Source organism: Streptomyces sp. A18 (genome assembly GCF_059026065.1).
Genome location: NZ_JBWLKL010000051.1, coordinates 1 through 41,740 on the forward strand (window position 1 = coordinate 1; position 41,740 = coordinate 41,740).

General features: G+C 69.1%; 43 protein-coding genes and 3 pseudogenes. 31 read left to right on the forward strand and 15 right to left on the reverse strand.

All coding sequences use genetic code 11. The features are described from left to right. Positions 1-940: 940 nt before the first annotated feature. The 13 genes from AC5P1C_RS39115 to AC5P1C_RS39175 all read left to right on the forward strand — a co-directional run bounded on the left by AC5P1C_RS39115 (position 941) and on the right by AC5P1C_RS39175 (position 14,671). Positions 941-1,510: a hypothetical protein gene (locus AC5P1C_RS39115; protein ID WP_358613604.1), complete on the forward strand. Its 570-nt coding sequence runs from the start codon at positions 941-943 to the stop codon at positions 1,508-1,510. A gap of 70 nt (positions 1,511-1,580) precedes the next feature. Then, positions 1,581-1,865, forward strand: coding sequence for a hypothetical protein (locus tag AC5P1C_RS39120; RefSeq protein WP_493870746.1), 285 nt, complete (start codon positions 1,581-1,583; stop codon positions 1,863-1,865). A gap of 120 nt (positions 1,866-1,985) precedes the next feature. Beyond that, positions 1,986-2,630, forward strand: coding sequence for a hypothetical protein (locus AC5P1C_RS39125; protein WP_493870747.1), 645 nt, complete (start codon positions 1,986-1,988; stop codon positions 2,628-2,630). A 124-nt stretch (positions 2,631-2,754) separates the two neighbouring features. Then, positions 2,755-6,918 carry a DUF3560 domain-containing protein gene (locus tag AC5P1C_RS39130; protein ID WP_493870748.1) on the forward strand — a complete coding sequence of 1,388 codons (4,164 nt, stop codon included), beginning with the start codon at positions 2,755-2,757 and terminating at the stop codon, positions 6,916-6,918. Positions 6,919-7,005: 87 nt separating this feature from the next. After that, positions 7,006-7,467 (forward strand): LPD29 domain-containing protein, encoded by a 462-nt coding sequence (locus tag AC5P1C_RS39135; RefSeq protein WP_493870749.1) that lies wholly within the window; start codon positions 7,006-7,008, stop codon positions 7,465-7,467. Continuing rightward, positions 7,448-7,795 (forward strand): hypothetical protein, encoded by a 348-nt coding sequence (locus tag AC5P1C_RS39140; RefSeq protein ID WP_493870750.1) that lies wholly within the window; start codon positions 7,448-7,450, stop codon positions 7,793-7,795. The genes AC5P1C_RS39135 and AC5P1C_RS39140 overlap by 20 nt, the downstream gene beginning before the upstream one ends. Before the next feature lie 56 nt (positions 7,796-7,851). Beyond that, complete coding sequence (locus AC5P1C_RS39145; RefSeq protein ID WP_493870751.1) at positions 7,852-9,021, forward strand: hypothetical protein; 1,170 nt, start codon at positions 7,852-7,854, stop codon at positions 9,019-9,021. A 132-nt stretch (positions 9,022-9,153) separates the two neighbouring features. After that, entirely contained in the window at positions 9,154-10,050 is an 897-nt protein-coding gene (locus AC5P1C_RS39150) for a class I SAM-dependent methyltransferase (RefSeq protein ID WP_493870752.1), read from the forward strand. A gap of 105 nt (positions 10,051-10,155) precedes the next feature. Next, complete coding sequence (locus AC5P1C_RS39155; protein WP_493870753.1) at positions 10,156-10,671, forward strand: hypothetical protein; 516 nt, start codon at positions 10,156-10,158, stop codon at positions 10,669-10,671. Positions 10,672-10,856: 185 nt separating this feature from the next. Then, positions 10,857-11,981, forward strand: a complete 1,125-nt coding sequence (locus tag AC5P1C_RS39160) for a DUF6573 family protein (RefSeq protein WP_493870754.1) — start codon at positions 10,857-10,859, stop codon at positions 11,979-11,981. A gap of 61 nt (positions 11,982-12,042) precedes the next feature. Then, entirely contained in the window at positions 12,043-12,327 is a 285-nt protein-coding gene (locus AC5P1C_RS39165; protein WP_493870755.1) for a hypothetical protein, read from the forward strand. Between the two features lie 94 nt (positions 12,328-12,421). Continuing rightward, positions 12,422-13,960 carry a ParB/RepB/Spo0J family partition protein gene (locus tag AC5P1C_RS39170; RefSeq protein ID WP_493870756.1) on the forward strand — a complete coding sequence of 513 codons (1,539 nt, stop codon included), beginning with the start codon at positions 12,422-12,424 and terminating at the stop codon, positions 13,958-13,960. 87 nt (positions 13,961-14,047) lie between these two features. Beyond that, a complete protein-coding gene (locus tag AC5P1C_RS39175) occupies positions 14,048-14,671 on the forward strand; it encodes a hypothetical protein (RefSeq protein WP_493870757.1) in 624 nt (207 codons plus the stop codon). Between the two features lie 151 nt (positions 14,672-14,822). Here the strand turns inward: AC5P1C_RS39175 and AC5P1C_RS39180 are convergent, their stop codons facing one another. After that, positions 14,823-15,413 carry a hypothetical protein gene (locus AC5P1C_RS39180; RefSeq protein ID WP_493870758.1) on the reverse strand — a complete coding sequence of 197 codons (591 nt, stop codon included), beginning with the start codon at positions 15,411-15,413 and terminating at the stop codon, positions 14,823-14,825. Here AC5P1C_RS39180 and AC5P1C_RS39185 point away from each other — a divergent pair. The 4 genes from AC5P1C_RS39185 to AC5P1C_RS39200 all read left to right on the forward strand — a co-directional run bounded on the left by AC5P1C_RS39185 (position 15,354) and on the right by AC5P1C_RS39200 (position 18,113). Then, on the forward strand, positions 15,354-16,223 hold the full coding sequence (locus tag AC5P1C_RS39185) for a hypothetical protein (RefSeq protein ID WP_493870759.1): 870 nt from the start codon (positions 15,354-15,356) through the stop codon (positions 16,221-16,223). The two genes, AC5P1C_RS39180 and AC5P1C_RS39185, sit on opposite strands and share 60 nt — an antisense overlap. Before the next feature lie 89 nt (positions 16,224-16,312). Next, a complete protein-coding gene (locus AC5P1C_RS39190) occupies positions 16,313-17,305 on the forward strand; it encodes a deazapurine DNA modification protein DpdA family protein (protein WP_493870760.1) in 993 nt (330 codons plus the stop codon). Between the two features lie 84 nt (positions 17,306-17,389). Then, on the forward strand, positions 17,390-17,641 hold the full coding sequence (locus tag AC5P1C_RS39195; protein WP_493870761.1) for a hypothetical protein: 252 nt from the start codon (positions 17,390-17,392) through the stop codon (positions 17,639-17,641). A gap of 58 nt (positions 17,642-17,699) precedes the next feature. Continuing rightward, a complete protein-coding gene (locus tag AC5P1C_RS39200) occupies positions 17,700-18,113 on the forward strand; it encodes a hypothetical protein (protein ID WP_493870762.1) in 414 nt (137 codons plus the stop codon). A gap of 144 nt (positions 18,114-18,257) precedes the next feature. Here the strand turns inward: AC5P1C_RS39200 and AC5P1C_RS39205 are convergent, their stop codons facing one another. Both AC5P1C_RS39205 and AC5P1C_RS39210 read right to left on the reverse strand, forming a co-directional pair. Next, positions 18,258-19,379: a DUF4037 domain-containing protein gene (locus tag AC5P1C_RS39205; RefSeq protein ID WP_493870763.1), complete on the reverse strand. Its 1,122-nt coding sequence runs from the start codon at positions 19,377-19,379 to the stop codon at positions 18,258-18,260. A gap of 184 nt (positions 19,380-19,563) precedes the next feature. After that, positions 19,564-20,102 (reverse strand): annotated as a pseudogene (locus AC5P1C_RS39210) (GNAT family N-acetyltransferase). A gap of 320 nt (positions 20,103-20,422) precedes the next feature. Here AC5P1C_RS39210 and AC5P1C_RS39215 point away from each other — a divergent pair. The 4 genes from AC5P1C_RS39215 to AC5P1C_RS39230 all read left to right on the forward strand — a co-directional run bounded on the left by AC5P1C_RS39215 (position 20,423) and on the right by AC5P1C_RS39230 (position 24,572). Further along, positions 20,423-20,941, forward strand: a complete 519-nt coding sequence (locus tag AC5P1C_RS39215) for a hypothetical protein (protein WP_493870764.1) — start codon at positions 20,423-20,425, stop codon at positions 20,939-20,941. 251 nt (positions 20,942-21,192) lie between these two features. Next, positions 21,193-22,152 (forward strand): hypothetical protein, encoded by a 960-nt coding sequence (locus tag AC5P1C_RS39220; protein ID WP_493870765.1) that lies wholly within the window; start codon positions 21,193-21,195, stop codon positions 22,150-22,152. After that, positions 22,149-22,409 carry a hypothetical protein gene (locus AC5P1C_RS39225; protein WP_493870766.1) on the forward strand — a complete coding sequence of 87 codons (261 nt, stop codon included), beginning with the start codon at positions 22,149-22,151 and terminating at the stop codon, positions 22,407-22,409. Before AC5P1C_RS39220 ends, AC5P1C_RS39225 begins: the two co-directional genes overlap by 4 nt. Positions 22,410-23,663: 1,254 nt before the next feature. Continuing rightward, positions 23,664-24,572 (forward strand): replication-relaxation family protein, encoded by a 909-nt coding sequence (locus tag AC5P1C_RS39230; protein WP_493870767.1) that lies wholly within the window; start codon positions 23,664-23,666, stop codon positions 24,570-24,572. 163 nt (positions 24,573-24,735) lie between these two features. Here the strand turns inward: AC5P1C_RS39230 and AC5P1C_RS39235 are convergent. The 4 genes and pseudogenes from AC5P1C_RS39235 to AC5P1C_RS39250 all read right to left on the reverse strand — a co-directional run. Continuing rightward, positions 24,736-25,017, reverse strand: a pseudogene (locus AC5P1C_RS39235) (N-acetyltransferase); the annotation flags it as partial. A gap of 720 nt (positions 25,018-25,737) precedes the next feature. Beyond that, the gene (locus tag AC5P1C_RS39240; protein WP_493870768.1) at positions 25,738-26,001 is read right to left on the reverse strand and encodes a DUF7848 domain-containing protein; all 264 of its coding nucleotides are present in this window, start codon (positions 25,999-26,001) and stop codon (positions 25,738-25,740) included. Next, positions 25,998-26,348: a hypothetical protein gene (locus tag AC5P1C_RS39245; protein WP_493870769.1), complete on the reverse strand. Its 351-nt coding sequence runs from the start codon at positions 26,346-26,348 to the stop codon at positions 25,998-26,000. Before AC5P1C_RS39245 ends, AC5P1C_RS39240 begins: the two co-directional genes overlap by 4 nt. After that, positions 26,345-26,674 (reverse strand): hypothetical protein, encoded by a 330-nt coding sequence (locus AC5P1C_RS39250; RefSeq protein WP_493870770.1) that lies wholly within the window; start codon positions 26,672-26,674, stop codon positions 26,345-26,347. Before AC5P1C_RS39250 ends, AC5P1C_RS39245 begins: the two co-directional genes overlap by 4 nt. 136 nt (positions 26,675-26,810) lie before the next feature. Between AC5P1C_RS39250 and AC5P1C_RS39255 the strand changes: the two genes are divergently transcribed. The 5 genes from AC5P1C_RS39255 to AC5P1C_RS39275 all read left to right on the forward strand — a co-directional run bounded on the left by AC5P1C_RS39255 (position 26,811) and on the right by AC5P1C_RS39275 (position 31,494). After that, positions 26,811-28,055 carry a helix-turn-helix domain-containing protein gene (locus tag AC5P1C_RS39255; protein WP_493870771.1) on the forward strand — a complete coding sequence of 415 codons (1,245 nt, stop codon included), beginning with the start codon at positions 26,811-26,813 and terminating at the stop codon, positions 28,053-28,055. A 33-nt stretch (positions 28,056-28,088) separates the two neighbouring features. Beyond that, a complete protein-coding gene (locus tag AC5P1C_RS39260) occupies positions 28,089-28,763 on the forward strand; it encodes an ATP-binding protein (RefSeq protein WP_493870772.1) in 675 nt (224 codons plus the stop codon). Continuing rightward, positions 28,678-29,466, forward strand: coding sequence for a barstar family protein (locus AC5P1C_RS39265; RefSeq protein WP_493870787.1), 789 nt, complete (start codon positions 28,678-28,680; stop codon positions 29,464-29,466). The genes AC5P1C_RS39260 and AC5P1C_RS39265 overlap by 86 nt, the downstream gene beginning before the upstream one ends. Before the next feature lie 45 nt (positions 29,467-29,511). Next, entirely contained in the window at positions 29,512-30,324 is an 813-nt protein-coding gene (locus AC5P1C_RS39270; RefSeq protein WP_493870773.1) for a DUF4253 domain-containing protein, read from the forward strand. Positions 30,325-30,771: 447 nt separating this feature from the next. Continuing rightward, a complete protein-coding gene (locus tag AC5P1C_RS39275) occupies positions 30,772-31,494 on the forward strand; it encodes a hypothetical protein (protein ID WP_493870774.1) in 723 nt (240 codons plus the stop codon). Between the two features lie 105 nt (positions 31,495-31,599). Here AC5P1C_RS39275 and AC5P1C_RS39280 read toward each other — a convergent pair whose 3' ends face one another. The 5 genes from AC5P1C_RS39280 to AC5P1C_RS39300 form a co-directional block, all read right to left on the reverse strand. Continuing rightward, complete coding sequence (locus AC5P1C_RS39280) at positions 31,600-32,052, reverse strand: DUF5958 family protein (RefSeq protein WP_493870775.1); 453 nt, start codon at positions 32,050-32,052, stop codon at positions 31,600-31,602. 414 nt (positions 32,053-32,466) lie between these two features. After that, the gene (locus AC5P1C_RS39285; protein WP_493870776.1) at positions 32,467-33,015 is read right to left on the reverse strand and encodes a hypothetical protein; all 549 of its coding nucleotides are present in this window, start codon (positions 33,013-33,015) and stop codon (positions 32,467-32,469) included. A gap of 52 nt (positions 33,016-33,067) precedes the next feature. Next, the gene (locus AC5P1C_RS39290) at positions 33,068-34,024 is read right to left on the reverse strand and encodes a hypothetical protein (RefSeq protein WP_493870777.1); all 957 of its coding nucleotides are present in this window, start codon (positions 34,022-34,024) and stop codon (positions 33,068-33,070) included. 64 nt (positions 34,025-34,088) lie between these two features. After that, positions 34,089-35,138 (reverse strand): hypothetical protein, encoded by a 1,050-nt coding sequence (locus AC5P1C_RS39295; RefSeq protein WP_493870778.1) that lies wholly within the window; start codon positions 35,136-35,138, stop codon positions 34,089-34,091. A 529-nt stretch (positions 35,139-35,667) separates the two neighbouring features. Then, the gene (locus AC5P1C_RS39300) at positions 35,668-35,844 is read right to left on the reverse strand and encodes a hypothetical protein (RefSeq protein WP_493870779.1); all 177 of its coding nucleotides are present in this window, start codon (positions 35,842-35,844) and stop codon (positions 35,668-35,670) included. 158 nt (positions 35,845-36,002) lie between these two features. Here AC5P1C_RS39300 and AC5P1C_RS39305 point away from each other — a divergent pair, with 158 nt between their 5' ends. Beyond that, on the forward strand, positions 36,003-36,680 hold the full coding sequence (locus AC5P1C_RS39305; RefSeq protein WP_493870780.1) for a hypothetical protein: 678 nt from the start codon (positions 36,003-36,005) through the stop codon (positions 36,678-36,680). Next, entirely contained in the window at positions 36,677-37,135 is a 459-nt protein-coding gene (locus AC5P1C_RS39310; RefSeq protein WP_493870781.1) for a hypothetical protein, read from the forward strand. Before AC5P1C_RS39305 ends, AC5P1C_RS39310 begins: the two co-directional genes overlap by 4 nt. 143 nt (positions 37,136-37,278) lie before the next feature. Here the strand turns inward: AC5P1C_RS39310 and AC5P1C_RS39315 are convergent, their stop codons facing one another. From AC5P1C_RS39315 to AC5P1C_RS39325, 3 genes are all read right to left on the reverse strand, one after another. Then, complete coding sequence (locus AC5P1C_RS39315) at positions 37,279-38,139, reverse strand: HEAT repeat domain-containing protein (RefSeq protein ID WP_493870782.1); 861 nt, start codon at positions 38,137-38,139, stop codon at positions 37,279-37,281. A gap of 166 nt (positions 38,140-38,305) precedes the next feature. Next, positions 38,306-38,935, reverse strand: coding sequence for a DUF5753 domain-containing protein (locus tag AC5P1C_RS39320; protein WP_493870783.1), 630 nt, complete (start codon positions 38,933-38,935; stop codon positions 38,306-38,308). Between the two features lie 108 nt (positions 38,936-39,043). Continuing rightward, positions 39,044-39,538: a hypothetical protein gene (locus tag AC5P1C_RS39325; RefSeq protein ID WP_493870784.1), complete on the reverse strand. Its 495-nt coding sequence runs from the start codon at positions 39,536-39,538 to the stop codon at positions 39,044-39,046. 540 nt (positions 39,539-40,078) lie between these two features. On the opposite strand from AC5P1C_RS39325, the pseudogene AC5P1C_RS39330 reads away from it, so the two are divergent. From AC5P1C_RS39330 to AC5P1C_RS39340, 3 genes and pseudogenes are all read left to right on the forward strand, one after another. Further along, a pseudogene (locus tag AC5P1C_RS39330) lies at positions 40,079-40,246 on the forward strand (transposase); the annotation flags it as partial. Positions 40,247-40,311: 65 nt separating this feature from the next. Continuing rightward, positions 40,312-40,512 (forward strand): hypothetical protein, encoded by a 201-nt coding sequence (locus AC5P1C_RS39335; RefSeq protein WP_493870785.1) that lies wholly within the window; start codon positions 40,312-40,314, stop codon positions 40,510-40,512. A 61-nt stretch (positions 40,513-40,573) separates the two neighbouring features. Next, on the forward strand, positions 40,574-40,993 hold the full coding sequence (locus tag AC5P1C_RS39340; protein ID WP_493870786.1) for a DUF4259 domain-containing protein: 420 nt from the start codon (positions 40,574-40,576) through the stop codon (positions 40,991-40,993). Positions 40,994-41,740: the final 747 nt, after the last annotated feature.

Below are 41,740 nucleotides of genomic sequence, written 5' to 3' on the forward strand. Positions count from 1 at the left end.
CCCGATGACGCTCCGTCCGCTGCACTCCCGCAAGGTGGCCTGCGCTGCGCTCCGGCCACCCCGTGACGCTGCGCGCCACCAGGGCGCACCACGCTCCGCGCAGCCCGCCAACGGGCCTGACGGCCCGGCAGTAACGGGAGGAGGTGCGGGTGGTGACGGGAAGCCGGTGAGCGAGTGTGCTTCAAAGTAACTGCTAGCTAGACTCTGGAATAGATAGGGCCCACCACTCACGCTGAACCTCGCCTGATTCACAACCCCTCAGAACTGGGCACGCATCCTGCCGGGAAGAGACGAGCACATCTAGCGCAGTGCATCCTACCGAGCACCAAACACCAACCCGCCCCCGCCGCATGAACGTAAGTCAGCTCTGCGCTCCCTCAGTTGACGCATTCCGGCTGCCTCATTCGCTCCCCCCTTCAATCCAAATGCTCGTCCTTGAACTGTACGTGATGTGGCGTCAGCACTGACCCTGTTTGCCGCTCCCGCCCGGAGCGCTCCAGAAGGCGGCTCCCAGGTCCACTCGCCGTGCACTCTCCCCTCTAGGCCCCTCGCTGCCACCCACGGGCCGCAGCTGCCCGAGCGCGGAGACCCTCGACGCGCAACACCAACAAACCCGCCCCCGATCCCCGAAGCCGCCACGCCGACCACGCCCGCCCACCACCAACACACCAAGAGCGCGGGAGCAGGGGCAGCAGAGGGGATGTCAGACCCCCGACCACGCGCGGAACCCTTGGTTGACCTGCGGATACGTCGCCCGTCCCGGAGAGGCTCGCGCAAGAGATGTCGCAAGAGAAAGCGCAGGAGTAGCCGCAAGAGATGTCGCAAGAGCTGTCGCAAGGTTCGGCGTTTCGGGTGCTTCCCCAGACCGGAGAGTGTATTATTGATTTTGACGTCAGGCGGCAACCTGACTCAGTCTCAATCACCAACACGAGGAGCCCCCTTGAACACGGAAGCGGAAACCGTTGACGCGGTTAGCCGACTCACGATCCACCTTGCTGGAGAGCACGAGACCGACGCATCCATCGGTCTGACGCTCATTCCCCTTCTGAAGATCCCCACGGCAATCATCGAATTCCGGCACCCTACCGGCGCGCGCGTTTGGTGGGAAGGCTGGTGCGAGGCCGCCGCAATGCTCGACAGGATCTTTCCCGAGCAGGTCGACGCGGGAGAATTGCGCGAGCCCGAATTGACCATCAATTCGTTTGTGATCCTGGACGACGCGCCCCGTCGCGCCAAAGTCCGGGCCCGCAGCGCGGCTGTAAGCCCCGACGGAATCGGCGCATTGTCCGTCACCGTCGGAGGTCTGACGATCGCGTGCGCGTCCCGCGCGGCTGTCGAGTGCCAGGTGCGCGGGTGGCGCGAGGCGTACGACGTGTTCGCCAGTGACGGCGGGTTCGGTCTGCCGTCCGCCGACGAGGTGGCCGCGCGCGTCCGGGCCGATCACGCCCGCCACGGAGTCAACGAGCTGTTGACGGCCGCCGAGGAACAGCGGGCAGCCCGGACGCAGTGACGCGCCCACGGTGGGGCGGCCGCCGGTCGCCCCACCCTCCCGGAGCCACAGCCGCCAGAGAGGGGACAGCATGACCGCCACAGGACCGATCAGCCGGGGGCAGCGGGTGCGCATCGAGCGCACCCCCGCCCGGGGTCTGGCCGCCTACGCCCGCCCGAGGACCGCGAACCGGCCCGCTCCGTGGCCCGAGGTATGGGAAGGCACGGTGTTGCAAGTTGCCTACGCCGAAGGCGAGTTGACCGACGTCGAGGTCTACGGCAAGCGCGAGAGCACCGGCGAGACCAAGCGCTTCACGTTCAGCCTCAGCCGCAACCCGTTCTTTCGTACGAGCGTGACGCCGGTGGAGTCGCCGTAACTGCCCATGTCCGGGGGGTGGTTAAGGGTTGACGATCACCCCCCAGGTGAGTGTATTATTGATTCTGCGGGTGAGCGGCAACTCACCCGCCGCCAACTCGACAACCAAGGCAGGGGAACGATGAACGAGTACCAGGACCACGTACGGCAGAGCCTCGAAGGGCAGAACGTTGACCCGGGCGAGGATCTCGGCATTGACGCGATGCGGTGGACGCCCGACCCCGTCAGCGAAGACGTGACGGACGAGGCGACGCGCACCGCCGCCGACACGGCACACGCGCTGCTCGACCGCTCCGCCGACGCGTACCTGTCCCTCCTGAACGCCGTTCTCGGCGACGGGACGCACCACATGGTGGCCAGCGCCAGCACGCCGCACGGTGACCTCACCGAAGGCCAGGAACTCACGGTGATCGGTGACGCCCTGATCATCAACGAAGCCGCATCCATGCGCGTCTGCGCAGTGATCGCGGCCGCCATGGTCGGGGGCGGGGCCGGTGGGCTGGTCGTGCGCACCTTCGGCCCCGAGGGGTCGGACTTCGTACGCGGCTGGAGGATCCGGAACTCTTGGCTTCGGCCGCTCACCGCTCAGGAGATCCGGGAGGCGTACACCGTCGACACCGAGACTGGTGCGCCGGTTTCCCCGGAACCGGGCGTTGAGTACCGGCAGGCCGAGCGGGTGCCCCGCCCGGGCCAGGCCCCGACGCGCGCCGCGAGCGCCAGCCACACCGCGCCGAGGGACAACCGGCCCCCGAACCGCCGCAACTGAGCACCACCCCGCCGGGGCCGGTCGCCCGACCGGCCCCGGCGGGAACGCCCCTGCCTCCCCCTGCCCTGCCTCCCGGTGTGAGCGGCAACTCACCCGGCACCAACCCGACCAGGAGTGACCCGACATGACCGCGACCACGCACCCCGCCAGCAGCTCGCGCACCCGAGCCCAGGAGCCGGCCCCGACCCCTGCCGAAGCGCCGGCGCCCACCGCCCCGACCGCCGACCTGCCCCGCAACCTGGCCCGCCTCACCGCCCAGGCCGAGGAGGCCGGATGGACCGCCACCGTCCAGACGCAGCCCGGACACTGCGCCCTGGTGCTCACCGCCCGCCAGGAGGCCGGTGAAACCGTCCTGCGCTGCGTATGGCGACTCACCGCCCGGGGGCACCGCTGGGACGGCGCCACCCTCACCCGCAACGGCCAGCAGACCGCCGAGGGCATCGCATGGCGCGCCGTCGGCGACCTGGTGGCCGCCGAGGCCCCCACCGCCCGCACACAGCCGACCGCGCCGGACCGGGCGGACGCTCCGGCGCCCGTTCCGGCCGAGACCGCGGCGGAGACTTCGGCCCCCCGGAAGCGTGCCCGTAAGGCGTCGTCCGTGGCGGAAGTCGAGCGCGCGCGTAGGGCGGCGGAGGAGTGGCCGGAAGCAATGCAAGCGCGGTCGCTGGGCGACCGTTACGAGGGGGCGTTCCGGCGCTCCGACCTGCTCTCGGAACTGTCCGTGTGCGGTGAGCGGTTCCCGTTCCGCTTCCATTTCGAGTCGGGCGGCGGACACACCGTGACCCTTCCGACGGGGGACGTGCGCGGTACGTGGGGTGAGGTCACGGGGGCCGCTATCGCGTACGTGATCGCCGAGCGTCCGGCGTCGGTACTACGGGCGACGGCCGAGACGGCGCGCGTGTACGCCATCCATGCGGAGTGGGCGGCGGAGAGGGCGGAGGAAAACGCACAAACGGCCGTGTCGGTCGGCATGGCGCGCGCTGCCCTGGACACGGTCCGTGCGTTCGCTCAGCGCATCGATTGGGACGGGCTGACGGATGAGCAGTACGACAGCGCCCGGGGTGCGGTCCGTGAGGTCGAAGAGTGCGCAGAGGGCGCAGAGTCCGCGTACGGGCGGGGCGACGTCGACACGGCCCGTTGGGAAGCGCGTGACTCTCTCGCCGTCGTGCGCTGGTTCGGGCTTGACGTGCCGTCGGCCCAGGCGTGCGCGGAGCGTGCGCCGGAACCGCGCGCGGTTGCTGGGCGGGTGCGGCCGGAAGCGTCGGCGTTCCTGCTGCGGATCACCCGCCCCGGATTGGAGCGACCGGCAGAGGAGGCCGAGGTTCCAGCCGGTGACGCTGCCCCCGCGGCTGACCAGCGCGCGGAGGCTGCGTCAAAAGAGAACTCGGGGGAGGCGCCCGAGGTGGCGGCGGACGCCGGTCCGGCCGAGGGTGCGCCGGTCGTGGTGGAGCGTCCGGCGGTGTCGCCCGACGTCGTGTCGGACCCCGGCAGGGTGGACGGGTGGGAGACCGACGGGGGCGCGGTTGAGGTGCTGCCGGTGATCTGCCACGGCAACGCGGGTGGAGTGTTCCCGGTGGCGTTCCGTGGCCCGTATGAGGGCACGGTGCGGGTGTCGCGGGCATGGCTGACGGAGCGTGCGCGCCGTGCGCTGACCGTGGCGCGTCAGCGGCTGACGGTGGCGGAGGAGTACGCGGAGACCTGCGCGGCGTGGCGGCGGGATGCGCACGACCTGCACCAGGAAGTACGCCGGTCGGCTGGTGTGCTGGGTGAGCGAGTGGTGGTGCATTACGAGACGTCCGGCGGGTGGTCGGAGCGTGCCCGTGAGGCGTCGTGGGCGGCGGATACGCGGCGGATGAATGCGCGGGATGCGGTCCGGCGATGTGAGTGTGAGCTGTCCGGCTTGGAGGCGGAGGCGGCGGAACCGGGGCACCGGTCGAAGTCGGCGCGTGCGTTCCTGGCGCGTGCCGGGTCCGGGGATGTTCCGGCCGGCCGTGGGACGTGGGTGTCCGCCGACGGCGGTACGGCGGTGATGTTCGAGCTTCCCGCAGACGTCGACGTGAACCCGGACGTGAGGCACGGGGAAGCGAACGAGCAGCGTCGGGCATTCGTCGACCTGTTGGCCGACGCCGTGGCCGCGCGCGATGAAGGCCGCGCGCTGATCGGCCGTGACCTCCCGTCGAAGAAGACGCACGGACGTACGGCCGGAGTCGAGAAGGGCCAGGCGTCCGCCTCGGTCAAGGGGCTGGACGTCAAGCCGTGGAAGGCTCCGAAGGTTCCGGCGGAGGGCTCGCCCCTGGATAGCGAGACGCTCGCCACGTGGGACACGGTGGGGGACGTCGTTGCGGAGAGTGAGACGGCGCCCGGGGTGTGGCTGCCCATGGCTGCCGTGTCGTTTGCCGAAACGGCCATGGCCAACGGTTGGACGGTGGCCATGCAGCACAGCACTGACGGGGGCATGGTGGCGGTGCGCGTCGCCGGTGTCACGGTCAAGGACGGTGAGCCGCTCGCCTATGAGTTGCTCGCGGCGTGGGACGGCGGGGTGTTCCGTGAGGACCGTTCGGCGGTGTGGGTTACCGGTCGGCGGGTGACGGGCAAGCCCACGCCGTTGTGGTCGGCGCCAGTCCGGGTGGGCCGGTCGGGCAGGCACCAAGATCCCTCAATGTTGGCGACGGTGCTGCAGCATGCGGCGGAGCCGGGCACGCTCGCACGGGTCGCGCTGAGCAGCTCGGATCCTGCCCCCGAGGGTGTGAGCGACCCCGGCGGCATGGACGGGTGGGAGAGCGAGGGCGGAGCGCTCGCGCGGGATGACAGCGGAGAGCTCCCCCCGTCGGCATCCCGTGACGAGGTGTCCGCGCGGGCGGCTGACGTGGTGTCTGACCCGTCCGGGGCGGACGTGTGGGAGGCAGAGGGCGGCACGGTGCCGGACGTTGGCATCCCGGCCCCCGCCGCGGCGGCTGGGGCGGTTATGCCGATCGACTGGGCTAAGCCTGCCGGGCGCGGTGACTGCGCGGCGGCAAACACGTGTGGCGGGTTCGGGGTGCTGCTGTGGGACGTGCCCGGCTGTGCTCCGCGCTGCGCCGGGTGCGCCGCACGGGTCATGGGGCACTCTCCGGCGGCACTGCGCGCGCTCACTCTGCCCGGGGACATCGTGGAAGCGGAGGAGGAGGCCGAGGCGGCGGACATCGTCATCCGGCACACCCACGAAAACGGCACCACCGTTGAGGGCTCCGCCAAGGGTGACGGCGTGTGGGAAGCGTTGCGCCCGCTGGGCTGGACCTACCGGCGCACCCCGGGGATCTTCATCCGTGGCAGCCGCTACAAGGGCGCCGACCGGTGGAAGATCAACCGGGCTGCGGAGGCGGTGCGCGCACTCGGCCTGTCGTGCGCTGTGGTGATCGAAGAGGGCATGTCGTTTGCCGAGCGGGAGGCCGCCCGCGTGGATGCGGCCGAGCAGAGGGCGGACCGGTTCACGGACCGGGCCGGACGGGCGACGGCATCGTCGCAGTCGGCGCGGGATACCTCGGACCGGATCGGCGAACGGTTCTGGATGGGTCAGCCGATCCTGGTGGGCCACCATTCGGAAGGGCGCGCCCACCGGGACCAGGAGCGCATGCACAACGCGATGCGCAAGAGCATCGCCGAGGGCGAGCGGGCCGGTTACTGGGCATCCCGTGCAGCGGCGGCGGACGCCTACGAGCGGTACCGGAAGAACCCGGGGCGCACGCTGCGCCGCATCGAGAAGCTGGAGGCGGAGCGGCGCGGCGTGCTGCGGGAGCGTGACGGCGTTGACGACAAGGGCCGTACGGCTGATGTGTGGCGACGCGAGCCGTCCGAGGCGCGCCGGGAGGAGCTGACGCGCCGTCTGGCCGAGTACGACGAAGAGCTGACGTACTGGGCGGAGACGGTCAAGGAGGCGGAGCGGCGCGGCTTCAAGGTGTGGGGTCGGGCCGACTTCATCAAGGGTGATTTCGTGCGGTGGCGGGGGTCCTGGTACGAGGTGACCCGGGTCAACGCCAAGACGGTGACCGTGCCACACATCCACGCCGCGTTTGACGGCGGCGCCGTCGGTGCCGTCGACGGATGCCGCGTGGTCACCCGCGCGGCAACGGCTGAGACCCGGCACAAGGGCAGCACGTACACGCTCCCCTACAACGAGGTGAGCGGGCGCATGTCGGCCGAGCAGATGCGAGCCGCCCTGGCGGGCGAGGCGATCCCAGCCGACCCGCGCGACATCACCCCGGAGCCCGCCCCGTCACCGGGTTCGCCGACTGCTGCGGACGAAGCGTGAACCCTTCCAATAAAAGCGTATTATTGATTCTGCGGGTGAGCGGCAACTCGCCCGCCACCAACCCAACTCGCAGCAGAAGGACAGGGCATGGACTATATCGACACCAAGGACGTGGCCGCCGAGCTCCGTAACCGCCTGAAGAAGGCGTTCCCCGGCGTGAAGTTCAGCGTGCGCAAGGGCACCGGCACCGCCTCCGCGTGGATCTCCGTCTTCTGGACCGACGGCACCTCCACGGCCGACGTCGAGGAGCACACCCGCCCCATGCAGGGCGCGCAGTTCAACGGCATGGAGGACCGCTACGAGTCCACCGACAACACGGTCACCGTCACCGTCAAGGGCCGGAAGGTCACCGGTAAGCCGCTGGTCGACGGCATCAACACCCACCGGGACGTCTCCGACGACGCCCTGAAGGCCGCCGCCGTCCTGTGGTCCGAGGCCCACGACGGCACCGAGCCCCCCGCCAGCGGCATGCTCGCCGCCTGCGTCGTCGATGGCCACGTCATCCAGGAGAACTGGGCCCCCACAGCAGATGTGGCAGATCGCCAGTGATGTTGTCCTTCCCCAGCGCTGGGCCGCCGCCCAGGCCGCCCGTCCGGCGAACGCCCGCGAGCAGGGCAACGAGGGCGCGGAGGGACTCACGCTCCAGCACACGAACGAGGACGGGACGACGGTCACCGGTACGCGTCTGGGCGACGGCGCCGCCGAGGTCCTCAAGCGCCACGGCTTCAAGTGGCACCGCAAGAACCAGTACTGGTACGCCCCCGGCAGCCGTGACCAGCAGGCCGACACCGGGTTCATGGACGCGGTCGCCGCCGACCTGCGCGCCGAGAACCTGACCGTCACCACGACGCAGCCCGAGCCGACCCCCACCGCCTGAACCGACACCCGACCGGCCGGGCGCCCCAGGCGCCCGGCCCACCGAGCGGAGCCCCCATGTCCACGCACCTCCCCTCTCAGCTCACCGGCGATCGCCCGGACCCGGGCTCCGCCGTCACCGACCCAGGCACCGTCGAGGCGTGGGAGACGGACGGCGGAGCCGGCCCCAGGGTCGAGCCGACCGTCGACAGCCCCGCGGCCCGTCCCGCCGCACCGTCCGCCGCCGAGGTCGCCGAGCTGCCCACGCGGGCGCGCACGCTGGTCGGGGCAGCGACGGCGAACGGGTGGGACGTCACCGTCACCTCCCAGGGCATCGTGGAAGATGCCCCCGTACGCACGATCACCCTGACCGGTGCATTCCCGACGCCGACCACGGTCGCTGAACTCACCGCCCGGTACGTTTGGTACGGCGGCACCTACTGGGGAGAGGTGTCCGAGCGCAACGGCCGCTATGCCGGCGGTTTCGGCGAGTTCCTCGCGTGGGTGCGTGACGCGCCCGCCATGTGCCGAGCGGGCACGGAAGCGGGATGGATCCAGCCCGGCAGTCCGCTGCCGGGTACAGAGCTGGAGACTGTGCCACTGCCGCAGTGGTACGGCGGTGCGCCCCGCGAGCGCATCTTGGTGCGCGATGCGCGGATGTACGCGCGGTACACGCAGACCATCCACCACGACGACACCGGCATTCCCGTGCGGGAGGCCCCCGGATACGGTCGGCCTCACCTCAGCGGCGACGCGGTACGCGCATTCCTCGGCGGATCACTCGGATTCTGGCTGTCCAGCCAGGCCACCATCACAGACGACGAGACGATCATCTACCGCCAGACCAACGGGCATTCAGTGATCACGTTCACGCCGGATCGCGACTCCGGCGTCATCATCACCCACCCGGAGCGGTACATCACGGCTGACGCGTACCGGGTCACCGGACACGGACGCCTTCCGCAGGTCTGGACGCAAGCAGCCGCCCGTGAGGCAGTTGCCGAAGCCACGCGCCCTGGCCCGATCGACTGGCCGGACGGCTGGGCACTGCTCATGCCGGACGGGTCCGCGCGGTTCGCCCCGCGAGGCTTCCCCTGGAAGTCCACAGACGTGTACATCGCCGAGCCCACCGCCCCGCCCCAGGCATGGGGGCCACGGTGCGGGACGTGCGGTTGGTACGAGACGGAGCACGACCCCGCGCGCGGGTGGGGCCGTTGCAGCAGCTTCCAGCCGCCGACCGACACCTGATGAACGCCGCCTGCTGGCGCGCAGCGCGGACGCCGTAGCCATCGCTCCCCACCGAACTCACGACCGCCCTGGAGCGGTCCGGACAACCGCGTCAGGACCGCTCCCCCACACGACCGCGAAAGGCGGCATGCCATGGCCGGAAAGCTCAGCAAGGAGCAGACCAAGCAGCACAACCGAGCGTGCGAACTGGTTGACCTGGAACGGGACTTGACCGAGGAGGAGCGGGAATTCGTTCTCGACCACTTCCACGAGTCCGCGAACATGGGCCGCACCCTGGACGGCGCGTTCTTCACACCGGCCGAGCTCGCCGGCGAACTTCACCACGTGGTTCCGGGTGACCGGATCATCGACCTGTGCGCGGGCATCGGGCGCCTGGCCTGGCACGCCCGCGACTACTGGAACCGGCGCTGGGAGCGTCTGCCGCCGCGCGAGATCGTGTGCGTGGAGAAGAACCCGGAGTACGTGAAGGTAGGGCGGCGCATCCTGCCGGAGGCCCAGTGGATCTGCGCGGATGTGCTCGACGTGCCGGGCATGAACCTCGGTTCCTTCGACTGCGCGATCAGCAACCCCCCGTTCGGGCGGATCAAGCGCAGCTCCAACGCCCCCGAGTACCGGGGACCGCTATTCGAGTTCCACGTGATCGCGGTCGCTGAAACCCTGGCCCGGCGGGGGGCGTTCATCATCCCGAGGGAATCCGCCCCGTTCCGCATCGAGACCGGGTTCGTCTCGCAGGACTCGCCCGCGTACGAGCGCTTCCACCGCGAGACCGGGATCAAGCTGCGCCCCAACCCCGGCATCCCCACGGACCTTTTCCGCGACCAGTGGCGCGACGCCTCACCGGCCGTCGAAATCGTGGTGCACAACCGCGACGAGGACGAGTTGGAGGCCCAGGCCGAGCAGGCCGCGCGCGCGGAGCAGGAAGCCTCAGCCAACCGCCCAGCCAGGCCGACGGCCGAGACCACCAGCGTCACACCCGCAGCCGCGCAGTCGGCCGGGTTCGGCGACGGCGGCGGGGACACCCTGTTCTGAAAAGGGGATTGATCAACCCCCTTGAGGGTGTATTATTGATTTTATAGGTGAGCGGCAACTCACCGGCCGCCGACCGACACGCAACGAGCAGACAGGGAACGGCACATGGGCGCCTACGGACACGACATCACCGGCGGAATGCTGGTCTTCGACCGGGAGGACTTCACCGCCTACCGGCCCGGCTCGGAGCCGGTCTGGCTGGTCGAGGCGGTGGCCGGACACGAGGAGTGCCGCCCGGGCGGCAGCACCGTCTACAGCAGGTATGCGCACGTCCGCAACGCCGAGGTGCACGGCAAGGACACCACCCCGGCGAACTCCGGATGGACCGCCACCAAGTCCCTGGGACGGCTGGTCGAGGCCGCCGCCGAGGACGACCACACCAAGCCGGGAACCTTCCGCATGGACCGCGCCATGGTGGCCTTCCTGCGCGCCACCCGCTTCCGGGGGTGCACCTCCGACGACTACACGACCGTGCGCGACCTGGTGAACGCCGCCCCCTACGACCGGCACGGGTTCCTGGTGGGTGCACGCACGGTCACCCGCACGGCCAGCGCTACGAACTCGGCGCCCTGTCGGTCTGCCTGGGAAACCTGCTCTGCGACCTGTCGGCAGGCCGCATGACGGCCGCCGACCTGGAGGCGGGCGGCATCTCCGTGACACTGCTGGACGCCACCCGCGAGGCCCTGCGCACCGCCGACTCGGCCGCCCGGGCCTGACCGACTTGCCGGGCGCCGACCATGGCGCCCGGTCCCCTACCGGAATGAGCGGCAACTCATCCGGCACCACTCGATACAGGAGGACGCACCATGACCACGATCCGCCGGAACTGGACCAAGCGCGTGACGGAGATCCGCACGGCAGCCCGCACCTGCCACACCTACGACTCCGACAGCGGCAACATGGTGCCGGTCGCCCCGGCAGCCGCCTTCGAGGCGTGGGAGAGCAACCGGCGCGCCCGGCTCACCGAGGACACCCCCGGGCAGAAGTGGACGGTTCACGTTCACTCCAACCGGTTCTACGTCCTGACCTCCGAGGAGCCCGCCACCCCGGCGGACGACGAGCCGGCCGCCGAGGTTCCCGCGGCCCCCACCGCCGCGCCCGGCTCCCGCCACGCCGCCGGACCGACCAGCACGCAGGACCGCAGCGCGGCGCGCACGCTCGCCCGGCACGCGCGGGCATCCGGTGTGCCGGACAGTGACCGCCTACCCGGTCATCTGCCCGCCCTGGCGGTCGATCTCGTGGGAAAGACCGTCCGCGTCAAGCTCGCCCAGGGCTACAGCCACGAGCAGATCCGGGACGAGTTCGAGCAGGAGCGGGCCGAGGCGCAGGCCGCCGGAGACGCCGGGAGGGTCGCGGCCCTGGGGACGGTGCTCGCGGTGCACGCGGCGACGGTGACCGAGGAGGACGCCGCCCCGTCGCCCACCGGCCCCGCCCCGGCCGACCACGGCCACAGCTCACCGGAGGAACAGCAGCCCGTCCGGCACCGCCCCGGCTCGCCGCGCGAACGGCGGGTGAACAGCGACAGCGTGCTGTCCCGCATCGACTCGGTTCTGCACGACGCCGCCGTCACCGACGACTACACCGTCAGCGGCGACGCCATGCGGTCGGTCCCCCTGACCGACCCAGGCGAGATCATCCACGCCTACACCCGCGCCAGCGCCGTATGGGAGGGCTGCGTGGCCTGGAACGAGGGCGACAGCGAACGGCAGGTGCCGCAGGACGAACGGGGCCGCCTGTGGGACGTGCTGACCATGGCCCGCCACGCGATCCGGCGCAGCGGCGGGGGCGACGGGCAGGTCACCGTCGACCTGCGGCGGGTACCGCGCGACGGCCGCGCCCGGCAGGCCCAACCGGTCCAGCTCGTCTGCGCGATCGGGCCAGGCGACCAAAGCGAGCCCGTGATCACCATCATGGAGCCTGACGAGGACTGAGCGCCCGGCCAGCCCGGGGGCGCACCGCCCCCGGGCTTCCAACCCGAAAGGACCGGTTCTCATGACTACCCCCGCTGCGGTCGCGGACCGCGTGGCCGAGATCCTCGGCGACCGCTGGACGGCCACTCCCGGCCCGTGGAAGGCCTCCGGCCATCTGGAAGCCGAGCGCGCCGACACGTACTCGCTGGCCGTCGACGAGCGCGGCGAGCTGTGCCTGTGGGCCAGCCTCAACCCCTCTGGCCCTTTTACCGTGTTCCGCGAAGTGCACGTCGAGGAGATCGAGGCGGTTGCCGAGGGCATCGCGGAGGCGATCCGCGAGCACCGCGCCACATCCGGCCAGGGATAAAGGGTCTTGCCTCACCCCCAAAAGAGCGTATAATTGATTCTTGAGAGCAAGCGGCAACTTGCTCGACACCAACCGATCGCACGAGGAGCAATCCGTGAGCGACACCGCAACCACCACACCGATGCAGCGGGTCACCCTGCAGCTCGGCCAGATCCGCGTCAACGAACACAACGTCCGCCAGGACCTCAACCTGGACGCGAAGTTCCTCAAGTCCGTCGCGGCCAACGGCGTGAAGATCCCCGTCGTGGTCCTCCCGCTCGGCGAGGACACCTACGAGCTGAAGATGGGCCACCGGCGCTACTTCGCCGCCCGGGCCACCAAGGAGACCGAGGCGGAGCAGGACGCGATCGAGGTCCCCGCGTACGTGCTCGACCCGTCCCTGCGCGAGGCGGGCGAGGACTTCATCGACCAGCTGATCGAGAACGACGACGACTACCGCCGTGGCCTGACCGAGCTGGAGCAGGCCGACGCTCTGTTCGGCGCGGTCGGCGCGGGCATGAAGCAGGCCCGGGTGGCGGAGCTCACCGGCCGCTCCCGCAGGGACGTGTCTCAGGCGGTGAAGGCCGCCAAGTCGGTGGGCGAGCGGACCCGTTCGGCGCTCGCCGAAGCCGGTACGTACGACCTCGACCTCGAAGTGCTGGGTGAGCTGGGTGAGTTCGACGACGACTCCGCCGCCGTTGACCGGCTGCTGGACGCCTACGCCAAGGGCCGCTTCGAGTTCCAGGTGCAGTGGGAGCGCGACGACCGCGCCGAGCAGCGCGCCCGTGAGCAGGTCCGCCCGCAGCTGCAGACGGCCGGGGTGCGGCTGGCCGAGGACGGCGACACGCTTCCGCAGACCGCCGAGCCGGTCAGCGAGCTGGACGGCCCGGACGGCGAGCCCATGAGCGCCCAGGCGCACGCCGAATGCCCCGGCCACGTGGCGACCTGGGCCGAGAACCCCCGCGAGCCCGGCGAGGTGGACTACTTCTGCACCGACCCGGAGCGCTTCGGCCACTACCCGCCCCAGGAGGACGCCCCCGAGGCGGACGGCGACCAGGACGAGGAGCAGCCGCAGGCGGCGGGTGAGGCCAAGCCGTCGGAGCCGTCGCGCGAGTACGTCAAGGCGGGAAACAAGGCCTACCGCGCCGCCGAGAAGGCCCGGCAGGCGTGGCTGAAGGACCTCATCGGCCGGAAGACCGCGCCGAAGCCGCTCGCCGCGTTCATCACCGAGCAGCTCCTTTCCTGCCCCAAGCCGGTGGCTCAGTGGGTGGGCGACGCGGGCCGCCGGGACCTGGTCAAGGAGCTGACCAGCTACGACCAGCCCGCCGAGCGCGCCAAGTCGGCGACCCCGGCCAAGCTCACCCTGCTGAACTTCGCGGTGCTGGCCGCGACGTTCGAGAAGCGCATGGGCGAGGTCCGCACGTGGCGCACCGACAGCACCGCCCGTTCCGCCGTCTACGAGCTGCGGGAGATCCGCGAGGACGCCCGCACGTGGCTGTCCTTCCTCGCCGAGATCGGCTACCCGCTCTCCAGCGTCGAACAGGCCATCGTCGACGACGAGCCCTACCAGGAGGGCGAGCCGGACGCGGCCGACACCGACGGCCAGGCCGACCCGGACGGCGTGAGCGCCGAGGACTGCGAGGACGCGTCCTGACCTGCTGCCCGGGCCAGACCTGACAGGTCCGGCCCGGGCCCCCTCCTCCTTCCCTCTCTGCGCGCTGCCCGCCCGGAAGGCCTCGCCATGCTCCGCTCCGAACTCCGCCTCAACGCCTCTCTGTTCGTTGCCCAGGCTGCCGTCAGCAACCACACGGGCCTGATCGCCCGGGCCGGTCTCGCCATGCCGGCCGCGCCGTTCGGCTCCCCCGCCTGGCAGCTGCCCTCCGTGGTCTCCTACCTTCACCGCCTCCACCAGGACGAGGAGGGCCCCTCCCCCGAGCTGTGGCGCGCGCACACCGAACGCCAGACCGGTCCCGTGCCCCGGCCGCACATCCGCTACCACGGTGACGGCCTGCACGATGCGGACGCGGTGTGCGTGCTCGACATCCAGCTCGGCCCGCGCGACGAGGACACCGGCTGGCCCGCCGCCGATCTCGCCGTCATCGAGCAGGAGGAAGGCGCCTGCCCCTTCGGGCGTGTCATCCGCCGCCACGGGGTCGAGGCGATCGCTGCGTACGCCGCCCAGGAGCTGACCGCCGAGCACGCGGCGCTGATGGACCGCGCCCGCCAGCACCAGGACGCCGCCTTCGTTCGCCTCGCCGGACTGGCCCAGCGTGCCGCCGAGTGGGCCGACAAGGTCCGCGCCGCCGCGCACGCCGATGCCGTCCACGTCCAGGCCGACCGCGCCCGGTCCCGCATCACCCGCTGACCGCCCCCGCACACCCGCGCCTACTGCCGCCGTTGGAGGCCTGCGCCATGTACGAGTTCGAGCCCGCCTCTCCGACCTACGCGATCTCCGGCACCATCGTCGAACACTGCCTGCGCGGCCGGGACCGCACCCGCGCGGACCTGCCCGGCGGCTACCGGCTGACCTTGCGCTCCCGCGAGCGGCACGGCCAGCTTGAGGCCGCCCTGGCTGCGCCGTCGCCCACCGGCCCCGCCCGAATCTGCACCGTGCGCATCAGCGCACACCCCCGACGCCCGTCACCTCCCGCATTCTCGACACGGTCACCCGCTACGCCCCGGCCCTGCCCGACGCCCGCGACGCCCGCCCGCCCCTGCAGGCCGTTGCCCGCCTGCTCACCACCGGCGCCCCCTTCCAACGGCCCGGTGAGCCGGGACTGTTCGTCCGGTTCGGGCATGCGGAAGCCTGGCTGGAAGGCAGGCGGCTCAGCGTCACCCCGGGCAGCCCCGGCAGCGGCCTCAGCCTGGTCCTGGGCGGCCCGTGGGACGCTCCGTCCACCGCCCGCCTCACCGCCGCCGTCCTGCGCGAGCTGACCGAGGCCGACCAGTTCGCCGGCCAGGTCGCCTCGCTGCTGCCCGGACCGTGGCAGGTCCTGTCCGACCAGTGGCACCCGGACGCCGCCCTCGTCCTGCCCGAATCCCGCCGCGTGGACCCGGAAGACCCGCGCGGCCGCCGTGTCTCCCGGGCGCTGCGTGAGGTCAAGCACGACCTGAGCGCGGCACAGCCGGACTGGGACTTCCAGGGACTGATCTCCGCCGACGGCTCGGCCGTGGCCCTGCGCGTCACCCTGCGCGATCGCGACGTCCCCCACCTGGTCGGCAAGGTGGTGGGCGACGGCGTCTTCGACCCGGACGAGTTGGGCAACACCCGCACGACGTTCCTCCCCGCCAACCTGCCCCCACCTCCCGACTTCGCCCCGGCCCGGCATCCCCACGAGGTCCCGTCCCTGGACCTCCAGGTCGCCCCCAAGAACGAGGCCTACGCGTACGGCGTGAAGCTGGAACTCGGCGACTGGGCCTACGCCTTGGACCGCCGAGCCGTCTTCTACGGGCCCGGCTGGTACCCCTTCCACGAGCACGTGACGCGCCGGGAGAAGGACCCCACCGCCCCGCTCAACGACCGCGACGTGCCCACCGGGCGCACCGTTCCCGCCCGGGTGCGGCTCTCCCCCGACGTCGCGGACTTCTCCTGGGGCAACGAGTACGTACAGCTCACCCCCGTCGACCACCGGGTCGAGGCGCGGCTGCACCTGTACGTCGGCCAGGAGCAGGCCCACACCCTGGTGCGCACCGTGACGCTGGAGGTCGATCTGCGGTCGCGGCGGGTGGTGCTCCCAGTCCAGTTGCCCGCAGATCTGCGTCACCAGGCGGAGGTCAAGGGCCGGCGGATCCTCGATCTGCTGCTGGCTGCGCGACGCGAACGCGCACAGGGGGCGAGGGAGCCGCGGGCTGTCCTCGGTCCCTGGGACCGCGACCCGCCCAGCCGCGGACGCCTGACGCGGTCGCCGACCGCGTGAGCCACGCCCGCTCGCCGTTTTGCCACACCGCCGGTCCGGGGCGGCAACCCCGGACCGGCCCCCCGCTCACCAACTCGAAGGACACGCCCGTGAACGCCGTGCTCGCCGCCCCAGCCCGCCCGATGCCGGCCCCGCCGGTGTACACCCCGTATCCCGAGACGTGCACCTGCACGCCCGCCGTCCGCTACGCCTGCGGCCACTGCTACCACGAACAGTGCCTGGACTGCGGGTTCTGCACGATGGGCAGTTGCGTCTGCCGCTGCGAGTACGGCCTCGGCTTCCACCCAGGTGACTCGCCGCCCGAGGGGCCGATGTTCTGGATCGGCGGACACCACGCCAACTGGCTGTCCACCTGGGGCGTTCCCATGTGCGTCTCGCGCTCCGCCCTGACCGGCCGCGCCACGCTGCCGCGCGCCGCCGAGGCCTGGGTGTACGACTCGGGCGCCTTCTCCGAACTCGACAACCACGGCAGCTGGACGATCGGCCCGCACGCCTACGTCCGTGAGCTGCGCCAGTTCCGCGACGGGATCGGCCGCCTGGTCTGGGCCGGTCCGCAGGACTGGATGTGCGAGCCCGACATGATCGCCAAAACCGGTTTGTCCGTGCGCGAGCACATCGACCGCACTGTGGGCAACTTCGTCGACCTGATGGCCGAGGACCCCGGCGTCGGCATCATCCCGACCGTCCAGGGCTGGCGTCCGGCCGACTATGAAGCCTGCCTGGACCTGTACGACAAGCGCGGTGTACGGCTGGCGGACTATCCGCTGGTCGGGGTCGGCTCCGTGTGCCGCCGCAAGTCGGTCAAGGACGTCTCTGCCGTCCTCGCCACGGTGGCCGCCGCCGGGCTGCGCCTGCACGGCTTCGGGCTGAAGACCCAGGCGCTGGAGACGTGTGCCGAGTACCTGGCCTCCGCCGACTCTCTGGCCTGGTCGCGTGACGCCCGCTGGAACGACCCGCTGCCTCAGTGCGAGAGCAGGCACAAGAGCTGCTCCAACTGCGTGCACTGGGCGATGCGCTGGCGCGAACGCGTCCTGGACGTGCTGCACGCGCCCCGTCAGCTGATGCTCCCCACCACGACCTGACCACCGCCGGCCGTGCCGGTCCCGGGGCGGCAACCCCGGGACCGGCCTCCTTCACCAACTCACCGACCCGAGAGGAACAACCTGATGTCTGCATACGAGCAACCCCCGCTCGATCTCGGCGCCGTCTGCCAGCGGTGGAAGCATCGCCGGCACAGCTGGAGGCCGACCAGCGAGGGCGGGTTCGATCCCGCTCGCTACCGCATCCGCGAGATGCCGAACGAGCTGGTGCACACGGCGAAGGCCTTCGTGCGCGCCCACCACTACAGCGGCTCGTGGCCCGTTATCATCATGATGATCTTTCCATCAGTCACGTCAGCCAACGGGCCCAGGTCCTGACCGAGCTCGCCGACCAGCACGACCACGACCGCGTCATGGCGGCAGCGGGGGCCGAGTTGTGAGCGACGACAACGAGAGGAAGAACATCAGGGCCGCGATGGACCGGCTGCTGGCCGGCACCCCGCTGCGGTCCGACGGAGAGCTGACCGTCCTCGCGCTGGCCGCCGAGGCGGACGTGAAACGGCACGTCCTCACCCACCGGCATACCGACCTCAAGGACGAGTTCTACGCGAAGGTCCGAGCTCAGGGACGGGTCCCCGAAAGCGAACGTAAGCTGCGGGCCGAACTGAACAAGACCAAGGAGCGACTGGCCGAGCTGATCGAGGAGAACAAGCGACAGCAGGCCGAGATCGAGACATTCGCTCGCGTGGTGAACGTCCTCACCGTTGAGAACCACCAGCTCCGCAGTCAGCCGGGGCACAAGCGAGCCCCGGTGGTGGCCTTGCGCCCGGCCCCCGAGCCCGGCTCGTAGCCACCTCGTCTTGTCCTGACCGCTGCGCGGTCAGGACGAGACCACAGGGCTTGTCGAGCACGAACTGTCGGCGTACACCGCCTTTGCTCCCCTGCCGTGTACAGATGAACATCCCCAACGGCCAGGCCGCTTCGCGCTCTTCGCCTACTGCCTGGAGGCGGAGTTCCCAGGGGGAGAGCTGACCGTTGCGCGGGTAGCGGCGCGTGTCAGTTCCGGACGGCTTAGGACGTCGGTGCTGTCGATGAACTGATCGACAGTGCCGATCGTCGGCAGGGCGCGGATGGCCGGGTCGGTGATGCGGGTGGTCAGCGCCCCGGCGAAGCGTTCGGCGTGCAGGACCTGAAACGGCCTGTCGTGGTAGGGCCGAGTGGCGGGGTCGACAGGGTCGGAGAGGCCGAGTTGGTTGTGTGCGGCCGCGACGGTCTCGTAGGCGCGGGCGAGGTGATGTTCGCGGGCGTGCCAGTCGGTGGCGGCGAGGACCGCGGTGAGGACCGGGGTGAGGGCGGGTCCCTGGGGGGTACGGGCGAAGGCGCTGCCGGTCCATTTGCTGTAGGGCGGGTAGCGGCGGTCCATGAGCAGACAGAGCCGCATCAGATCGCGCACCAGACGGGCGGCGACGACGGCGGAGCCGAGTTCGTCGCCCACTTCGCCGCAGCGCCCGACAAAGGCTTCTTCCCGGGAGATGCGTTGCCACTGGCAGGCGAGCAGGTAGAGCCATAGATCATGGGGGTACCAGTCGAGGGCGGTTCGGCCCGGTACGAGGTGGCTGAGTCCGTCGTGGAAGACGGCACCGGCAGTGACCTCGGCGAGGCGCTGGGTGGGGGTGGCCAGCCAGTCCGTCAAGGTGATGCCCTTGCCCGGGTCGAAGCCCAGTTGCGCGGTAAACCAGGTGCTCAGGTCGCTGACTTCGACTCGGTGATGCACCGGCCCGTCGGTCGTCCGCATGACCCCGATGCCCGATTCGCCGGTGGCCGCGAAGTGAGTCGGGCAGCCGCTGAAGGTCTTCGGCAAGCGTTCGGAGAGCAGTGCCGTGATTTTCGTTCCGTGACGAGTGACGTCCTGCGGGTGCAGGAAGACCTGCAGGCGCGGCCCCCACTCGTGGTCGGCGGAGCGGGCGGTGTCGAATCCGAGGACTTCCGAGCCGCTGCCGAGACGGGCAGCGGAGTGCGTCATCCCGGGGACGGCCTCGTCCAACAGGGGCCGTACGGCTTCGAGGTAGAAGCGACGCGAGAGTTCCAGTCCGGGGATGAAGGACGGTGTGGTCATGCTGAGGAGGGTGCCGGATCGGCGTGTAACCGGTCGAAGGCTTTTCCACTCCCGGCAGACAACGGTCGACTACGCGTACGGCCGGCCCGATCCGCCAACGGCAACTACCCGGCGCCCGGCATCAGAAGCCGACCGCATTCATCCGTAGGCGCCTGGGGCCGTCGTGGCGTACGCGGACACGAACTCAACTAGAGGGCATGACGGGGGACCTCATGCCGAGCCATTGCTCAGCGTCCCAGGCCTGGAACCGCTCTACCTCGGTGAACCCCAGCTTTGCCGCGAGGCGCATTGAGCCGATGTTGGCGGTCTGGGTGGTGAGCACTGCCGGCTCGCCGGGAAGGACGCCATCGAACCAGTCGAGTGCCGCCGCGCACGCCTCGGCGGCATACCCGAATCCCCACGCTCTCGGCAGGAACAGATACCCGAGATCGACCTTCCCCGCGGCAGCCGGGCGATGGTGCTCCGGTGCTCTCCTGAGCAGGATCTGGCCGATCATCGCCCCGTCGAGATCAACGACGAAACTTCCGGGCCACTGCTCGGGCACCTTGGGCGTCTCGCGCTCAAGCTCGTCACGCGGGCGGGGGCCGCCGAGGTAGGTGTGCACCTCTGGCGAGGCGAGCAGTTCGATGAACGCCGCCCGGTCCCGGGCCTCGGGCTCACGGAGTACGAGCCTCTCGGTCCTGATCGGGGCAGGGGCCAGGCGATGGGTCCGAGCTCAGACATGCCGGCCAGCCAATTAGCACGCTCGGCAGCGATCAAGAATCGCAGACCGATCAAGCCACCGGCCCGGGCCCCATCCTCGCCAATGGTGCGGGCCCTACAACCACGCCTGCCGGGGACGAGATGCCTCCCGTTCTCGTGAGCATCGACTTCGGCAGCGGCGGGTCGCATCCCGAAGTGCCGATCTGCTTTCGGGATTCGTGAATAGAGCCACCCTCTCCGCTATTACGCAGAGTCACCTCAACAACCAACACCAGGATCGCTACAACACAACCAGACTTGACAGGGAAAGCTTCTGCTGTTTCCCGGTGTCGATGGGGGCCATGGACACGCATTTGGACCGGATGCGCGCCCATCCGGACATCGCCGGACGGGTGCTGCGCCTGGAGTACACCTCGGTCAGCCTCAACCCGCAGGCGAGGCTGTTCGGCCGGCGCAGTCTGCTGGAGCAGTTCGACCCTGGCCGGGCCGCCGACCGGCCTGTGCTCGCCGCTTTCAAGGAGGAGCTCGCCTGCCCGTGGGCGCTGTACCACGTGCGCCGGATCCTGCCCGTCGCGAAGGCGGACCCGACCCGGCGGGGGCGGGCGATGCGCTCGGTGGAGCGAGTCGACGTGGGCCGGGCATCCGCTCTCGGCCGGAGGCTGCAGAGCGTCTCGGAGCGGCACGGCGTCCCCGTCGAGGTCGACGAGCGCTACGGGCGGGTGCGGGCGTGGGTCCAACAGCGCGGGCCGGAGCTTCCGACCGTGGAGGAACTGATGGTCACCGCCCCGTTCCACGTCCGGGACAAGAAGGTGCCGCACTTCGAACGGAAGTGGGCCGCACATCGCGGCAGCCGGTCGTGATGTGCTCTGGGTGCCGGCGAGATTGACAGCCATCCACTAAGAGCGTCATATTGATTACGCGAACCAAGCGGCGAAAGCGGTGGGCGGCGGAAGGCACCCTCTCACGAGGGTGTCGATCCAGGGCGGCAACCCCGACCGAACGTCCCGCCGACCACCTTCACCAACTCGACTCGCCCGCCGGCGCGTGTGCGCCGAAGGACCAAGAGGAGCAGGCCCTCAGTATAGGGCCGCGATCCGAACCGGAGAGTGCAATGTCCAAGGCCCTGAACCCGCAGCGTCGCGTCGTCGGCGACCGTGCCGTGGTCAATCGCGACTGGATCCGCGAGTTCACCGGCGCCAGCGTCGGTACCGCGGCCCGCTGGTACAAGATCCGGCTCGAGCAGCCGGAGGAGCACCGCCACCCGGAGAAGGAGCGCATCGACGGGAGCGACTTCTACGACGAGCAGCAGTTCCGCGCCTTCTACACCTGGTTCCAGCAGGAGAAGGCGAACAAGGTCCTCAAGGCCGACCCCGAGCTGTACCAGGCCGACCCGGAGGACGTCGTCTCCATCAACACGGCCGCCAAGTGGCTGGGCTTCAACGGAGCCTCGGCAATCCGCAAGTACCTCAAGGACAACCCCGACTACTTCCCGAAGCCCCTCGCCGAGCCGGTCGAGGGCCCGACCGGCCGCATGATCCCCGCCTTCCGGGCCGGCGACCTGCAGGACTTCGACCGCAAGCGCACCGGGGACAAGCTCGGCAAGGCCGGCCGCCGTCCCGGGCCCCAGGCCGACGCGGCCGTCGGCCGGCCCTCCGCCCTCGAGGAGGCTCTCGCGGCCGAGTTGAGCGCCCACGCCGGCGGTGAGCCGCTCACCGCCACGCAGCTGGCCGAGCAGTACGCCGCCGAGGCGATCGACCGCGACGGCTACCACCCGGGGCTGGCCGCGGATCTCAGCGTGCAGTACGGCGGGCCGCAGCGGTCCTGGGAGTACGTCGTACGCACCGCGCTCGAGCACCGCCCCGCGGTCACGCCGGCCCGCTCGGAAGCCGACCGGCGGGCGACCCTCGCCCTGGCCGCCCTGTACGAGCGCGGCGACATCCGGGGGCTCGCCGCCTCCCTCGCCCGCGAGCACGGAGGCAGCCCCGACGTCTGGTCGCGCGCGGTGAACGCGGCACGCGGGATCGCCGACTCGACCACTGATCACCCCACACCGAAGGACGAGTCCCGATGACCAGCTACCAGCTCCGCGACACCACCACCCGCCAGCTCCTCGCCCGCGACCTGGCCGACTATGCCGCGGCCGAGACTGCCCTGGACCGCCTCGACGACGAACTTGAACGCGGCCTTGTGGCCAACGGCGAAGGCGCCGGCCGCATCCGGCTGCGCCTGGACGTCGAGCGGGTCACCGACGGCGTCACCGAGGCCGTCGGTCACCACGTCCTGCTTCTCGGCGTGGACGACGTGCCCGACCTACTGCCCGCCGCGTGACCGTCGCGCGCGAGAACGCGTACCGCCGACCACCGACTACCGCACTCGGAGTGTCTGAGAGGGACGAACTGCTGTCCGTTCCCGAAGCCGCTGCGCTGCTCGGCTGAAAGAGCGGCAGCTCCTTCAGCAGCTCCCTCGACCAGGGCAACCTCCCCCTGGTCGAGGGGACCGACATCCTCGTCACCGGGTCCAACAGCCGCCAGCAGCGCCGGTGGACCCGCTGGCAGATCCTCCTGCAGGACGCGAACCGGAACCGAACCAACTGAACAATCCCGTCACCCCTGCGGTGACGTACAGACGCGGTATCTGGTCAGGGTATTGATGCCCAGGCGGACCGGCCACCGCCCTTCTGCACCCCCACCAGGCACTTGTCATCTCTTCGTGACCATTGGCCGGGCCTCATGGTCGGCCCCCTGGTGGGCCCCGTCCGATCCACTGGCGCTCGGCGATGTCCATACCCGCTGCCTCACGGCCGCCGAACTGGAGAGTATCGATGCCGGATCAGATCAAGCAGTCCGCTCCTGCGACACCAACAACGGGCGGCTCCGCAGCCTCTGTTCGGCATGCGGTGAGCAGCTACCGGTCTCCCGAGTCCGCAGGGTCCGGTGCTCCCGGGTCCGCAAGAGCCGCGACCTACAGAAACCGTAGAGACCGCCTGCAGCGTGATACGGCCCCAACGCATTCCGTGACAGCGCGCCGTGCAGGCCCGCAGATCAGAGCTTGCACGCCTCCGCATGGCCGACTCCACGGCAGTGCCGAGTTTTGAGAGAACCCGAGAGAATGAGCGCGAAGGATTTCATCCTGATGCCACCCGTGAACTGCCCACCGGGGAAGGCCACATGATCAACTGGTTCAGCAGCATGCTGCGGATGGCCCTGCCCCTCGCCCGCGTGGCGGGCATTCTTAGCGGCGCAGCCCGGCGAGAGCTGCGCCTCATTCTGATGGGGTTCGCCCTCTTTTCCCACCCCAGCCCATCGGAACTGGCGCAGTACAGCAGCCTCTCGCAACCCGTCCGGCCGGCCCCTCCCGCCCGGACGGGGCACCTGGCCAGTGCCGTCGGGGACACATCGCACAGCAGCGTCCGCCTGTGGTCGGCCCGACCACAGGCCCGACCACAGCCATTGTGTCCCCATCGTGACCACATTGGGGCTTCGTGGTCGGCGGTCGGGTCGGAGTAGGAGGGTTTGCTCAAGGTCAGCAACACCCCCTTCCGAGCCGGAAGTTGGACCATGTCTCCCACCAAGAGGGATACCAGTGACCACCCCCGCTGCCAAGACCGCTGCGTCGTACACCCCCAGGCCCGCCGAGCCGCTTCCCCATCAGCTTCTGTCCGCGCTCGCCCAGCACCGGATGGCTACCACCAGCCAGCTCCACGATCTGCTTCGCCCCAACGCCGCCCGCCAGACCGTCTCCACCCCACTGAACAAGCTGCGGCAGAAGGGGCTCGTCGACTACACAGTGCTGCCCCAGTCCAACCGTTCCCGCGCCTGGTACCTCACGGGCGAGGGTGCCCGCCTGACCCGGGACTTCCCGGCGCTGCGGGGCCGCCCTCCGTATCCGATCAACTCCGCGGGGGCCGCCTCGCTGAAGACATCGCACACGCTCACGGTCGTGCGAACCCATCTGTCATTCGCGGCAGATGCGCGCCGGCTCGGGCACGAGCACGGACCGTGGGACTGGACCCCTGAGGTATCTCACCCCATTGGTGAGGGGGAACGGGTCGTGACCGACGCTGTCATGCACTACACCGACATCGACGGCGAACAACGGCGAAAGCTGCGTGCGTTCATGGAGGTCGACCGCAGCACCATGAGCAGCGAGCGCCTGGCTGTGAAGCTGATCGAGTACGCCCGGCTGTTCCAGTACGAAGCCCAGCCCGTCGGCCGTCGCAGGCCAGCCTCAACGGGCCCTGCCTGGCTTCGCTGGTATCCGGTCTTTCCCCGCGTACTTTTCGTCCTCACCAACGCCAGCCGCCGCACTCTGGCCAACCGGACCGCCGACCTGCGCTCCATGGCCGAGGTCCACCCCGCCGTCGCCGAACTCGCCCGCCACGTCCCGCTCGGCGCAGCCGCCCTGGAAGACCTGGAGCAGCACGGCGCCGCAGCCGCTGTGTGGACACCGCTGATCGGTGAACCGGACCCGCGCCCCTGGTTTCACCTATAGCTGTGGCACGTTGGTCGCACGAAACCCTCGAACGCGTGTTGCCGTGAGAGTGCGCCGACCTGCTCTGGAGCGGGCCTGCAAGGAGCTGCGGAGACCCTGACCCTGCTGTTGGGAAGACGGGCCGCGAGGCGCCTGACCTGTGCAGCGCTTTGAGCCCGCACGGTCAGTGCGCGATCCGGATCATCACGGTGAGGACCGGCGAGGCCGCTGAGGGCTGCCTCTGCCCGATGTCCCGGTAACCCAACGACCGGTACAGCGCGTGAACCTTTCCGTCTCCGGCCACCTTGTTGACCATGAGCGTCACGTACGGTTCGTCGCGGCTGGCGAGCAGGGCGTCGTGGATGCGCCGCGCGGTGCCAGTGCCCCGCCATGCGGAGCTCACCCCGATCTCCTTCAGCGCCACGGCCGGACGCTCGGTGTACTCCGGCGCCGGCGCCGGACTGGTGCTATCCCGACCAACGCCCCTCTACGTCCACAGAGTTCCCGAGCGCGGCACCAGGCCCACGGGAGGTCTGCCCCAGAGCCTCATGCGGACCAGAGCGGCACCAGGCCACAACTCGGCACCCGGTCAGCATCCATGCGCGCCCTTGCAGCGAGCAGAGGAAGATCGAGTCTGCCGCCGAGCCGGATCGGAGTAACTCGCTTTACTTGCTCAAGGGCGCGCCTGCGGCGCGCCGGGCGGCTTCGGCCGCACCGGCCGCCCGGCAGCCACTAGACGTCACGATCCAGCACTCGAACATCCCAGGGGACAACCGCCCACCGGGGAATGTCTCTAGTAAAGGATTAGGCAGCCACCATGGGGGCGAGCCTCGAAGAACAGGGGACCGATCGGGCTATTGCGGGCAGGCTCCAAGAGGCTGCCCGATCCGCTGGCGAGCGCAAGGCCCCCTGTTCACTCACCCCATGGCAGCTCCCGCCCAAAGCCTCTACGGCCGGCGGCGCGATCACCGCACACCATTACCCCAGCTCAGGCCCACACCCTGATGAGGGAGGAACGCCCACCGACGCAGCGGGCACGACGCGGCCCCGGCTCTCCCACGGGCAAGAAGAACCGGGGTCGCAGCGGCAGACCGGGGGAACTAGCGCCTACCACTCCCCCCTTCCAGGCCAGGGGATTCGAACGAGCGGGACTGGCGGAGTGAGGCCGCGCCAGCCCCGCCCTGCTCTACGTCAGCGAGCCCTCACCCACCGCAGGATCAGTGATCGTGGCGCTGAAGAACTGAAACGCCGACAGCTCAAACCCGGTATGGCGCGTCATGCCCGCGTGCCGGAGACACCATAATTGGGCCTCATCCGGATCAGCCGAATCCACCGAGTGATGACTACAGACGAGACACTTGCCGACATGCCGCACGGTCATCCCAGGCATGGCCGCCAGCGTCCATTCGAGCGGCACGTAGCGGCCCCGCGGCAAGCTGCCCTCACTCATCCGAACGCCCCCGCCGGAAGCTGCGGCCCATCGTCGTCACCCTCGTCCGCGTCGTCCCAGTCGAGTTCGGACAAGCGGTCTCCCCGGCTCTCTGCGATCTGGTGAACTTCACGGAGCGACTCGGTCAACCGCGAGGCCACAAAACGGACCTCCTCGGGCGTGGCCCTGGGGTCGGCGAGCAGATCGCCCGCGTGCCGCAGAAGGTCATCCGCCATCCCGAGTTGGACGCTCTCGATGTTGTCAGCCACCTTGGACAGGAACCCGGTAGCACTGCCGATCAAGTAGCAGGGATTGCCTTCCACCGTCGACCACGGCAACCGCCGCGCCACCTGCATGTGAGAGGTCATGCCGTCACCTCCACCCCGTGAATCAGGCGAGGGCCGGTGTCCACGCCATGCACGGCCAGCCACAGCGCACGCCGCCGTCTCCTCTGCCGACGCTCCTCCTGTCGCCGCTCGAAGGCGACCAGGTACGGGCGTACGAGGCCGATGTCCTCGCCCCGCAGCACGGGCACGCGCGGCTGGGGCCTGGTTGGCGCGTCGACGGATGGCATCAATGAGGGCGGTTCGGGGGATCGATGGCGCCCCGGAGCGGGAAGCAACAGCCGCAACAGCGGCTCGATGAAGCGGGCGATACCGTGATTCATGTCGACCTGCTCTTTCAGGTTGTCCATGCCCCCGGGCCGTTAGCGCGGTCGCGGGGGTCTGTCGAAGACAGAAACCTCATCGAACCGTTTGGGGCAGGCCTGGCAGAGGAGCCGGACAGGGGGCCAGGGAGGGGCCACACTGAGGGGAGGGAGGGGCCAGCGGATGAGTGATGACAGGCGACAGCAGTTCGGCGCGTACTTGGCACGGCTGCGGCGGGACGCTCACAAGAGTCAGCGGCAGCTCGCTGCGAGGCTCTGCGCGCTGTCCGGAGTCCAGTCCGTGACACGGAACGAGGTCTCACGCTGGGAGCGTGGAGAACGCCTCCCGGAATTGTGGCTCTCTTTCATCGCCGAAGCCCTGAAGATCCCACCGGGCGACCTGGAACGGGCCGCCGCCTACGCACGCGGAGATGCCGAGGGACCTCCCTTGGGTCCTGCCGCCACCCTCGCCGAGCTGCTGCCGCCCGGCGCCCCCTTGGATCCACTCTCGGCGTGCACGGGCCGTCACATCGGCGCCGACGAGGTATCTGCTCTCGCTGCACGTGTCCACGGCCTGCGGCTCGCCGATGATGTGCTGGCCGGGGGCGACCTGTTGGGCGCCGCCTTCCGGGAACTCAACTCGGCGTTGCAGCTGTACCGGGAAAGCGCACACACTGAGGGCATCGGCCGGGCACTACTCGTGCAAGTCGGCGAACTGGCCCAGATCGCAGGCTGGATCGCGAGCGACGCCGGACAGCACGGCCAAGCCGAACGGGCCTATCGCATAGGGATCGCAGCGGCGCGGCAGGCCGGTGACACGACCTTGGTCGGCAATCTCGCGGGTAGCCTCGCCTACCAGTTCAGCAACACCGGGCAGGAGCGCGCGGGCATCGACCTCGCCCGCGCAGCACTGGACGAAGCAGGACCAGACGCACCGCCCAAAACCCGCGCCCTGTTCTTCGATCGCCTTGCATGGGCACACACGCGCGCAGGTGAGGCCCAACCTGCCGTGCGAGCCCTCGGCGAGGCCCATGATGCTCTGTCCGAGTCGACCGACGACGCAGCACCACAGTGGGCGTACTGGGTGAGTCGTGAAGAGCTGGAGGTGATGGACGCCCGAGTCTTCACCGAGTTGCACCGCCCACTGCGAGCCGTCCCGCTCTTGACTGACGTTCTCGGCCGGTACGACGCGACCCACGCCCGCGAAGTCGCCCTGTACCGGTCCTGGCTCGCTATCGCTCTGGCCGACGCCAACGAACCCGAGCAGGCCGCAGAGGAAGCCCGACGTGTCGTATTGGTGTCCTCCAAGGTGACCAGTGAGCGCACCGCCGAGCGCTCCCGCGTCGTTCTCCGACGCCTTCAGGGCTTCCAGCAAGTTCCGGAAGTCCGCGACCTGTTGCACGATCACGGGCACCTGCTCATCGCCTAGGAGACGCCGTAGCTGTTCGCACAGGTCAGTGGTGTGCTCAAGAACGTACTTTTGCAAGTAGCTAGCGAACTGGTCAGCAACGCCGTGCGCCACACCCGGGGCCGCTACTTCCGCGTCATCGTCGAACACCCGGCCCCCGGCCGCCTGCTGGTCGCCGTCGTCGACACCTCGCGCGACCTGCCCTGCATGGGCGCACCGCGCGCCGATGACCTGAGTGGCCGCGGGCTGCCTCTGGTGGACGCGCTCAGCCAGCACGGGGGCAGCACCCGCCTGGGACTGGACGGCAGACGAGGCAAACGGCTCTGGGCGCAGCTGAAGATCAAGCCGCGGGAGGGCGACGAAGTCGAATACACCCCGCAGCCGACAGCGGACCTCGCGGCACTCGAAGCCCCAGTCAAACGTAGAGGCAGCGGCAACAAGATCGCAGAGGGTGACCGCCAATGCCCCCAAACGACCACGCCCGCCCGCCTTGCGCACGTACCCCTTCGCCAGACGACAACTCCCGCTCACGCCATAGGCTCAGCCCATGCCGACCGAAGACAGCCCGCAGAGCACCGCCAAACACTGGAAGGACTGCACAGACATGTACGCCTTCCTGGAGCAGATCCGCCTCCGCCCCGGCATGTGGCTGCCCGGTGGTTCGTTGCTCCAACTGCAGTCGATCCTCGTCGGCTACCGAGGCGCACTGGGCGTGCACTCCATCGATGAGCCCTTCGCCTTCTGGCCCGACGACCACTTCACCCAGTGGCTGCGTGAGCACCACGGCATGTCCAGCTCCCTTGGTTGGGCCGTGGAGATCGAACGCAACACCCCGGACGGCTCCACTCCGATCGAGGAGTTCTTCCGACTGCTGGACGACTACCGCCGTCACACAGCCTTGAAGCCGACGCCGAACACCTCAGAGGCCCGCTTTCCCGGCATCGAGTACATGGGCAACACGTTCGTCACCCTGTTCTGGCGCCAGCGGCTCCTCAACCAGGCTGTGCAGCGTCTCGAAGACCGTGACTTTCGCGTCGTCCGGCTGGCAGCGGGCCAATGGAGCACGGAGCAGGACATGCACCGTGCCATCGCTGCCGCTCTGCAGTTCCCCGACTACTACGGCCACAACCTTGACGCACTCAACGACTGCCTCGGCGATGTGGCCTGCTACGGCGGTTACGACGACTCAGCGGAAGGTGTGGGACTGGTCCTCACCTTCACCGACTACGACCGATTCGCAGCCGCCTGCCCCCGGGCAGCGCAAGTCGTACTCGACATCATCGCCGACCAAGCCCGTCGTGCAGCCGTACTTCGACGCCGGCTGATCTGCCTGGTCCACAGCAACGACCCCGATATTCAATTCGACCCGGTCGGTGCCACGCCCGTCATGTGGAACAGCGACGAATGGCTGGACGCCAACCGCCGAGGCTGAGCGGGCGATCGCGAGCATGTCAGAGCCCACGGCTAGCATCCGCCCGTGAACCCTGAGCTGCTGTCGAACGTTGCTGTCCCCCTCCCGTCTGGCCGGTTGATCACGTCCGATGAAGGTGACGGAGGCGTCCAAGCCCTGTGGCTGACTGACGCCGCCGTATCCGCGGAGCTGTGGACGCGGATACGCGCTGAGCATCCCCGCTCAGGGGTGTGGCCCCTGCTTCTCGACTCGCGCGACCCGGAAGACAGCGACTTCCGGCCCTGGGGCTCTGGTGAGCTCTTCCCCGAGCGGATGTCATCACCCGACGACCACGACCCGGCCGATCTGCTCGCGAAGTGGTGGGCGACGTACACCGCGATCGACGAGGACGACGACATGCTGCCGCCCGACAAGCGGCTGGCGATCACGGCCCCCTTCGGCCAGACCTGGCCGGGCCTCGCACCCGGCCGTGAAGACACGGCGGATCCCGGCCAGCTGCCCGATGAGTACGCAGAACACTTCGTTCTGAGTCGGCCGCGGTCACGTCTGGGCCTGGTTGCCACTCCTTCCGGTGCCGACGCCCTCGCCGTCGTCGGCTGGGACGGACCCGCCAACTGGGACAACGACACCGCCACGTTCTCCGCCGTGGTGAGCGACTGGGAACAACGCTTCGGTGCATGCGTGGTCGCCGTTGGTTCCGACACGCTCCACCTGAGCGTCGCCGCACCCCCGACGAGCAGGGAAGACGCCCTGCTCGTCGCGGCCGAACACTTCGCCTTCTGCCCCGACAACATCTGGCAAGGCCCTCGCCCCCAGACCCTGGCGGCGTACGCCGAGCGACTCATCGACACCCACTGCTGGGAATTCTGGTGGGACTGACCCCGACCCGTCGGGAAACGATCACCCGAGAATTCGGAAGCGATCTTCAAGGCGTCGCATTGGCTCAGGTCAGCGGCACCCGTGAACAGTCCATCATTCACCAGATCGCCGACATGTCGGCGCAGGCACACTCTCGCTCCATCGCCGAGGGCATGGACCTGCAGCCGACGCTCACTGCTCTGAGAGGAGGGCGAATAGTCGCCATGGCCCACACTCGGCCGCTCTACACAGGCGAGGACGCGCAGAAGGGCGTTGCCGATCTGTCCCTGGTGGCCGCTGCCGCCGACACCGATTGCATCGTCCTCACCTGGGAGACCTGCGACCTGAAGATCGCCTGTGGCATGCCGCTCGACGCCCCCGATGAATGCCTGAACATCCTCGTCGCCGGGGAGGCGGCGGGTGTTCCCGGCCTCAAGGGCGCGGAGCCAAGAAGGCATGATGTCCTCCGTGACGAACAGCGCAGACCTGTATCCCGTACGGATACCGGGCTACGACGGCGGCCCGCTCACGCACCAGGCCGGGCTTCTGAACGAGCCCATGTTCTGGATGGGACATCTCTACTCCTGTGTCCAGAGCGAGGAGGCCGAGGAACTGCTGTTCGGCGCGGACTATGAAGCGGCCGGCGACTTCCAGCGGCAGCTGTGGGACCAGGCCGCGTGGCCGACATTCACCGTTCCACTCGCCAACGGTCACCGTCTCCACGTCGTCTACCGGACCCTCGCGGACGACACCGGCATCGACTACCTCCTCCACCACCCCGACTGGGACCAGGCAGAGCTCCTTGTCCGGGATGACGGGCACTTCATGGGACCGGGTCTGTCCTGGCCCGAGCTGGTGGCGGCTGCGGACAACGCTCTGCCCGGTGGTAGCACCACCGATCCGGACGCCCGCCTGCTCCTCCTGCTGCCCGCGTTCGGCGACGATGACCTCCCCGACGATGCGGCTGACCGCCTGGCGGGCGCACTACGCGCCCGAACCGGCGTGGAAGACCCGGAGTCCCTGGCCTCCGCCCTCCTGGAAGACCAAGGAGCTCCCGGCCCCGCACGCTGGACGACAGCCGGCCACGGCTTCTCCGTCAACGACGGCGAGTACTCCTTCCGCAACCCAGCCAACGGCTTCGCGCTGGCAGTCGAACGCCTGTCCCGAGTGGCGACCACGCTCGCCCCTTGACCGGCCGACCATCGCGACGTACCCACTGAGCCCCTGGTTCTGCCAGAAATCTGGAGCAGGACGGGAAGCGATCTCCCTGAGCACCGCTGTGCCAAGCCGAAGCGATCAGCCGACGGCGGACAGGCCGTGCCACCAGTGACCACAGCCGCCGGAGCAGAACCGCTCGCGGCGCCGCCCGTCGGCGACCGCGAGCACCGCGACCAGCAGCCTGAACGCCTTGCGGCGCTCGTCAAGCGGTTTGAGACCAGCGATCTTTCCCAGTTGCATGTCGATCCGGCCTCGGGAGATCAGCACTGCGGGCGTATGCGTTGGGCGCAACCCGGAACGGTGGATGCTCTCTGCCGCATCTTCGGCGACAGCGCGGGCCTGGACACAGTGATGACGTAGGAACAGGAGGACCTCGGACTGTTCTTCCAAGCCGAGGCCGTCGAACCACTCGATGCCTGCGGACATGGGGCGCAGCCCAGGTGCGAGCTCGTTGAGTAGGACGTCCCGTTCGTTCACGACTGCCCCCAGGAGATCAGGCGGTACTCGGCCGCGGTGTCGGCGCGGATCCATATCCGCCCACGTCAGGACGCATCCCCACACTCACTGACCACGCCACTCTGCCGTGCGCAGCCGCTCGAACACCAACCCATTACGAGCGGCATCGGCGCGGTGCTGGGGAATGATCTCCAGTCAGAGGGGAAGCGATCTTCATCCGTCTCTGGAGTGCCCTGGTCAGCGGTACTCGTGAACAGCCCGAGGACGAAGAGACGACCGGCGCACCGGCCCGAGCCTCAACGGCGAAGCGCATAGCGCCGGGAAGCTCCTCCCACCCGGGGCGCAACGCGAAGGACAAAGACATGGGCACCAGCCTACGGAGTTCCCCGCCGACAGACAGACTCCTATATAGCAAGCCCCCAGCCGGGCCGGTGACGCCGTAGGGGCCAGCCCTTCCACCGCGTTGGATGTCGCCACGAGGCGCCTGCGTCACGCGTTGTCGATGGCCGGCAGGAGGCCCGCGCCGGGCCAGAGCGCGCGACCGGCTTGTGTCGTCTTCAGGTTCTTGGCGAGCGTGGCGAGAACGGCTGCTCGTTCCTGGGGGCCGTGGGTCTCTCGCTGCCCGGTGTCCGGGTTGAAGTTGATCACCTGGCTGTTGGGGCCGTTGCAGAGCAACGCCCGTTCCAGGGCGGGCAGTCCCAGGCCCAGTGAGTCGCAGGAGCCGAAGCGTGTGAGGGTGAGCAGATCGTGCACGACTCTCTCCCAGTCGCCGACCTGGTGCCATCCGGCGCCGCCGTCGAGCTCATGGGTGAGGGTGGCCAGCGGGACGATCTCACTGTCGGCGCGCTGGCCGTTGACCAGGATCTGGTGGATGCGGGCGCCGTCGGGCTGGCGTACGTGGGGGTGCAGCAGGGTGTCGGTCGCGACGATGGTCGTGTTCACCTCGTGCAGGCCGTGCGGCGGGAAGTACGGCTCGTGGGCGAAGAGCAGGTAGACGCGGCCGGTTGGGGCTTGGTCGTGCGTGGGGCGTGTGGTCATGGATTGGTCCCTTCTGTCCGTGTCGTGGCGTGAGCAGCTGGCGGGGCCGGCTTCAGCGCGGTGCGTCGAGCGCGTCAGGGGTGCGGCCGGAGCGCGCGGCCACGGCCTGGTCGATGGCGTGCAGTTGGCCGGTGGCGTAATGGCTGGCTTGGGCGGCGTACCGCAGATGTGTGGTGGCCTCCTCGAGCGCCTGCACCGGCACGTTGTCGAAGGTGAGGTCGCAGCGGGGTGCGGGATCGGCGGGGTGTGGCGGCGGGAGGGCGATGGCGTGATCCAGGTGCTGCCGGGCCAGGCGGGCGTCCTGGGCCTGCCAGGCGAGTTCGGCCAGCAGGTCCTCATACGCGCGCAGTTGGGGGTGGGCTTCCAGGCGGAGGCCGGGGGCCGAGGCCAGCGCGGCGATGGCGTGCAGGAAGCGGTGGCCCAGCTGTACGGCGGAGGTGAGTTCGGGCGGTTGTCCGGTGCGGGCGGCTTCGGTGATCTGTGCCTGCCAGCCGGCCAGGCGCTGCAGGTAGGCCACGGTTTGCGGGTCGTCGACGATGTGTGCCAGACGGCGTGCGCCGCCATCGAGGCGGGCGGGCAGGTGGTCGACCAGGAGGGGCAGCACGATCGCCAAGGGCGCGGCGATGCTCAGGGGCAGTCCGCGGCCCAGGGCCAGGACCAGACCCAGGAGGCTGAGCACGCCCGTATTGACCGCGGCCACCGTGACGGTGCCGCCGTGGTCGAGGGTGATGCGGGTGGGTGGCCGCCGGGTGATCCAGCGCCTCGCCCAGCGGGAGCGCAGGCTCCTCTCATGCGGCAGCACGCCGATCTCTAACGGCCGGGCGGGCGCGGGCTCGGCTGCGTTCCAGCACAGCCAGCCCCAGTCCGTTCGCTCAAAGCTGCGCACCACCGCGCCGGGCCCGGTGAACGTCTGGCCGTGTGCGAGGCGCTGCTCGCGTTCCCAGCGCCCGGGTTGTGCGGCGAAGGGAGTCAAGGGCGGGCCGAAAGGGCGGCGCTGGTGGACAGTCATCGCTTCCTCGATTCCGGATTGTGGGGCTTGCACGTGAGCGGAGGTTCTGCGTGGCACAGCTGGGTCAGGCGGTGGCGCAGAGGGTGCACCGTCCGTCGCCCAGCGGGTCGGCGCGGCGCGGCGTGGGGCCGGTACACGTGGTGCACGGGGGCCAGTTGAGGCAGGCCGGGCAGAGGTCCTGGCCGCGGGCGCGGCTGGGGCTGCCGCAGCCGCCGCATTCGACGAGCACGCGGTGCGCCAGGGCGGCGGTCACCGTGCGGTCCGCAGGTTCAGCGGATGAGTGGCGCGGACCGGCCGGCGGGTCAGCGGCTGCGCGATCGGGTGCAGGAGTGGCCTGGGCTGCGCGCAGCCGGGCAGCGATGACCGCGCCGACGGTGTGGTGCAGCGGCTGCGGCAGGGGGCGCGCGGTGATGACGTGCCGCACCTGCTCGGGCGTCCAGCCCTCGCTCAGCAGGTCCTGGACGGCCGCGCCCTGGTGGGTGAACACCTGCCCGGTCAGCAGCAACTCGGGGTGGTCCGCGCCGATCGCCAGAAGCAAGTGCTCGCCGGGGGTGGGCCTCGCGGCCCTGCGCGGCACGGTGGTCTTCTTGCGTTCCAGGCTCTTGCCCGGCCGCCCCTGGCTCGGTGCGTCGATTTCGCGCGTGCACGCGTTACGGACGGAGGGACGGACGGAGTTGGTGTTCTGCTTGATGGTCTTCTTAAGACTGGTGTTCTTTGGTGGGCGATCACCCGACGTCGGCTTATCCGCTGTCGGAAAACCTGACTCCGGTTGCGACCTGCGGCTTTGTGCGATGACGGCCGCTGTGGGGGCATCGTCACCCAACAGTTCGTACAGGTGGGCCGGAGCGTCGGTGATGGCATAGACGACCTCGCCCAGCGTGCCGTCCTCGCGGCGCTTCTGCTCGCGCACTAGGTAGCCGAACGTCTCCAGCTCCTTGAGCCCTGAACGCACCGCACTGCGGCCATCTGGGCCACACCGTGCAAGCTCGACCACCGTCACGCGCCACCCGTCGCGGTGCGTCGAGATCAGCCCGAAGATCCCCTTGGACTTGTAGGAGATCCGCGGATCACGAAACAGGGCGTGGGCAATCTGTGTGAAGCGGTCGCCTGCCATCTCACCGCGCCGGATCCTGGCGCCATACCCGCTCACCGGAGCGCCCGTGTCACGGCGCCGCGCGTGGCTGCGCAGTGCCGTCGGCTGCAGTCTCCTGCCGCGTGGCCCGGCCAAGGCGGCTCAGGAAGAGGGTGTGTGTGTTTCATAGAGGCAGAGAACCCGGCCGCCTCGACCAGTTCGTCGACCACGAAGCCCCGACCACGATCACAAAGAGGTCACAACCTCTGCTGGAGAGGGTGGTCGGGCCCGACCACACACCTTGAGCGGGTCTGGTTAACGGTGGACGTCACCTCACGCGCGCCGCCCCGGGGACCAGTTGCGGTCCAAGGCCTATAGGCCCGCCGCGAGGGACGTTATGGATCCGCGCGCACCGGTGCTGGCTCTGTTCACGAGTTTCGGGTTCTGGCACAGATCTTGGGGAGTAGTCGCTGAGCGTCACCCCCGTGTTCGATTCTGAGGTGCCGGGTTCGCGCGCGCCCGCTTACGCCTTGTTGTCCGACGATCAGAGTTGACGCCCCCTCAGTGGACGTTAAGTCCGTTTCTGGTAGCGGCCTCGTCCGGGCTGGGTGAGGAAGCCTTGGCGGGTGAGGCGGCCCAGGCGGCTGCGGGTGACGTTGACGGACGGTTCGTCGGTGGGCATGCCGAGGAGTTCGTGCAGCTCACGGACTCGGAACACCTGGTCGGGGTGCTGGGTGAAGGCGTTCACGATGGCCTGGTAGGCGGTGTTCGTCTCGGGCGGATCGGGTTCGGCTCCTGCCGGTGCGACCTCCGCGATGACCTTTCGAGTAGTGACCAGATCTGCGAGTCGCGCTTCGGTCTCGGCATGGCCTGGCGCCGATCCCCGAAGGCCCTGTCAACCTGCGGATGCTGCGGCGGACTTTGTCCCTGGAGATGGCCTACCGGCCCGGCGGCGTCCTGGCCACCAAGATCCACATGAAACATATCGCCGTGGCCACAACAGAGGGCTATGCCTCGCGTCCTGGCGGGGCTCAGGCCGAACTTCTGGCCGAGGTCAACAAGCACGAAAGCGAACGCAACCTCCAACTGGTCCTGGAAGAGTTCCGAAACTACCAGCAGGGTGTCCTGCCCGCCGGTCCTGGCGCCCGCAGCCTCACGGAGTTCTTCGCCAGCATCGACGCCCGACTCGATACGTCCTCGACCGCAGCCCCGAAAGTCCAGCGCAACGACCGTGACGTCCTCAACCTGCTGACCAAGCGCGCCAAGACGCTGCACCTCGGACCGGCGAACTACTGCTGGTTCACCGACCCCTCCAGGGCGCGCTGTCTCAAACTCGCGGGCACCCCCACCGCGGACCGGCCGCTGATCGGGATGTGTGACTCGGCCCGCTGCCCGCAGGCCACCCACCACCCTCGCCACCGCCCCGTCTGGGCCGAGCACGCGGAACGCACCGAGACGTTCATCGGGCAGCTCGGCGCGACGCGCAAGACCGAACGCACCCGGCTCCAAGCCGACCACGACCGGGCCCTCCGCGTCGTCGCCGAAATCGACGCCGCCAGCACGATGAACGAGGCATCCGCATGAGATTCTCCGCAGCCCAGCGGGCCGAGAACGAGAACCGCATCCGAGCCGCCATGGACCGGCTCCTACGCGGTGAACTCCCGCCCGGCGGCAAGTGCGACATCAAGACCCTCGCCCGCGAAGCGGGCGTCGACCGCACCGCGTTCTACGGCACTCGCCCCTACGCGCACCTCCGCGCCGAGTTCGAACGGCGTCTTCAGACCCTGCAGCAGGCCGGCGACATTCCCGACCCCCGCGAAGCCCAGATCACCCGTCTCAAAGCGGAGATTGCCAAGCTCAGGGAGCGGCTGGCCCGGTCGGAGCAGACCATCGACGAGCTCACCGACTTCCGCACCCAGGCCCTGGCCCGGCTGGCCGCCCAGCACGAAGAGATCACTCATCTCCGTTGGCGCGCCGATGGGAGCGCCAGGATCCGGAGTCTGCCGACAAGAACGACCGGAGTAGGACCATGCAGTTGACACGCTCACCGCTTCGATCGCTGACGCGCAGCCACCAGGCACTTGCGCTGGCAGGCCACCACGACCGCTGCTCAGGTTGTCTTATACGACAGCGCTCCGGGTCACGCAAGGCCCGCACGACGGATTACTGGCCCCGGTCATCGTCATCGGCGAGGCTGTTGACCAGGTTGAACACTCCGGTCGCGAAGCCAGATGCGGAGGTACTTCAAGGCGGTGGCCGCGCTCTCGCGGACCACCGGGTCATCGTCACGCAGCGCCAAGCGCAGCGGACCGACGATCAATCGCCGGTCCGCCTCGGAAAATTCGTGGTCGTAACCGGTAAAACCCATCAGGCCGTAGCCGACCGTACTGCGCCAGGCGATGTTCTCCAGCTCGCGCGCCGCGTACTTCCTCAGCACCTTCCGCTGATCCCCCAGCACGTCGAGTAGACCGCGCAGCATCAGTCCCGAGCCGCCCGCGGTGAACAGCGCAGGATTCACCCAGACAACAACCGGAGCCACAGATGGTTGATCATGGAAAGAGTTGTCTTCCAATTGGAGCCAATACGCCTCATCGCGCAGCAGGCCCCGAAGCCGCTCCTCGGCCTCGTCGCCGCCGATCGCGCCCAGCGCCCTGATCATGGATCCGGCCGCAGACGCCCCGAGCGAGAGGCCCAGCTCTTCCCTGCCCAGAGCGTCGAACAACGGCTCCACTGCACGAGGATCGCGCAGCCGCGCCAGCTTGTCTGCCGCCTCGCGGCGGACGGAAACCTCTCCGTCCCGCAGCGCCGCGCACACCTCTTCCACCGGGTTCGCGCGGCGGAATCGTGCCTCCGCTTCCGATTCGAGCTCCAGGTGGCGCTGCCAGCAGGTCGCGCAAATCCACTCGACCGACCGCTGCGTCTCATCCGAAACGTATACCCCCATGAACTGCTTGGGTTCGCTAGACGGCGGCAGCTCCGCCCGGCACAGCTCGCACTGATTTGCGGCACTGGCACGGGGACGGCCCTTCTTCCACCACCTCATCCATCCTCCTGTGCCCGTCGCGCATGTTCAAGGACGAGGCTACTGCCTCGCCCCTGGACCCGTCCCGGGCGCAGAGGGCACCAAGAAGGAACCGCTGAAGAACGACATCACGACGCTCAAGTTGCCGACCAGGTCATACGGGCGGGTTCCTCATATGTGACCTCAGTCACTCAGCCCGCGCGGAAAACACAACACACGGCACTACGTCGAGCGCAAACCCAGCTCCAGCAGAGACATGTGGCCAGTCGCAACACGAACGCGACTGCACACGGTGAGTGCGGACGGAAGGCATTGCTTCGCGCTGTGCATGCTCGTGGTCCTCCATCACGTGATGGACCGGCGCATGGGTCTCAGCGAGCAGGAGCGGCGGAACTTCCGGCTCCTGTACGGGGACCCGTGGTTCCACGGTGTCGAGTGGGCGCACGGCGGCCTCGGCGTAGATCACCGACTGCCTGGCGCCGGGGAAGCGACCGGCCTTGAACGGGATGACGCGAACGGTCACATTGTCCCGCTCGGACACCCGCAGGAGGCGCTCCAACTGTCCGCGTGCGATGGTGGGTCCGCCGAACTCCATGCGTAGGGCGGCCTCGTGGATGATCAGCACGACGTTCGGCGGATCCGCCCGCTCCAGTACCTGTTGCTGGTCCATGCGGTGTGCCACGCGCAGGTCGATGTCCGAGGGGCGCAGGCGGAGGACCACTGCCTCGAAGACGGCGCGGGCGTGGTCCTCGGTCTGCAGTATCCCCGGCATGTGCACGGTGAGCGCGATGCGCAGGGCTTCGGCGTGCCGCTCCATGCGGCGATTCCTGAGCCAACCTGCAGCCCGCCCCACCACAAGGGCCGTCGGCGTTCCCCGCCGACGGCCCTTCTTACATGGTGAGCAGAGAGACGGCCCCTGTCAGCGCTATCTCATCACGCACTTGACCCCTGTGGGATTGAATGCCGAAAGCGTGCCCGAGGTCTTGGTGCTCGCCAGCATGCCTTGGACGTAGGTCTTTTTGGTGACCTTGTAGTACTTCCTGGTCCCCTGCGCATAGGCCTTGTAGACCTGGCTGTTCGAGGAGAACTTCGGGGAAGTGCACGCCGCCGTCACGCTCGCGGAGGTGGACTTACTGAAGCTGATCGAACTGGCGACCGCGCCGCGTGAGATGCCCAGATCGGTTCCGATGGTACGTGTGACGGAGTACGTCTTCGAGAGCGTGCAGGTGCCGCCCTTCCCGGCGGAGCATGTCGCGAGCAGCTTCCCTCCCACGTTCTTGGTGGTGGCGGTGACCTTCACCGAATACTTGATCTGGACAGCGGGGCCGTCGGCGGCTGCGGTCGGTGCGAAACCGACGCCCAGGGCCGTGAGGGCGAGAGCGCCGGCCAGCGCGGTGGTCCCAGTGCGAGTTCTTGCCACGTGAAGCCCTTGTCTGTTTGGAGTGGGGGGTGCTTCACCGTCATTCGTTCCATGGCGACGGCTTCCCAGGAGTGTGCCATGGGGGGCGCCAGAAGGTACCTCAGATGTTTCAGGGTAGGCAGAGGCCGGTGAGGTGGCGGCATGGGCCTGCAACCCCGCCCCGCCAGAAGGGCCATCGGCATCCCACCAGGGCGCGTGAGTTCTCGCGCAGCGAGACGAGTAACTCGTACGCGGACGTGGGCTGATGACCTGCTTGTCCATGCTTGGGTGCGACGAACGCGACCCCTGATGATCAAGGTTCACGAAGCCTTTGATCACGAACAGGGGCGCGTTCACGTGCCATCCTCCCCGATCGACGTTCTCCAACGCCACCGCGAGAACGCCGACTTCTTGCATCTACCTGCCGAGCTTTCCGGACTCGCCGCACCGCTGCTATCAGTGGATGTTAAGTCCGACCTTCCCCGGTTCGTGATCGCTCGATCGTGGTACTGATCGCCGCATGGGCCACCTGTTGGGCATGTCCATGTTGAGATGCGGAGCATGGAACGAAGACCGTATCCGAGCGACTTATCGGACGAGCAGTGGGCGTTGATCGAGCCAATGATCACGGCCTGGAAGCAGGGCCGGGTGGCACGTTCGGCGATCGGGGACCCTGGGTCCTGCGACCTCCGGGAGGTCGTGAACGCGATCTTCTACCAGAAACGGACTTAACGTCCACTCAGGTGTCTGACGGCCGCTGCTGCCGTCGGTTGTGGACGGTGATGGTGCTGGTCATGCAGACCGATGCACCGTTCTGGGCCTCGCTGGTGTTTGACGGGATCGACGAGGTGGAACTCGAGGCGGTGACGGCCGCGTTCGGCACGGTCGAGGTGGTGGCGAGAGGCCGCGCAGCCAGCTCTGCCTGTCCGGACTGCGGCTGTTTCTCGGAGCGAGTCCACGACCGATACAAGCGCAGGCTCCTCCTGGCCACGTGAGCGTTGTCAGCGGCTGCTGGAATGCTGGCTTCGTCCGCGAGAGCGATACCAGGAGCCGTGCATGGGAACGTGGGGAACAGGTCCGTTCGACAGTGATCTCGCTGCCGACATTGTCGATGAACTCGAGGGACTGACTCCTCAGGAGGTCATCGAAGTGCTCCAGCGAGCACTCCAGCGCGTCATAGATTCCGGAGCCCGCGTGGATGGCGGTGACGGCACCGAAGCGGTGGCTGCCGCAGCTCTCGTAGCCAGCACAATCCCGGGCAGCGGGATTGTGATCGACCCTGATGACGGCCCCAAAGAACCTCTGCCGCAGCTCCCGTCGGCTCTCCGTACAGCAGCCGTGCTGGCTCTGCAGCGTGTAGTGCAAGACGGATCAGAAATGCTGACCGGTTGGGTGGACAGCGCCGACGCCGCTCAGTGGCGCTACGAAGTTCAACGGACCACGGAGGCGTTGGGACTGCTTGGGCACGATCAGTAACCGCGCCACACGAAGTGGACCAGAGCCGCTTCTCGTGAACACAGCCACCGGTGCCGATCGCGTATGCGGCCCATCGTGCAGCCATCGCCTGCGAAGGCACCGCCTGACTGCGCAGCCGAGGTGCGCATCCGCGGGGGGACACTGACGAGTGCACCGCTGTGCACCGCGATGAGCAGCGCAGTGCACACCCATCGCCGCCTTGATCGCCCCGCTGAACAGGGGCGTCACAGCGCCGATGCGCAGTGGCTGATCGCAGGGCCATCGCCCGATGAGTCGGCGGTGGTAGATGTCGACCACGGGCACCATCACCACCCCCGACCACTCCCCCGCCAGTGCCTACCACCCCAGGTCACAGCACTGCACAGCCAACGTCCCCGCAATGGCTGGCGGGTCTGTGCACACCCTCTACTTCGGCGGTCAGCGGCGGCTGCGCACTGCGCACCCGCCGATGCGCACCCGCTCCGCTATCGGCAATCGGCCCCCATCGAGGGCCCAGACGGAGGCTGTGCACCGCCAGCGACGGCCGCCATCCTCTCTGTGCGCAGTAGGGCGATGCGCGCGGGTGCGTGCGTGCGGCCGATCGCCGCCCCTCATCGCCTGCCCCACCGTGACGGCTGCGCGCCCGTCACCGTCGCTAGTGACGACCTGGGGCGGGTGGGCGGGGTGGTGGTAGACATCCCACGGCTTTAAGGCGTCAAGCGACGGCCGGAAGGATCTCTGGCTCCGACTGGTTGGGAAAGGCCTTCA

Coding starts and splice junctions, on each gene's coding strand:
- AC5P1C_RS39120 (WP_493870746.1), top strand. CDS start 1,581: ATGACCGCCACAGGACCGATCAGCCGGGGGCAGCGGGTGCGCATCGAG.
- AC5P1C_RS39335 (WP_493870785.1), top strand. CDS start 40,312: ATGCAGACCGATGCACCGTTCTGGGCCTCGCTGGTGTTTGACGGGATC.
- AC5P1C_RS39245 (WP_493870769.1), bottom strand. CDS start 26,348: ATGACCTCTCACATGCAGGTGGCGCGGCGGTTGCCGTGGTCGACGGTG.
- AC5P1C_RS39305 (WP_493870780.1), top strand. CDS start 36,003: ATGCTGCGGCGGACTTTGTCCCTGGAGATGGCCTACCGGCCCGGCGGC.
- AC5P1C_RS39125 (WP_493870747.1), top strand. CDS start 1,986: ATGAACGAGTACCAGGACCACGTACGGCAGAGCCTCGAAGGGCAGAAC.
- AC5P1C_RS39175 (WP_493870757.1), top strand. CDS start 14,048: ATGCTCCGCTCCGAACTCCGCCTCAACGCCTCTCTGTTCGTTGCCCAG.
- AC5P1C_RS39135 (WP_493870749.1), top strand. CDS start 7,006: ATGGACTATATCGACACCAAGGACGTGGCCGCCGAGCTCCGTAACCGC.
- AC5P1C_RS39145 (WP_493870751.1), top strand. CDS start 7,852: ATGTCCACGCACCTCCCCTCTCAGCTCACCGGCGATCGCCCGGACCCG.
- AC5P1C_RS39150 (WP_493870752.1), top strand. CDS start 9,154: ATGGCCGGAAAGCTCAGCAAGGAGCAGACCAAGCAGCACAACCGAGCG.
- AC5P1C_RS39315 (WP_493870782.1), bottom strand. CDS start 38,139: ATGAGGTGGTGGAAGAAGGGCCGTCCCCGTGCCAGTGCCGCAAATCAG.
- AC5P1C_RS39255 (WP_493870771.1), top strand. CDS start 26,811: ATGAGTGATGACAGGCGACAGCAGTTCGGCGCGTACTTGGCACGGCTG.
- AC5P1C_RS39340 (WP_493870786.1), top strand. CDS start 40,574: ATGGGAACGTGGGGAACAGGTCCGTTCGACAGTGATCTCGCTGCCGAC.
- AC5P1C_RS39290 (WP_493870777.1), bottom strand. CDS start 34,024: ATGACTGTCCACCAGCGCCGCCCTTTCGGCCCGCCCTTGACTCCCTTC.
- AC5P1C_RS39220 (WP_493870765.1), top strand. CDS start 21,193: ATGTCCAAGGCCCTGAACCCGCAGCGTCGCGTCGTCGGCGACCGTGCC.
- AC5P1C_RS39215 (WP_493870764.1), top strand. CDS start 20,423: ATGGACACGCATTTGGACCGGATGCGCGCCCATCCGGACATCGCCGGA.
- AC5P1C_RS39195 (WP_493870761.1), top strand. CDS start 17,390: ATGTCTGCATACGAGCAACCCCCGCTCGATCTCGGCGCCGTCTGCCAG.
- AC5P1C_RS39265 (WP_493870787.1), top strand. CDS start 28,678: ATGTGGCTGCCCGGTGGTTCGTTGCTCCAACTGCAGTCGATCCTCGTC.
- AC5P1C_RS39225 (WP_493870766.1), top strand. CDS start 22,149: ATGACCAGCTACCAGCTCCGCGACACCACCACCCGCCAGCTCCTCGCC.
- AC5P1C_RS39320 (WP_493870783.1), bottom strand. CDS start 38,935: ATGGAGCGGCACGCCGAAGCCCTGCGCATCGCGCTCACCGTGCACATG.
- AC5P1C_RS39285 (WP_493870776.1), bottom strand. CDS start 33,015: ATGACCACACGCCCCACGCACGACCAAGCCCCAACCGGCCGCGTCTAC.
- AC5P1C_RS39165 (WP_493870755.1), top strand. CDS start 12,043: ATGACTACCCCCGCTGCGGTCGCGGACCGCGTGGCCGAGATCCTCGGC.
- AC5P1C_RS39155 (WP_493870753.1), top strand. CDS start 10,156: ATGGGCGCCTACGGACACGACATCACCGGCGGAATGCTGGTCTTCGAC.
- AC5P1C_RS39280 (WP_493870775.1), bottom strand. CDS start 32,052: ATGGATCCGCGCCGACACCGCGGCCGAGTACCGCCTGATCTCCTGGGG.
- AC5P1C_RS39240 (WP_493870768.1), bottom strand. CDS start 26,001: ATGAGTGAGGGCAGCTTGCCGCGGGGCCGCTACGTGCCGCTCGAATGG.
- AC5P1C_RS39250 (WP_493870770.1), bottom strand. CDS start 26,674: ATGGACAACCTGAAAGAGCAGGTCGACATGAATCACGGTATCGCCCGC.
- AC5P1C_RS39310 (WP_493870781.1), top strand. CDS start 36,677: ATGAGATTCTCCGCAGCCCAGCGGGCCGAGAACGAGAACCGCATCCGA.
- AC5P1C_RS39130 (WP_493870748.1), top strand. CDS start 2,755: ATGACCGCGACCACGCACCCCGCCAGCAGCTCGCGCACCCGAGCCCAG.
- AC5P1C_RS39160 (WP_493870754.1), top strand. CDS start 10,857: ATGACCACGATCCGCCGGAACTGGACCAAGCGCGTGACGGAGATCCGC.
- AC5P1C_RS39205 (WP_493870763.1), bottom strand. CDS start 19,379: ATGACCACACCGTCCTTCATCCCCGGACTGGAACTCTCGCGTCGCTTC.
- AC5P1C_RS39295 (WP_493870778.1), bottom strand. CDS start 35,138: ATGGCAGGCGACCGCTTCACACAGATTGCCCACGCCCTGTTTCGTGAT.
- AC5P1C_RS39140 (WP_493870750.1), top strand. CDS start 7,448: ATGTGGCAGATCGCCAGTGATGTTGTCCTTCCCCAGCGCTGGGCCGCC.